Genomic DNA, 54,424 nt, shown 5'->3' on the forward strand with positions numbered 1-54,424 from the left:
TGCTGGGCCCGATGCTCACCACGATCCACAACCTGCACTACTACCTGAACCTGATGCGCGAGATGCGCGAAGCGCTCGAGGCCGGACGGTTCACGGAGTTTCGCGCCAGCTTCAAGGCGGACCGCGCGCGCGGCGTCTGAATTTGCCGCGACTCGGCGCCTAGGCCGACCGAAGCGTCCAGCACCCCGTCAGTGTTTCGCCCGGCGCGAGAACTGCGCCGCCCACTTCATCCGGCCCGTGGCGGTTCGACAGATTGATCGCGTCCGTGCACTGGCTCACCGGCTCGGCACAGAAATGATCCGCACCGCGCGGGCTGTAGAGGACGAAGAAGTCGAGTGGCGATTCGGCCGCCATCACCAGCGCACGCGATGACCCCGGCCACTCGATGCGCGCCTCGTGCTGCCAGCCGGTGAAATTGTTGTCCAGGTCGAGATCGGCCAGCCGAACACCTGCCCGCAATTGCGCCACTTCCGGTGTCGCTTCGAGCGCGAGCGGCATCACCTCGGGATCGCCGCGCCACATGGCGGCAGTCGCAGTCTGCAGACGCGTGCCCTCGCGATGCGGGAAATAGGGGTGATGGCCGATACCGGCGGGCATCGGCGCTGTGTCGCGATTGGTCAGTGTCACGATGCAGCGAAGCCCGCCCGGATCGAGTTCGAACAATTGCGAAGCGTCGAATCGCCAAGGCCATTGCGCGTCGGCGTCCACCGACAACACGAGCCTCGCCCGCGCGGCCGAAGCTTCCGCCACCTGCCATGGACGCATCCATCCTATGCCATGCAGCGCATGCTTGCCGGAAGGCGACGCCGGATGGTCGGGCGCGAGCGCGATGTCTCGGCCGCCGAAACGCGCGCGGCCATCACGAATGCGGTTGCACCACGGCAGCAACGGGAAGCTCGCCATCGCAAACAGGTCACGTCGGCCCAGGCCATCGGCTGTCGCGGGCCGCAGCCAGTCGAAACGCTGATCGGCCTGCTCGTCGTAGAACGCCGCCATGGCGCCCCCGATCTCCGGCGCAAGGAGCAGCCGCAGCGAACCGGCCGCGAGCTGAATAAGGCCCATGGAGTCTGAGGCAGGCTTTGTCTCGTTCATGCATTGCGCCCGGTTCGTTTCGCTCGCGGCATTCTCGTTCACACGGGTGGCAGGCGTCACCGTTGGGGGCCAAAATCGCGGCGACCGCGCAGCTGCCGGCCAGCCTCATCCCCGTACGGATCCAGACATGACCGAATCGACCTCCCCTGCCCCATCGGCCCGATACCCATCGCTCGCCGGTCGTACCGTCTTCATCTCCGGAGGCGCGACCGGTATCGGCGAAGCGCTGGTGCGCGCCTTCCACGCGCAAGGCGCTCACGTCGGCTTCTGCGATCTTGATGTCAAGGCCGGCCAGGCGCTGGCGACCCAACTGGGCACCGAGAACGAAGTGCTGTTCAGCGAATGCGACGTGACCAACGTCGAGGCGCTGCGCGCGACGATCGCCGCGGTGCGCGCGCGTTTCGGCCCGATCCAGGTGCTGCTCAACAACGCAGCCAACGACCGCCGCCACGAGATGGCCGATGTCAACAGCGAGGATTTCGACCGGTTGATGGCGGTCAACTTCAAGCACCAGTTCTTCGCCGCACAGGCAGTGGCCGATGACATGCGCTCGCTCGGCGGCGGCTCGATCATCAACTTCGGCTCGGTGAGCTGGATGATCAAGGGTGCCGGCTACCCGGTCTACCAGGCGTGCAAGTCGGCCATCCAGGGACTCACCCGCTCGCTGGCGCGCGATCTCGGCAAGCAGAACATCCGCGTCAACACAATCGTGCCAGGCTGGGTGATGACCGAGCGCCAATTGCGTCTCTGGGTCAAGCCCGAGTCGGGTGCCGAGATCGACGCCGCGCAGTGCCTTCCCGGCCGGGTGATGGCGGAGGACATCGCCAGCATGGCCCTCTTCCTCGCCGCAGACGACTCGAAGATGTGTACCGCGCAGAACTACGTCGTCGACGCCGGCTGGACCTGAGGCGAAAAATTCGGCGGCGACGAGACGGCGCCGGTCCCGCAGGCGTGGCAGAACTTGGCGAACGCGCTCTTGCGTGCCTTGCACACGCGGCAGTGGTCGAAAAGGCCGATGCCGCAATGCGGGCAGAAGTCGATTTCCGTGTTCTTCAGGTCCACCGGCCGCTCGCATCCCGGGCACACGCTCTTCGCAAGCCGCGCCAGCGCCGTGTCGTAGCTCAGTTCGTTGCGGCGCACCGTGTCCGGCTGCGCCTCGGCGAGCTTCTGGCGGGCAAGATAGCGATTGAGCGCGATGATCGCGTAGCGCCCCACCAGCACGGTCACGACGATGCCGACGACGTAGCGCACATACCCGCCGTAGCTCGGCAGGTAAGGCACCAGTTCGACGAAGAAGGCGAACAGCGCGAAATAGATGAAGCCCCACACGAAGGGCCACCATGTGCTCTGGCGCTTCCTGACGAACAGCCAGCCGGCGATCACCAGCAGGGGCAACGTCAGGGCGAGCCGGTAGCCGAACACCCGCAGTTCGACGCGGCGGTTCTCCGCATCCAGCCTGATGCGCGCATCCTCCTCCAGCACCGCCAGTTGCTGCTGCGCACTCTGGCCGGCCTGACGCGCGTCCAGCGCAACCTGCCGCTGCGCGCCCACCGCACGCTGCGCTTCGTCCTCCTTCAGCTTCAGCGCGTCGAGCGCCTTGGTGCGGGTGACGAGTTCGGTGTCCTGATCGGGCTGGGCCGTGGCGTGACGCGTCGCGATCCAGTTCGTGAAGGTCTCTCGCGCCGCGCGGCTCGCCTGCTGGGCGGCGAGGAGCTTGAGGTCGGCCTGCTCGCGTTCGCGCGCCGCCTGCTGCTCGGTGCGCTCGGCTTCGCGGATCGTGTTTCGAAGCGGCTCGGCGGCAGCGCGGTCGATGAAGTCGTCGACCTCGAGCCTGTGCTCGACGCGCGGCAGGTCGCCGACGATCGTGCTGCCGAGTCCGATCAGGAAGCTCGCGAATATCACCGCCACCACCCAAAGGCCGCGGCGAAACCATTTTTCGGACAGGCGCAGGGACTTGCTCATCGCATTCCTTTTTCGTGTTGCAGGAGCTGCTCGTGAATGGCGCGATTCTGGTCTACAGCTTGAGAACCACCGGCGCAGCGCCGAGCCCTGCGCGCGGCAGCCATGCAAAGACCGAGTCCACCGTCACCGTCTCGATGCGGTCGGAGAATCGCTTCTCGCTCGGATGGTCGTCGAAAGCCACGTTGGCCGAGCCGACGCGCCCGCCGAGCCGCGTGAGCGGTCCGAGCCTGAGCGTCGTCGGCTCATAGCCCTTGAACTGCAGCCAAGCCTGGGCCTGGTCGCGGGTCCGGATGGTCGTCGGCTCCATGGCGCCGGCCAACGTCTCGACGGCCCATTGGTTCGATTGCTGGTACTTGTGGCCCCAGGCGTAGCTCACGATGCTGTAGGGCGCCGTGTGAAGCCGGATGATTCGTTCGGGCGGTTCGTTGAGCGCTGCCAGCAACTGCGTCTGCACGGCGGGTGTCGGCACGACCCAGGCGGCTTCGTAGCGCCAGAGATCGTCGAGGAAGAAATCGCCCAGCCCCTGGCGGTACACCGTCGCGACCGCCGTCCCGCACTGATTGAGCTTGTGGACAACACGCCAACTGCCGGCATCGGTCTTGTAGGCCAGGCCGAGATGCGAGTAGCGCAAGCCGTACTTGCCCAGGTCCTGCCCTGCGCGCGCCAGAAACACGACACGCGCACCGCTTGCGTCGAGTTCGCTGGCCGTGCGTTCGGCAAGCCGCATGCCCTTGATGACCGCAGCGGCATCCGGCTTCGACTTTTCGCATGACCGTCCGGCGTGCGCATTCAAAGGGAACAGAAAAACGCCCGCCAGCGCCACGGCCGCCGCTGTCAGGGCCAGCTGGACTGCCGCCTTCAGCAGCCGGCGCGACCAGGAGACGCGAGCCTCGTATTCGCGCTCGTATGAGCCGAAGTTGGTGGGGGTGCGCTTCATGACAGCTTCTCGTTGTAGAGGAGCGCGCGACCGATGGCGTTGGGCACGAAGGCCAGCACCTCGCCGGCCGCGGACAGGACGACGCCACTGCCGATCACGCTGACCGTCACCGTCGAGCCGACGACCACCGACGCGCCGTTCGCCGCCCGGCCCAACACCTTCACGCTGGCCCTGGCGCCGTCGGATGCTCGTTCGACCAAGAAGACCGTCCCGTCGACCGATGCCTCGACGGCAACCACAGTCAGCACGGCGCCGCCGACCGACAGGGCCGCCGGTACCGCCACCACCGCGCTTGCGGCCGCGCCGGTGACAGAAGCCGCCCCGACGACGGAAGCCACCGGCAGCATCGACAAGGCCGAGACTTCGCTCTGTGCGAAGGCCTGCGCAGGCACGAGCATGTTCGCCACGGCGGCGCAGAGAGCGAGAAGAACTGTACACAGATACTGCTTCATGATGGGCACTCCTTTGGAGAGCTTGAGAACGGGTTGATCGGTCATTCGCCGGCGCCCAGTTCGGCGCGGGCTTCGCGACGCCCTCGCAGGCGCGCTTCGGCAAGATCGGCTTCGTGGCGGTCGCGCAGCGACTTGGCAAGCGTGAAAGCCGAGCTGATCAGGAACAGCCAGCTGACGCCGAGGAAGGCCTTGTAGGTCTCGCTGATGTCCATCCGCAGCAAGCCCCAGCCGGTCAGCCCCATGGCTGTGAAGAAGCCGCCCCAGACGACCAGTTTCCACATCGGCGTGTCACCGGCGCCCAGGGCGGCACCGGGCTGGTTGTCGCGCACGAACTTCGCCAGCACGAAGGCGGCCGAGAGACAGAACACATAGCCCATCACCATGAAGGCGCGATCCAGGGCCTGTCCCGGCAGCCAGGTGAGGCCGGTGGCGCAGAGAAACACGGCAAGCCCGAACGAGATCCACACCTGCATTTGCCAGGCGCGCGTGTCGCGCTGAATGGAGACGGTCGAAGAGGAGGGATGCATGAAAGCCTCGCGGCGAAGTGAAAGTGCGCGGATGATGTTTCGCACTTGCACCGCAAAGCGTGAACTAATGCACCGGTGGCGGCTTCCTGCGCCGCCGGTATCTTTATTCGATACCGGGTGGCTTCTGACGGCGTGCGAGGAGGTCGGCGCGCGTGTAAGGCTGCTCGATGGCCGCGAGGCGCATGGCGATCACTTCGAGCGCGCCTTGCGTCGGCGCCGGATTGCCGGGCCGAAGAAAAAGGATCGGCGTGGCGAGGCTGAGCAGTACCAACGCCCAACTCACACGGGGATGGGGTAGCCGGTGCTGCTGCCAGAGGAAGATCCCGCTGATAGTCACCCCCAGGACGAAGCCGGCCGCGACTTCCGACTTGGAATGCGCGTAGATCGCCAGCCGCGACAGCCCGATCAGCACGGCGAACAGCAAGCCGAAGGACCCGGCGGCAACGCGCGCACGGTGGTCCCAACGCGAAGCCGCCAGCCAGCATGCGACGGGCCAGACGCAGGCCGAAAGCGCCGTGTGTCCGCTGAAGCCGGTGAAGTTGAGCACGGGACTTCCGATACCCCAGCCGAGGAATGCGATCTTGGTCGCTGCGATCAGGCTGGCGCCGAAGCCGAACAGGATGACCCACAGCGCCGCAGATGGCCGGGTGCTGCTGCGAATGCCGAGCCACACCGCGATCCACAGCGCGGCGGGCAGCAGGAAGCCGCTGTCACCGAACCAGGTGACCGAGTACCAGAAGGCCTCGGAGAAGGGCAAATGCATCCGGCGGACGTCAGGCGCCGAGCAGGCCGCTCACGCGCCGCTGCAAGGCTTCGGGCTGGACATCGGCTTGCGGCATCGCATCGCCGACATTGAGTCCGACGCGGCTGAAGAAGCCGCGCCGGAACGGCCGCACCATCGCGACGTTCTGCCCTTCGCGCACCTCGACCCGGCTGAAATAGGAACCCCAGAGATTGGTCAGCGCCATCGGGATCACCGGCGCATCGATCCCTTCGGCGCGCGCGGCTTCGAGGATCTTCATCACGCCGCCCTTGAAGGGCTGAAGGGCCCCGTCGCGCGTGATCGCGCCCTCCGGAAAGATCGCCAGCAGGTCGCCTTCGCACAGAACCTGCACGGCTTGCGCAAAGGCCTCCTCGTAGGCGGCCGGGTTTTCCTTCTGCGCCGCAATGGGGATCGCCTTGGCCAGCCGGAAGAGCCAGCCCAGCACCGGCACCTTGAAGATGCGGTGGTCCATGATGAAGCGGATCGGCCGCGGGCTCGCCGCCATCAGCAGCACCGCATCGATGAAGCTCACGTGATTGCAGACCAGCACCGCCGGCCCTTCCGCCGGAATGTGCTCGTCGCCCTTCACGTCGAAGCGGTAGACGAAGCGGGAGAGCAGCCAGGCCACGAAGCGCAGCAGGTATTCCGGCACCAGCATGAAGATGTAGAACGCCACCACCGCATTCGCGATGCCGGTAAACAGGAAGATCTGCGGGATCGTGAAACCCGACTTGAGCAGGGCACCCGCGATGACCGAACTGCCGATCATGAACAGCGCGTTGAGGATGTTGTTGGCGGCGATGATCCGCGCCCGGTGCGTCGGCTGGCTGCGCAATTGGATCAGCGCGTACATCGGCACGCTGTAGAGGCCCGCGAACAACGACAGCAGGCCGAGGTCGGCCATCACGCGCCAGTGGGCCGGCTGCCGCACGAAGGTGCCCAGCCCCATGTCGCCCAGCGCGGGAAGCGCGCGCGATGCGAAGTACAGGTCGATGGCGAAGACACTCATTCCGATGGCGCCGAGCGGCACCAGCCCGATCTCGACCTGGCGCCGGCTCAGCGTCTCGCACAGCAGCGAACCGACGCCGATGCCGATGGAAAAGACCACGAGCAGGAGGGAGGCGACCTGTTCGTCGCCATGCAGCACTTCCTTCGCGAAGCTCGGGAACTGGCTCAGGAAGACCGCGCCGAAGAACCACATCCAGGAGATGCCCAGCAGCGAGCGGAACACCACGAGGTTGCCGTGCGCCAGCTTCAGATTGCGCCATGTCTCGCTGACCGGGTTCCAGTTGATCGTCAGGCCCGGATCGGTCGCAGGGGCGCGAGGAATCGCCTGCGCCACGCCGCGGCCCACCAGCGCCAGCAGCACACAGGCGACCGCCACCGTCGCATGGCCGACCTGCGGAAGCGCCACCAGGAGGCCGCCTGCAACCTGACCCAGCAGGATCGCGACGAAAGTCCCCATCTCGACCATGCCGTTGCCGCCCGTGAGTTCACGCGTATCCAGCACCTGCGGGAGATAGGCGAACTTGACGGGTCCGAACAAGGTCGAATGCAGCCCCATCAGGAAGACGCAGCCCAGGAGCACCGCGGCATCCGCCCGCACGAAACCCCATGCCGCGACCAGCATGATCGCGATCTCGAGGTTCTTGACGAAGCGGATCATCTTCGTCTTGTCGTACTTGTCGGTGAGCTGCCCCGCCGTGGCGGAAAACAGCAGGAAGGGCAGGATGAACAGCGCGCCGATCGCGAGCCCCGCCATGGCCGGCGGCATCCAGCTGAGTTGCAGCTGGTAGGTCACCATGACAGTGAACGCAAACTTGAACAGGTTGTCGTTGGCCGCGCCGGAGAACTGGGTCCAGAAGAAGGGCGCGAACCGGCGCTGCCCCAGCAGGGCGAACTGGTTGGCGTGCCCATGCGGGTCGGGCACGCTCGATGTGGAGGAAGACGCGTCGGCGGATGTGGTCATTCGTAAAGCCTTGCTGGCAGGTTTCCTCAAGCCGTCACGGTGGCGGCGCCCGGATTGTGCCGCAGCGTCTGCCGTTCCATGGTCTGCAAGGCGTGCAACACCGGGAGCGCCGCCAGCGCAGCCGTCAGGTGCTTGAGGGTGTGGCCCGACACGAGCTGATTCGTCGCTTCGAAGATCGTGTGGTCCGCAAGCTCGAGCATCTTGGCAAGCCCATAGAAGAAGATCACCCAGCCCAGCTTGAGACCGATCGCGCCCTTCGTGGGCTTTGTCATCGCCAGCGCCGCGATCAGTGTCATGCCGCCAAACTGAACCAGGGCCCACGGCAATGCGTTCCCGGTCTTGTGGCAGATAGCCGCCGCCAGCAGGCCGCCCACCAGCGTGAACCAGGCCGCGGGCCAGCCGGCACGCGAACTCACCCGCTCGCAGACCGCGAAGCCCACCAGCCCCGCGAAGGCGACGGCCATGCCGGCGCGGTCGGCCGCCAGCCGCATGCTGTCGGGTGCCAGATGGTAGAAGGCCGAACCCAGCGCCGTGAGGATCAGGCCTGCGAAGAACATCCAGGCGCAATCGAGCAAATTGACCGGCGGCTGCACCGCAGCCTGGGGCGGCACCGCCGCATCCTGGGCTTCCTCGTGCACCCGGTCCAGCCAATGGATCCAGCGCAGGCCCCAGAAGCCGATGGCGGCGAATGGCAGGTTGCTCAGCACGTCCATCGCATTCGGAAGGCCGTGCCAGGCCTGACCGTCGGCAAAGGCGTTCGGGCCGTATCCGGGCGCCGGTACCGACGGCCCGACGATCGCCGCCAGCAGGAGCAGCGCGAACAGCGTCAGCACGCAACGTTCGCGACTTGATAGGGACGACAGCGACATGGCGGAACTCCGGTGGTTGGCGTGGGACGGAATCTAGGTTGTCAACCCACCCGGAGGCATCGAAAATCGATACGGAGTACTTTTCCACCACTTCCGGTATCAACCGGCAATACCGCCCCCTCCATGAGCACCACCGTCGATCTGGTCCAGGCCCTCAAGAACGAACTCAAGAACGCCCACATGACCTACGCGGATCTCGCCAAGTCGCTGGACATGGCCGAGTCGAGCGTCAAGCGCATGCTCGCCAAGGGCGACATGCCGCTCACCCGGGTCGACGCCATCTGCCGCGCTCTCAAGATCGACTTCGCTGAGCTCGCCCGTCGGGTCGCGGATTCACAGCCGCTGCTCAAGGAACTGACGCTCGAGCAGGAAAAGGCGGTGGTCAAGGACAAGAAGCTGCTGCTGCTGGCCATCTGCGTGCTGAGCCAGTGGACGCTCGAGCAGATCGTCGGCGCCTACCGGATCACCGAGGCCGAGTGCATCGGCTACCTGGCCCAGCTCGACCGGATCGGCATCATTGAACTTCGTCCCCTGAACCGCTACCGGCTGAAGCTGGCCAAGACCTTCCGCTGGCGGCCGCACGGGCCGGTGATGGACTTTTTCCGGGAGAACGTGGTGCTCGACTACTACCGCGGCGGCTTCGACGGCCCCGCGGAAGGCCTCCTTTTGGTGCACGGGTCGATCAGCAAGTCGCTTGCCCCGGCCTTCCTGGACCGCCTGCAGCGCGTGGCGCAGGACTTCGCGCAGCAGCACCAGACCGACCAGAAGCTGTCGCCCAAGGAGCGGGAGGGCTACACCCTGTTGCTGGGCATGCGCAACTGGGAGTTCGAGCTCTTCACCCGCCTGCGGCGCGCCTGAGTGTGATGCAACACACGGAAACCGGTTTCCTATATAAAATCGTGGGCTGCAGAAAAGTGGACGCCTTGACGTCCCACCGACGGCGCAAACTCCCATGAACGCTCAGGTGAACCGCACGCACAGTGGTTCGGGCACTGCTTCTTATTGATCAATCGCCGACTGGAGAGACGCCACGCCATGTGGCGCACCGAAGGAGCAAGTCCGCTGCAGGTCGCACTGGATGAATCTCTCAGGTAACAGAGACAGGGGGAGCGGCAGTCTGAACCCCGGGTGACGGCCGCTTCGCACAGTGAGCACCAACGCCCGCCGTTCATGCCATCCCAAAAGGATTCGGACATGCGCGTGGTTGTACTCGGCGCCGGCTTGCTCGGTGTCACCTCGGCCTATTACCTTCAGCAACTGGGCCATGAAGTGATCGTGGTCGACCGGCATGCGACGCCGGCGGCCAAGGCGCGGGGGCGTGCCGCGCCGACCGCCGACGCGTCCGGGCTGAAGCAGCCCGGATCCACGCCTGTCCACGCCGGACGCACACAAGGACAAGGCCGGTGGACCCGCCTGCGTGTGGGGTTGCGCCGCCGCATCGCCAGGCTGGTCGATCGCGCCATCGGTGCACCGCCCCAGCGCGACCCCGTCGAGCACCTTGTTCGCCTCGCCGCCTACAGTCGCAAGAGTGCGCGCATCCTGCGCGAAGAGGCCGGCCTGCCCCAGGGCGGGCGCATCGGAGGCCTGTTGAACCTGTTCACCGACGGCGCGGCCTTCAACAATCGCCTGGCTCGCGCCCCGCACTGGTCCGAACTCGGTTGCGAGGAACAACTCTTCTCGGCCGACGACGCGATCCGCATGGAGCCCGCGCTCCAGGCCATCCGCGAAAAGCTCGCAGGCGCCACCTACTCGGTCGAGGACCCGGCCCGCGATCCTGCGCAGTTCGCGGCAAGCCTGGTCTTCCTGTGCCGCGCCGCGGGGGTGCGTTTCCTGACCAAGCACACGGTGGTGTCGCTCAAGGAGCGTGACGGCCGCATCGACCGCGTCGAATTGCTCGATCCCCACGGCCGCTCCACCACGCTGCGCGCCCAGGCCTATGTGCTGGCGCTGGGCTCGTCGAGCGTCCAGCATGCGGAGTACCTGGGCGTCGACATGCCGCTGCGCTTCGTGCGCGAGTACATCGTCACGATACCGGTCAAGGATCCCGCCCGCGCGCCGCGCGTTGCGCTGCGTGATCGCCAGGGCAAGCTGCGCATCGACCGTGTCGAGACGCCGCAAGGCGACCATCTGCGCGTCACCGCCACGGTTCGTGCCGGCCTCGACGAAGAAAGCGAACCCGATTCGGACCGCTTCAATGCAATCCTGAAGCGCGTCGAGATACTGCTCCCCGGAGCGGGCGACCTGGCGCACGCATCCCTCGCCACGGAGATGCACGCCGTGAGCAAGACGCGCCTGCCGATGATCGGCAAGACGCGCCTCCCCAACCTCTTCCTGAACACGGCACCCGGTACGCCGAGCTGGATCAATGCCCTCGGAGCGGGCAAGTCCATCGCCCGCATCGTCAGCGGCCTGCGCCCCGAACTCCAGTTCGCCTTCAGGGGCTTGTAGCTTTCAAGGCCGTCGGCGCCTACAATCGCCGCACTGCAGGAGAGCGGGTCGCGCAAGCGGCCCCACCGAAGGCGCAAACTCCCATAAACGCTCAGGTCGGCTCGCAAGACGGGCCTGTACTGCACCAACTGTCATAGCCGTCTGGAGAGCCATCACCCCATGTGAGCGTGATGCACCGAAGGAGCAAACCCGTTGCGGGCGCAACGGGTGAATCTCTCAGGTACCGAGGACAGGGGGAGCGGCAACTTGGACGTCGGTCCGGTTGCTATATCTTTTCAGCTTCCGATACCGATCCGTCCAAGCGCTGCAACCTTCGAAGGTGCTTGAAATGCGCGTGATCGTTCTTGGCGCCGGCCTGCTCGGCGTGACCTCGGCCTACTACCTCCAGCAACTCGGCCACGAAGTGACCGTCATCGACCGGCAGGCCACGCCGGCCGCCGAAACCAGCTTCGCCAACGGCGGGCAGATTTCGGTGAGCCACGCCGAACCCTGGGCCAATCCGGGGGCACCCCTCAAGGTGCTGCAATGGCTCGGCAAGGAAGATGCCCCCCTGCTCTTCCGCATTCGCGCCGACATGCGGCAATGGCTGTGGGGCCTGCAGTTCCTGTGCGAATGCACGCCGGCCCGCACCCGCCACAACATCGAGCAGATCGTTCGGCTCGGCACCTACAGCCGCGACACGTTGCAGCAACTGCGCCGCGACACCGGCATCGGCTACGAGCAGCGCACGCAGGGCATCCTGCACTTCTACACCACACAAAAAGAGTTCGACGCTGCCCTCGAGCCCGCCGAACAGATGCGCGCCCTGGGCTGCGATCGCCAGGTGATTTCGGCCGACGAGGCCGTGAAGATCGAGCCTGCGCTGGCCCACATCCGCCCGCAGCTCGCAGGGGCTACCTACACAGCCGAGGACGAATCGGGCGACGCCAATCGCTTCGCACGCGAACTCGTGAAGCTGGCAACGGCGGCCGGCGTCAAGTTCCTCATGAGCCACACCGTGACGGCGCTGCGCGAGGCTGGCGGCAGCATCGACCACGTCGAAGCCACCGACAGCGAAGGCCGCTTCCAGCGCATCCGCGGCGATGCTTTCGTGCTCGCGATGGGCTCACTCAGCCCGCTCTATGCGGCGCCGCTCGGCATCCGACTGCCCATCTATCCGGCCAAGGGCTACTCGGTCACGTTGCCTGTAAAGGACGCGTCGAAGGCGCACCAGGTCTCGTTGACCGACGATGAGTACAAGCTGGTGTTCTCGCGCTACACCTCCGAGTCGGGCGACCGGTTGCGGATTGCCGGGACGGCCGAATTCAACGGCTATGACCGCGACCTGAACCGCGTGCGCTGCGAGGCGATCGTGAGGCGCGTCGAAGAACTGTTCCCGGGCGCGGGCGATGCCGAAAACGCCCAGTTCTGGACCGGCCTTCGCCCCGCGACGCCGAGCAACGTTCCACTCATCGGCGGGACGAAACTGCCGAACCTGTTCCTGAACACCGGCCACGGCACGCTCGGATGGACGCATGCCTGCGGCTCAGGCAAGTCGATCGCCCGCATCGTGAGCGGTCTGGCGCCGGAAGTCGACTTCGCGTTCACCGGCCTGCGCGCGAACACCTCACCCGCGTTGCAGCCCGCCTGAACGGCAGGCGCTCAGTCGTTGCTGGTGAACACCGTCAAGACGCCGGTGTAACCGTAGAGGTGGCTCCGCGCGATCTCGCCGGCCGCGAAGAAGCCGACCAGCGGGACGTCGCCCAGCGCGTGACGCACGATCTGCAATTCCGCCCCCGGCGCACCGAAGTGCGGGCCGCCGCGGCCGGAGCAGCTCACGTACACGGCCCCCGCGATGCGTCGGGCCGGATGCGGCGCCGCTTCGGCTTCGCCGGCGGCCACTGCGCGGGCGGTGGCAAGCGTCTGCTCCTCCGGCTCCAGTTCCTCGCGGATCTCGGCACACACGCGCATGAGGTCGGAACGCGCGGCCTGCGCGTTGCGCCGGCAGAAACTCATGCGCATGCCGGCTTCGGCGACGTCGGCGATCGCCACGCCGCGACGCGTCGGGTCGAGACCGATGATGTGACGCACGCGAACGTCGGCGCCGAGGTCGCGCGTACGCCGCACGCCGTCGCTGCCGGCTGTGGCCAGGCCCACGAGCGTGGCCCGGACCGCGTCGACCGCCTGCTCCGGCGCGTCGAGCGATACCTGCAAGTCGTCCAGCAGCACATCGAGTGCGGGCTCGCCATCGAGTTCGAGCAGCAGGTTGCCGTCGGCCTTCGTGATCTCGCGCTCCCGGGACACCGGCTGGCAGCCTTGCGTGACACGCGACACCAGGCGCACGCCTTCGCCGAAAACCACGCCCGACAAGCCCCCGGAAAACACGCCACCCACGGCCCCATGACCCCGGATGTTGCCGTTGCCGCCGATCGCGAACTGCAGCGAACCGGCGCGCCCTGACGACAGGCCGCCAAACAGGTAGCCGGTGTCGGTGCGATCGGCCATTTCGGCGATCAGTTCGCCGAGTTCAGGCGTCCGCGGATCGGCGTGCACGAGCGCGGTGTGCGCCGCGAAGCCGCTCATTTCCGAACTGGCGAGCGGCGCCACGCCGGAGAACACGCGGTACTGGTCGCTCGGCAGTTCGCACAGCATGACGGTCAGGGCCGGCTCGTCGAAATACTCGGCGTTGTTGGCGGCCACGCCAACGCCCACGGTGCCGGACCAGTCCGTGATCTCCGGCAGTTCAGCACCAAGGTGGTCGAGGATTTCCTGCGCGTCGGCCGCGTAGTGGTCGGTGATGTAGAGCAGGCCCAACGTGGGCGCGTGGGCATAGTCGGACAGCGCCATCTGCGCCCGCAGTTGGGCGAGCACGAGCCCGGCCGCCATGCGCCACTGCGGATGGGTGGCGTGACCGGAGGGAAAGAGCTTCATGCGCGCGGCTTTCTGTCTGGGTTCGACCCGTGAGGAAATCAGCGCCCGCGCGCGCGCTTGCGCGCCGGAGCCGACGACTTGCCGGCCGCGGTGCCGCTGCGGCCGGCGGCAGGCTTCTTCCTGGCGGCAGCGGCGGCCGGCTTGCGGGTCGACTTGGCCGGTGTCGAGCCCATGGCCTTGCCCATTGCGTCCGCCATGGCCGGCACCTTCAACTGCGAGGCGTCCTGCATGGCGGAAGCGGCGATCTGCTGGAACTGCTGCGTGAGCGCGCCCCACCATTGAAGCGGGTCGACGACGCCAGCGCCATCTACCGCCGCACCACCGGGCGCCTTCGCCCGCTTCGACGTTGCAGCGGGTTGTTCATCGGTCTCGACCTCGACTTCTTCGTCCTCTTCTTCCTCTTCTTCCTCGACCTCCGGCTCGGGTTCCGGCGGCGCGGCGCGGAATGAAGGCGCGGGCGCAGATACCGGAGCGGGCGTCGGGGCAGAGGCCTGCCGCGTGAAGACGCTGGCGAGGTCTTCCATGCGGACGTTCATGCCGCGAAGCGTCGAAAGCGTCATCTTCTGGACTTCCAGCGCCTGGATGGTCGCCTTGAGCGCGTGGCCGTTCTGCTCGAGCCAGTACTGCACGGTCTTGAGTTCCTGGATGCGCTTGTCGACTTCCTCGACGCTCAGCGTCGGCGCCACCCAGCTCGACAGGCTCGGCATGCCGGGCACCGCGCTCGCACCGGCCGAAGCACTGCCGGCCGCCAGGTTCCGGAGAAAGTCGAAGCCCGGAACGAACTGGCTGAAGGCGAAGGGCTTGCTCGTGTCGCTCATGGGTGGTCTCCGGAGGTGTGTTTCTTGTCCGGGCAGCTTACTCCAAGCAGCTGGGCTTTTGGGCACGTCAATGCTTGTGTTCGCCGCCGGCGGGCGCGGCAGCACCCGCAAGCACAGGAACGTCCAGTTCCTTCGAGCTCTTCTGGCCCTTGGCATCCTCGAAAAGCAAGGTGAGCGGCACGGTGCTGTCCTTGGCCAGCGCCTTCTTCAGGTCCATCAGCATCAGGTGGTAGCCGCCCGGCTTGAGTTCGACGGTCTGCCGTGCCGGCAGGTCGAGCGCACCCGCCGCGCGCATGCGCATGGTGTCGCCCTCCATCTTCATCTCGTGCACTTCGGCCACGCCGGCCGCCGGTGTCGACGCGCCGACCAGCCGCGAGCCCGACGGCGCGGTGAGCTTCATGAAGGCGCCCGTGCCGCTCTGGCCGGGCACAGACGCGCGGATCCAGGCGTCGCGCACGTCGACCGCCGCCACGCCGGGGGCCAGGACGTCGAGGCGGGCCGCCGGGCTTTCGAGCCCCTCGGTCGAGACGCCGCTGGCCGGGATCTGCGCCCAGTCGGCGCTCCCGGTGTCGCAGGTCTGGAGCACCTTGAACCACAGCGTACCGGGCGTTGCCGGCAGCTTTCCGCGCACGACGAACTCCGCGCGCTCGCTGCCGGGCAGAGCCGTCTGCGCGGATTCGGCCGACCAGCGCACTTCGCCGGCGCTGTCGCCCGCCGCCTTCTGGACGTCGAGCTTCCAGCCCTTGCGCGCCTGCGCATCGGTGAAGGCGAAGCCCTTGGGGAGGCGCACGGTGAGGCCGGTGGTGCTCTTGGCATCCTTGCAGGCATGGCCCACGCGGAATGCGGCGTCGTAGTCGCTGCCCGCGGTGCCCCCGCCAGGCGGCAGGGTCACATGGGCCAGTGCGGCGCCGGTGCCCGACAGCAGCGCGCAGGCGGCCAGGTGCTTGAGAGTGAAGGTGGCGTTCATGAGGGTCCTTTGTCGAAAGTGGAGTCTGGGGTCGAAGCGGACTTCGGCGATGTGGGTGCGCTGCGGATTGCGCGCCTCGGGCCCTGGAGGCGCCGACGCATTGCCGGAGGAATCGACGCCGGCGCACCCGACGGGCGCCCAGCGAGATCAGCGGATGCGGGTCAGAGTTGGCGCGGAGGCCCGCGCGCCGGGAACGGCGCGGCGGGGGCCGCGGCGAGGCGCGCGGCGGGAACGGATCTGACGGAGAACGCCAGCGGCTGGACCGCTGGCAAGGCCAGGACGGGCATCGGCGGCGGCGCCCCGGTCAGCACGCACAACGGGCAATCCAGGTGGGACGCACCCATTTCCTGCACACCGTCGTCCGTCTGGACGATGACCTTGATGGCCCCGGCGGCGGAACAGACCAGTTCCACGGCCCGCGGATGCACCACCGGCGAAGCCACCGCCACGCCGAGCGACAGCACGAACCACATCAGCACGAAGCTGACGAGTCGGTGGGCGCGGCGAAGGGCGGACATCGGGGCGGATTATCAACCCGCTCGCCATGGAGCCCCGGCTTGTGGAAAATGAACGATTCGACACAGAAAGTCACATGTCCATCTTTCACCTCGCCTTCCACGTGCGCGACCTCGACGAAGCCCGGCGCTTCTACGGGGGCGTGCTGGGCTGTGCCGAAGGCCGCAGCACCGACACCTGGGTCGATTTCGACTTCTTCGGCCACCAGATCTCGCTGCACCTCGGCGAGCCCTTCGCCACCTCGCGCACCGGGCGCGTCGGTGACGTGATGGTGCCGATGCCGCATTTCGGCATCGTGCTCGAGCTGCCCGCATGGCAAACGATGGCGCAGCGCCTGGAGGCCGCAAGCATCGAGTTCGTGCTCAAGCCGCAGGTCCGCTTCGAAGGCCTGCCCGGCGAGCAATGGACGATGTTTTTCTGCGATCCCTTCGGCAATCCGATCGAGGCCAAGGGATTCCGGTCGCTGGACACCGTCTACGACGCATGAAGCGACCTGCGGTTCCGGGCGTGTTGAAGATGAACTGGCCGAACTGGAAATTGGCCGGGTTGGCCGCCCTGTCCGCGGTCTTCTTCCAGAACGCCGCGCATGCCGTACAGGATTGCGAAATCAACGGCATCGCCGTGAACCCGGCCAACGGCAACACCACCGCGGGCAAGACCGGGTTGATGCGCTGCAAGGATCGGGACAGCAGCGAGTTGGTGCGCGAACAGCAGATCCAGAGCGGCACCTTCATGGGCCTCGTCCGCATCTACGACAAGGGCAAGGTCGTGAAGGAGTACAGCGTGAATGCGCGCGGCAACATGGAGGGGCGCGCGCGCGAATACTCGCCGACCGGTCAGGTGCTGCGCGACGCGATCTACGACGACGGCCACGAAATGGGCCTCGTGCGCAGCTTCTATCCTTCGGGCCAGCTTCGCCGTGTCACCTACTTTGCCGATGTGGTGGGCGAACGCGCTTCCGTCGAATTCACCGAGCGCGGCCAGCTGTCGGCCTTGCGTTGCGGCGACAAGCCCGTGTTGGCGCCCGCGGCCGACGATGCGCGGCTTTGCGGCTTCGGCAACGCGCCGTCGCAGGTCGAGCTGTTCGACAACAAGGGCATCCTGCGCTCCCGGCTTTCGTACCTCTCCGGCAAGCGGGTGCGCAGCGAAGAGCTCTACGACAACGGCAAGCCCGCCTCGCTCGACGAGATCACAGGCAACCAGCGCACCGAGCGGCGCTTCTCTTCCGAAGGCATCAAGCGGCGTGAAGTCGTCTCGCTGTTGAGTGAACGCGGGGCGACCAAGCAGCGCGAGCAGGAGTTCTCCGAAAAGGGCGCGCTCGTACGCGACCAGCGCTGGAACGCGGCCGGCGACCCCCTGAGCGACGAGAGCTTCTACCTGAACGGCCAACCGCTCAGCAAGGCGGTCTACGGCGTGGATGGGGACCCACGCCAGATCGAGGTCACCGAGTACCACGACAACGGCCAGCGGGCCGCTGTCGGACGCTATGTCTCCACGGACCGCTTCCGGCAGCAGACCGCCATCGGCACGCACCAGCGATTCAGCGACAAGGGCGTGCTGATCGCCGAGTCGATCTACGACGACAAGGGGCGCGTCACCCGCGAACGCACCTGGGATGCCACCGGCAAGCTCGAGCGCGACGACGAAGTCTTCGAGGACGGCTCGCGCAAGGCTTACGCGAAGTAGTTTTCTGGTCAGTCCAGTTTGATGCCGGCGGCCTTGATGATCGGGCCCCAGCGCTTCGATTCGGCACGCGACAGCGCAGCGAACTGCTGCGGCGTACCCGGCATCGCTTCCATCCCGAAGTCCGAGAAGCGCTTCATCACCGCCGGCGTGCTGAACGAGCGGTTGAGTTCGCTGTTGAGCCGCGTAACCACGGCGGGCGGCATGCCGGCCGGGCCCAGGATGCCCTGGAACGCGAACACCTCGGTGTTGGGCACGCCCACTTCGGCCAGCGTCGGCACCTCGGGCAGGAGCTTCGAGCGAGCGCCGGTCCCGATGGCGAGCACGCGCACCTTCTTGCCCTGGATGATCGACAGCCCCGAGGCCAGGTCGAGGAACATGCACGGCACCTGGCCGCCCATCACGTCGGCCATCGCCGGCGCTGCGCCGCGGTAAGGGATGTGCGTGATGAAGGTACCCGTGCGGTTCTTGAACATCTCCATCGCGAGGTGATGCGGCGAACCATTGCCGGGCGACGCATAGTTGACCTTGCCGGGATTGGCCTTCACGTAGGCGAGGAAGGCTTTGAAGTCCTGGGCCGGGAAGTCCGGATGCACCACCAGCGCGAGCGGGAACTTGCCGATGGCGCCGATGTAGGTGAAGTCCTTTTCAGGATTGAAGGGCAGCTTGGTGAACAGATGCTCGTTGAAGGCCAGCACCGCGTTGTCGGCCGACAGGATGGTGTAGCCATCGGGCTTGGCCTTGGCGACCAGTTCGGCGCCGATGTTGGTCGACGCGCCGGGCCGGTTGTCGATGATGATCTGCTGGCCGAGCGGCTGGCGCATCGCTTCGGCCAGCGTGCGCGCGATCACATCCGTGCCGCCCCCTGCCGGATACGGCACCACCCACTTGATGAGCTGCTCCGGGAAGCCCTGGGCACGCGCCCACGGTGCGGCACTGGCGGCCGCGGTGGCAGCGAGGGTGGTGAGCAGGGTTCTGCGATCCATCTGGAAGTCTCCTGGTTTTTGCGAGTTGAAATTGAAATGATTCAGGCTGGCGACGCATCGGCCGGCGTCGCGGACAAGGACGGCATCGGCAGGCCATCCAGCGCATGCGCAAGGGCGGCCCGGCAACGCGTCTCGTCACCGACCTGCTCGAACAGCAGCAGTGCCAGCCGCGCGAGGAAGAGCGATTCTCGCTCGGCGCCCGCCTCGCTGATGGCGCGAGCGCATTCGGCGTAGACGCGGTCGCGTGCGTCGTGGGTGAGCGCGGTCATGCGAGCTCCTTCGTTGTCAGGGCAGCGGCACGCGAGAGCGCGCCCTGCAGTGCGCCTTGCGGCACGCGCCGCCACCGAGCGGCCACGTGGCCGTCGGGACGCAGCAGATAGATCGCGCCGTGCTCGGCACCCAACCCTTCGAAGACGGACTCGTCCGCGCTTCCGGGCGGCAGCTCGCAGACGACGACGGGCAGCGGTCCTGCCTGGACGGCTGCGATGTCGGCAGCGAGCGTGGCGTCCGTGCCGTCGATGTTCAGCAGCAGCAAGGTGAAGTTGGGTCGCAGCCAGTCCGTGAGGTGCAGGTCGGGCGCCAACGGCTGGTCGGGCATCACCTCTCCGGGCCGGGGTCCGGCTGAGAGTTCATCGCCTTCGCTGGACAACGGCGAGCCTTCGTAGCGCACGGCCTGGGTCTGGCGCGGGTTGATCAGGTTCGCAATTTCGCGATGGGCTCCCGACAGCGACAACGCGGCTTCGCGCAGCAGGTCGAACCCTCGCGAGGGCGGCGACATGAATTCGGTGCTGCGCATCGCGCTTTCGGCGTTGACATGGAAGGCCGCGATGCGTTCGTGCGAATAGCTGTCGAGCAATGACGAGGCGGACACACCGCGCGTCACCAGCGCCAGCTTCCACGCCAGATTGTCCGCATCGTCGAATCCCGAGTTGAGCCCGCGCACGCCGAAGATCGGCATGGCGTGCGCGGCATTGCCCGCGAACAGCACGCGACCGTGGCGATAGCTCTCCAGCGTCATCGCGCCGGCGCGATACACGGAGGTCCACACGGTCTTCCAGGGCAGATGGCCTTCGCCGATGGCCTCCAGATGCCGCTGCACGAACTCCTGCACGGCCGCGGGCTGGAGCGCTTCTTCGGTGCTCTGCCCTGCGCGCAACTGGTAGTCGATGCGCCAGATGTCGTCGGGCTGGCGATGCATGAGCACGGTCGAGCCCGGATTCCACGGTGGATCGAACCAGGCCCGCCGCTCGGTCGGGTGCCTGCTGTGCAGCTCGATGTCGATGATCACGTAGCGGCCTTCGTAGGCCGTGCCTTCCAGATTGAGGCCGAGCGACTTGCGCACGAAGCTCTGTCCGCCATCGCAGCCCACCAGCCATTGCGTGCGCAGCGCGTAGGCACCCAGCGGGTTGCGCGCCTCCAGGACGAGGCCGTCGGCGTCCTCGGCGAAGCCGGTGAGCTCGGTGCCCCAGCGGATGTCGATCAACCCTGGCGTCGCCTCGTTTCGGCGGAAGATTTCGTCCAGCAGGTACTGCTCGATGTAGTACTGCTCGAGGTTGATCATCGGCGGCAGCTTCTGCCGATCGTCATGCGGCATTTCGAAGCGGAACACCTCGTCGGTCTTGTAGAAGCTGCGCCCGCCCGTCCACGGCAGCCCCTTGGACAGGAAGGCCGGCAGCGCACCCAGCCGCTCGACGATCTCCAGGCTTCGCCGTGAAATGCACGCCGCGCGGCTGCCGACGCAGACCGTGTCGTCGGCTTCGAGGATCACGCAACGCACGCCATGGTTCGCCAATCCGAGCGCGAGCGACATGCCGACAGGGCCGCCGCCCGCGATCACGACCGGATGGCGGCCGGGCTCCACGCCCTCTTCCAGCGGCGGCGTCCAGGGCTTGAACCGCGTGTAGTGAAAGTCGCCGACCGATGGCGGCAGTTCGGTGGCGAGCGGTGGCAGCGGGCCTGTCGCAGCATCGCCTGCACGCGCGGCGGGAGGGGTCACGGTGGCGGTGTTCATGCGGAGGGATTGTCCCGATGCATCTCCGCAGCCGTTGTCGTAACTTCGTATGAAGTGTTAACCCTAGGATTTCAATGAAGCGCTGGCCCATCAGGGCGGCCGAGCGCGCCGTCGCAATGCCGTTGGTCAGTGACGTGCTGGCCGGCGTCGGCACCACGCACCTTGCAGCCAGCTATCTCACAGCCATGCATCGGGTGCTGCCGGTGACCTTCTGCACCGTCTTCGCGGTGAGCGCGACGGGCCGCATCGAGACGGTGTCGGCGGCCAGCACCTACGGCAACACGGCGGAGCGCACTGCCGAACGCTATGTCGCCCAGCGCTTCGACCTGCTCGACCCGAACATGGCATGGCTGGCCGGTCGCCAGTTGCCGAAGCGTGCGCAGCTCTGGCTGGGCCACCAGCATGCAGAGGAAGTGGCCGACCCCGCGTACCGCGCAGCCTGCTACGGCGACGTCGGCATCCGCGAGCGCGCCTCCGTATTGCTGCTGCTGCCGAGCGGCCAGCGCGCGGCCGTGAGCTTCTATCGCAGCCTCGCGCAGCCTGATTTCGGGCCACCGGAATTCGCATTGCTGGAAGCGCACGCCGCACTGTTGGCGGACGCAACCGCCGCGCATGGCCGCATCTCGCTGGCGGCACGCGAGGCCGTGGAGCCTTCCCTGGCATCGCGCCTGCTCGGCCTGAGCCTGCGCGAACGCGAGGTGATCGGCCATCTGCTGGCCGGCATGACCGCGAAGGAGGCGGCGCGAGAGATCGGCATCGAGCTCACCACGGTACGGACGCATCAGTACCGGGCGTTTCGGAGGTTGGGGATCGGAAGCCTCAAGGACCTCCTGCGCGGCGTCAGCGCGTAGCGCTACTTGACCACCCCGGGCGCCACCACTTCCTGATCGATCGCGCCAAAGATCGAGTGCCCATCCTTCCCTTTCATCTCGATCCGGATGGTGTCGCCATACTTCATGAACTCCGTGCTCGGCTGGCCATCCTGGATGGTCTCGATGCAGCGCTTTTCGGCGATGCAGCTGTAGCCCTTGGGCCATTCCATCCGGCCCTCACGCTCGAAGCCTTTGTTGCTCACCGTGCCACTGCCGACGATGCTGCCGGCGCGCACGTTGCGCGTCCTGGCGATATGCGCGACGAGCTGGCCGAAGTGGAAGGTCATCTCGTCACCTGCATCGCACATGCCGACCTTGCGGCCGTTCCAGGTGCTTTGCAGCGTCAAGTGCACCCGGCCGCCCTGCCAGGCATCGCCCAGTTCATCGATCGTGACCGCGACCGGACTGAATGCCGTCGCGGGCTTGCTCTGGAAGAAGCCGAAGCCCTTGGCCAGCTCCGCCGGGATCAGGTTGCGCAGGCTCACGTCGTTGGCGAGCATCACGAGCCGGATGCCGTCCAGCGCCTGCGCGGGCGTGGCGCCCATCTTCACGTCGCCGGTGACGACGGCGATCTCGGCCTCGAAGTCGATGCCGAAGGCTTCGCTGGCGACCACCACCGGGTCGCAGGGGCCGATGAAGTCGTCGCTGCCGCCCTGGTACATCAGCGGGTCGTTGTAGAAGCTGTCGGGGACCTCGGCGTTGCGCGCCTTGCGCACCAGTTCGACGTGGTTGATATAGGCCGAGCCGTCGGCCCACTGGTAGGCGCGCGGCAGCGGCGCCATGCACTGCACCGGGTCGAACGGAAAGGCGTGGCGGGCCCGGCCCCCGTTGAGCGCGTCGTACAGGTCCTGCAGTTGCGGGCTCATGAAGCCCCAGTCGTCGAGCACCTGCTGCATGCGGCTGGCGATGCCGGTGGCGTAATGCGCGCTGGCAAGGTCATGGGAGACGACGACGAGCTGGCCGTCGCGCGAACCATCTTTGAGGGTGGCGAGTTTCATGGTGGCGGCCGATGCCGGCGCGGCATCGCTACTAAACTGGTTGGACGGGCGGCAGTGTACCGAGGTGAACCTCGCGGGCGGCGCCTGATCCACCATCCCAGATGTCGACGCCTGCCTTCTCCACCCCATCCGACACGCCGCGCCTGCCCTGGCGGGCGCTGGCGGTGCTGACGGTGGTCGTCGCAGTGGCGCATCTGGCCTTGCTGGGGGTCACGCCGGTCTTGGTGGGGCAGAAGCCGTCGCCGCTCGAGAGCAAGTTCGTCACGCGAACCATCGTCATCGCGCCGCCACCCGCCGCGGCGCCACCGGCGCCGGCACCCGTGACGGAGGCCAAGCCACCGCCGAAGCCCGTGCGTCCGCGTCCGCCCACCCCTCCTCGCCCTGCGGCGCCGGCGGCAGAGCCCGAAGCCCCGGCATCCCCTGATTCGCCGGCACCGGACCTCTTCGCGCAGAACGCCATCGATGCCGGCAACGCGGAGGCGCCCGACAGCGGAACGACGGCAGCCGGCTCCGGAGAAGGCTCCGTTGCCGCACCGGCGGCACCTGCGACTGACGATTCCGCGGCCAACATGCCCGGCTCGGTGCCGCTGCGCATTCCCGGCTCCGTGCGCCTGTCCCTCGCCGCGACCGCCCAGGTGGGCGCGACACCGATGTCCGGCGTCTTCGGCGAACTGCTCTGGTTGCACGACGGGGAGCATTACGACGCCCGGCTGACGCTCAAATTCCTGTTCGCGACCATCCGCGGCTGGCAGAGCACCGGCGCGATCGGCAAGACGGGCATCGAACCGTTGCGCTACATGGACAAGCGGCGCAACAAACCCGAAGTGGCCTCGCATTTCGTGCGCGACCAGGGAAAGGTCGTCTTCAGCAGCAACGCGCCGAGCGAGACGCTCCTGGCGGGCGCCCAGGATCAGCTCAGCGTCCTGATGCAACTCAGCGCCATGCTGGCCGGGGATCCGCCCCGCTATCCGCCTGGGTCGGTGATCGCAGTCCAGACCGTCGGACCCCGCAGCGCCGAAATCTGGACCTTCAGCGTCAGCGGAGAAGAGCAGCTGACGGTGCCCGCCGGGGATTTCATGGTGCGAAAACTCACTCGCAATCCGCGCCTGCCTTTCGACGACAAGGTGGAAGTCTGGCTTGCCCCCGAACTGGGCTACCTCCCGGTGCGCCTGAAGCTCACCCAGCCCGGCGGCGATTTCGCGGACATGCAACTTCGCGCGCAGGAGCCCCTGCGCCCGTCGAACTAGGGCCGGGACACAAAAAAATACAGGCGAGTGCCTACAACGCAACGATCAGTATTGAAACTGGCGCGTTGATTGCTATCTAACCACCATGAACGCCATCGACATCCTTACAGGACCCGAAATGCAAATGCTCTACGACTCCGACTCGTTCGTCGTCGTGCACGTGCAGCCGACAGAAGGCGAAGCGCCGGTGGCGCCTCACCTGCCAGTGCTCGCGCGCCACGGCTTCGAGATCGTCGACAAGCGTTCGGGCAAGGAGGTCTACCTCGATGGTTCGTGGGCCGAGCTTTTCCAGCAGCAGATTGCCGCCTGGCAACTCAACACTCCGACCCAGGAAGAGGTCGAGGACACCCTCGAAGGGTACGCCGAGCTGGCGCACACCCCCGTGCTGGTTCACTGAGCGTCGCGCTCCTCCCTGCGAACCAACCAGCCGTACAGCGGCCCGACAATCATCAGCACCGCCACCAGGCGGCAAACCTGGAACACAGTCACGACCGGCACGCCGAGTTGAAGCACCTTCGCGGTGATCGACATCTCGGCAATCCCGCCCGGTGAAGTCCCCAGCATCATCGTGGCCGGATGCAGGCCGGTCACCAGCGCCAGGCCCCAAGCGAAGGCGCCGCACAGCGCGATCAACCCCAATGTCCCGATCGCCACCGTCGCCAGCCAGCGCGGCGCCGTGTGCAGGAACTCCCGACTGAATCGAGCCCCGAGGCTCACCGCGATCACCAATTGAGCGGCATTCGACAGCCATGAGGGAACCCCCGAAAGCTGCAGCCCCGCGATCGTGAAACCCATCGCCACCAGCATCGGCCCCAAGAACCACGGGTTGGTGCGGCCCGTCGCATGCATGGCGAGACCGCCGATGCCCGTGGCGATCGCCAACAATGCGAGCCCGCCCCAATGCACCTCGCGCACGCTCGAAGCGTTGACTTCGAGGCCGTGCATGCCGCTCCACTGCATGGCGAACGGGACCAGGATCGTCACCAGCACCACCCGCAGGCTGTGCGCGGCAGCCACCAGATCCGTCCGGGCGCCCGCGCGCTCGGCCAGCAAGGTCATCTCCGACGCCCCGCCGATGGCGCCAGAGAAGTAAGTAGTGGCTCTCAGAGAACGCGCCGGAACGTGAGGCATGCGTGCCAGATGCAGCCGATGAAGCCATCGTCCGAAAGCCCAGCCCGCCACCAGGGCCCAGGTGATGGCAAGCGCGATTGCCCACCACACGCTTGCCACCAGTGCGACAACCTGCGGCGTGAAGTAAAGACCCAGTGCGACGCCGATGGTCCATTGCCCCGCATTGCGCAGCGGCGTGTGGCTCGCGGTCGGCACGCCGGCGATCGAAGCGATGGAAACGGCCAGCAAAGGACCGATCATCCAAGGCAGCGGCGTGTGGAGGACAAGGCAAATGCCGGCGGCCACGAGCGCGAGCAACAGCGTGGCAACGACACGAACCGGAAAACGGAGGGACACGGACAGGCGGAAAAAGCGGGATGGGCGGCGACGAGACCGCTCGGGCCGGGGCATTAGTATGGCCGCATGCCACTTCGACGATCTTCCACGCTTTCCTGCCTGGCCTCGACGCTCGGCGTCGCAATCATTGCCGGCTGCACCGGTTTGGTGCCTGCCGCCGACGCTCCGATCGACCGTCGCGTCGCCGTCCTGTTGCCGGTCGACGCCTTGCTGGTGGGCGAACAGCACGACGCGGCGGAACACCAGGTGATCGAACGCGAAACGGTCGAAGCGCTTGCCGCACGTGGACGATTGGCTGCAGTGGCCATCGAGATGGCGGAGGAAGGCAACAGCACTGCGCATTTACCGGCCGATGCGACCGAGGCGCAGGTCCAGACGGCGCTGAGCTGGAACGACAAGGGCTGGCCCTGGGCCGCCTACGGGCCGGTGGTGATGGCCGCCGTCCGCGTCGGCGTGCCGGTGGTCGGCGCCAATCTGCAGCGAGCCCACATGAAGGATGCGATGGCCGATGTATCGCTGGACGCGCAATTGAGCGAGGACGCTCGAGCCACCCAGCGCGAGGCCGTGCGCAGCGGCCACTGCAACCTGCTGCCGGAATCGCAGATCATCCCGATGACACGCATCCAGATCGCTCGCGACCGTGCGATGGCCCAAGCCGTCGTCAAGGCGAAACAGCCGGGCAAGACTGTGCTGCTGGTCAGCGGGGCCGGCCACAGCAACAAGCTGTTAGGCGTGCCCCAGCAACTGCCTACCGACGTTTCAGTGAAGGTGGTGCGGATGCGGGCCGGACCGCCGGACGCCGACGACAGCGCCTTCGACGTCGTGTGGGCAACCCCGGCGGTGCCCGAGAAGGACTACTGCGCCGACGTCAAGCCGCCGGGCCGCCCCCAAGGCTGACGCGGCCCCCTCGGGGGGCCGCGAGGACACGCAGTGCCGAGCGTGGGGGTTTCAATCTTCAAGCCGAAAACTTCTTGATCGAATCCGCCAGCGTATTGACCAGCGTGTCGATGTGCGACTTCTCGACGATGTACGGTGGCGCGATCACGAGCACGTCGCCAGCGGGGCGGACCAGCGCGCCCTTGTGATAGCAGTCCAGGAAGATGTCGTAGGCGCGCTTGCCCGGTGAACCCGCGATCGGCGCGAGTTCGACCGCCGCCGCCAGCCCCAGGCTGCGGATGCCGATGACATTCGGCAGGCCCTTGAACGTGCTGTGGAACGCATCGCCCAGCACCTTGCCCATCTCGCCGGCACGCGAGAAGAGCTGCTCCTTCTGGAACAGCTCCAGCGTCGCGATCGCAGCCGCGCACGCCACCGGATGGCCCGAATAGGTGTAGCCGTGGAAGAACTCGACCACGTGCTCCGGCGCCGACGTCTTCATCATCTCGTCGTAGAGCTTGTCGCGGCAGATCACGCCGCCCAGCGGAATCACGCCGTTGGTCACGCACTTGGCGAAGTTGAGCATGTCGGGCACCACGCCGTAGTAGTCCGACGCGAAGTTCGTGCCCATGCGCCCGAAGCCGGTGATGACCTCGTCGAAGATCAGCAGGATGCCGTGCTTGTCGCAGATCTCGCGCAGCTTCTGCAGGTAGCCCTTGGGCGGCACGTACCAGCCGGCGGACCCCGCGATGGGCTCCACGATGATCGCCGCCACGTTGCTCGGATCGTGCAGCGGGAGGATGCGCTGCTCCAGATCGGCCAACGGGTCCTCGGCCCACACCGGCTCCTGGTTGTGGATGTAGGCATGGTTCACCGGGTCGTGGATGAAGCGCATGTGGTCCACGCGTGGCAGGAAGGCCGAGCCGAACACCTTGCGGTTGCCCGGAATGCCGCCCACCGACATGCCGCCGAAACCGACGCCGTGGTAACCCTTCTCGCGGCCGATGAAGAGATTGCGATGGCCTTCGCCTCGCGCGCGGTGGTAGGCCAGCGCAACCTTCATCGAGGTGTCGGCCGCCTCGCTGCCCGAATTGCAGAACAGGACCTTGTTGAGATCGCCCGGCGCCATCGCCGCGATCATTTCCGCCGCCTTGAACGCCTTGTCGTTGCTGACCTGGAAAGCCGTCGCGTAGTCAAGCGTGTCGAGTTGCTTCTTGATGGCCTCGTTGATCGGCTTGCGGTTGTGGCCCGCGCCGACGCACCACAGCGAGGAGATGCCGTCGACCACCTTGCGCCCGTCGTGCGTGGTGAATTCCATTCCGTCCGCCGCCACGAAGACGCGCGGGTCCTTCTTGAACTGGCGATTGGGAGTGAAAGGCAACCACTGGTTGTCCATGCTGAAATCGTTGTAGGCCATGAATCGCTCCTGCTGGTTCGTTCTTGCTGGAAATGGTCATTTTGGCACTGGCGACGCCGAGTGTCGGGCCTGCGACAATGGCCGCCCTTATGAATCCCGCGTACATCCTTACCCTGTCCTGTCCCGATCGCACCGGCATCGTCCATGCCGTTTCCGGCTTCCTGCTTGAGCGCGGCGGCAACATCGAAGAAGCCGCGCAGTACAACGATCACGGCACCGGCCTGTTCTTCATGCGCGTACGCTTCGCCTGCGATCAGAGCGAGACCTCGTTGCGCGAGCAGATCGCGGACCTGGCCTCGAAATTCGGCATGAGCTGGAAACTGCACGCTGCCGCCGAACCGATGAAGACCGTCATTCTCGTCAGCAAGGAAGGCCACTGCCTCAACGACCTGCTGTTCCGCTGGAAGAGCGGCCTGCTCGCCATCGACGTGCGCGCCATCATCTCGAATCACCGCGACTTCTACCAGCTCGCGGCCAGCTACAACGTGCCCTTCCACCACATCCCCGTGACGGCGGCGACCAAGGCGCAGGGCGAGGCGAAGCAGCTCGAGATCATCGAGGCCGAGGGCGCCGAACTGGTGGTGCTGGCGCGCTACATGCAGATCCTGAGCAACGACCTCTGCACCAGGCTGGCAGGCCGGGCGATCAACATCCACCACTCCTTCCTGCCCAGCTTCAAGGGCGCCAAGCCCTACTACCAGGCGCACGACCGCGGCGTGAAGCTGATCGGCGCCACTGCCCACTACGTGACGGCCGACCTCGACGAGGGCCCGATCATCGAGCAGGACGTGGAGCGTGCCGACCACACCGACACCGTCGACGACCTGACCGCGCGTGGCCGCGATACCGAAAGCCAGGTGCTGGCGCGCGCCGTCAAGTGGCACAGCGAGCACCGCGTGCTGCTGAATGGGCACCGGACGGTCGTCTTCCGCTAGGGAACGCCCGCTCGCGTGTTCTCCCATTCGGGTCCGCGCCGTCGTCGACCAGGACGTACACAATGGCGGAATGAACACTGAGACGGTCGAACCCCCGGTCGCAGCGCCCTCCCGCAAGTCGCTGCAAGACAGGGTCGTGAGTGCCTTGCGGGCGAAGCTTCCATCGCATGCGGTGCTGTTCGACCACGAAGACACCACGCCCTATGAATGCGATGGCCTCACGGCCTACCGACAAAGGCCTTTGGTGGTCGCGCTGCCCGAAGACGAGGCGCAGGCCCAGGCCGTGCTCAAGGCCTGCCACGCGCTCGGCGTGCCGGTCGTGGCGCGCGGCGCGGGCACCGGCCTTTCCGGTGGCGCGATGCCGAACGCGGTCGGCGTGACACTGTCGCTCGCCAAGTTCAATCGCATCCTCAAGGTCGATCCGGTCAGCCGCACCGCGGTCGTGCAATGCGGCGTGCGCAACCTCGCCATCAGTGAGGCCGCCGCGCCGTTCAATCTCTATTACGCGCCTGATCCTTCGAGCCAGATCGCCTGCACCATCGGCGGCAACGTGGCCGAGAACTCGGGCGGTGTGCACTGCCTCAAGTACGGCCTGACGCTTCACAACGTGCTGCGCGTGCGCGGCTTCACCGCCGAGGGCGATCCGATCGAATTCGGCAGCGAGGCGCTCGACTGCGCCGGCCTCGACCTGCTCGCGCTCGTGATCGGCAGCGAGGGCATGCTGGCGGTGACGACCGAGGTCACCGTCAAGCTCGTGCCAAAGCCGCAACTCGCGCGCTGCATCATGGCCAGCTTCGACGACGTGCGAAAGGCGGGCGACGCCGTCGCGGCGGTGATCGCCGCCGGCATCATCCCCGCGGGCCTGGAGATGATGGACAAGCCGATGACCGCCGCGGTGGAGGACTTCGTCCGCGCAGGCTACGACCTCGAGGCCGCGGCGATCCTGCTGTGCGAATCCGACGGCACGCCCGAGGAGGTCGAGGAAGAGATCGGCCGCATGACTGACGTGCTGCGCGGCTGCGGCGCGACGGCCATCGCGGTGAGCGAGAACGAGGACGAGCGCCTCAAGTTCTGGAGCGGCCGCAAGAACGCCTTTCCGGCATCGGGCCGCATCAGCCCCGACTACATGTGCCTGGACTCGACCATCCCGCGCAAGCGCCTGGCCGACATCCTGCTCGCCATCCAGGAGATGGAGAAGAAGTACAACCTGCGCTGCTGCAACGTGTTCCACGCCGGCGACGGCAACCTGCATCCGCTGGTGCTGTTCGACGCCAACGACCCGGACGAACTGCACCGCTGCGAACTGTTCGGCGCGGACATCCTCGAGACCAGTGTCGCGATGGGCGGCACGGTGTCCGGGGAGCACGGCGTAGGCGTCGAAAAGCTCAACAGCATGTGCGTACAGTTCACCGCGGCCGAGAACGAGCAGATGTTCGGCGTGAAGCGCGCCTTCGACCCGGCGGGCCTGTTGAACCCCGGCAAGGTTATCCCCACGCTGCAACGCTGTGCGGAATACGGCAAGCAGGTATTCCGCGCCGGTCAAGTGCAGCCCTTCCCCGACCTTCCCCGCTTCTGAGATGACGACGCTATTGCCAAGGCCGTCGCGGAACCGGCTTCGCCGGGCCGCAGGCGGCGCCCCCTCGCAGGGGGTGGGCGGCCACACGAAGTGGGCAAGCCTGGGGGTGGGCCAATGGATAGCAAGCCTGGGGGTGGGCCAATGACCGGCTTGCGCGGCATGGCCTGGCTCTTGGTGTTCCAGTCGGTGGGCGAGTTGCTCTCGCGCGGCCTGTCGCTTCCACTGCCAGGGCCGGTGCTCGGAATGATGCTGATGCTGGTCGGCCTTCGCTTCGAGGTGGTGCGAACGCCCGTAGCCGAATGCGCCAGCTTTCTGCTGACCCATCTCTCGCTGCTCTTCGTGCCGGTCGGCGTGGGCGTGATGACGCACCTCACGCTGCTCGGGCAGTACGGCGGGCGCATGCTGGTGATCATCGCGCTCTCGACATGGATCGGTCTTGCCGTCACCGCGATGGTGCTCTACTGGCCCGACCGCAAGAAGAAGGCCTGACCGCATGCCGCGTTTCGTCGAACTCTGGATCTATCTCTCAGCCACCCCGCTGTTCGGCCTGACCGCCACGCTGGTCGTGTACCTGCTTGCGAATGCGGCATATACGCGGGCCGGTGGCGCGCCGTGGGCCAACCCGGTGCTGTGGTCCGTGGTCGTGCTGGCGAGCGGACTGCTGCTCACGCGCGTGGACTACCAGACCTACTTCGCTGGCGCCCAGTTCATCCACTTTCTTCTCGGTCCGGCTGTCGTGGCGCTGGCATGGCCGCTGTGGCAACGGCGTGCGGAGTTGCGTGCGCGCTTCGGCAGGTTATTGCTCGCGTCGCTGCTCGGTGGTGCGGCCGCGGGCGGATCCGCCGTGGCGCTGGGCTGGGCGCTGGGGTTGCCGCACGACGTCGTGCTGTCGCTCGCACCCAAGTCGGTCACTGCGCCTGTCGCGATGGGCATCGCAGAAAAGATCGGCGGCATTCCGGCACTGTCGGCCGTGTTCGCCGTGCTCACCGGCATGATCGGGGCGCTGTCGGGCAAGTATGTCTTCGATGCGCTGCGCATCGGCACCGACGCCACCGGCTATGCCGCGCGCGGCTTTGGACTCGGCACGGCGGCGCACGGCATCGGCGCGGCTCGGGCGTTGCACGTCAATGCCGATGCAGGCGCCTACGCGGGTCTCGCGCTCGGACTGCAGGTCGTACTTGCAGCCCTGTTGATGCCTCTGGTCTTCAAACTTTTCTGAGCCCAACGCCTGGGATTACAGCGGCAGCGAGCCGCCGCGTGCCGCGGCACGTGCTTCCGCACGCACTGAATTGCGGTTGACGGTGCTGGCGATGGTCGGTGCCGGACCGGCGTTGGCGCCTTCCGCATACGGGTCGGCGCTGTGGGCGGCGGCGATGGCCTGGCTGCGGATGGTCGGGCGGCCGGTCGAGCTGGCGATGACGGTTGGCACACCGGACTCGGCACCATCGGCATAGGGGTTCTCGGTGTGTGCAGCAATCACGGCATCGGCCCTGACGGTGGCACGGCTGTTGGCGGAAACCAGGGGATGCACCCCTTCGTATGTCTCAGCTTGGGCGCCTACGGCGGCGAGAAGCGTGAGGGCGGCGGCTGCGATGATCTTCGAGGTCTTCATTTCGATGTCCTTTGACTTGCTTAGGATGAATTCGAACTGGTCTTGGGTGGGCGTCGCCCCCGAGGGCGGCTACCTCGCTCGGTGGCCTGTTCACCCAGAACTGCGTACTTGGTATGCCGTTCCGTGGGGTGAATTGTGCGCCGAGATCTAGGTAAAAACCCTAGCCAATCTGAACAGCTCCGTTCGCGAAACTGAAACAGTCAAAAGCTGTAACCTCATGATCCGCCGGTAGCGCCGGGGCGGCTTCGAGGCACCCCGGCGCATCTCAGGTCTTAGCTGCGCGAGGGATTGTTCGGCTTGCGGTCGTACCGGTTCGGCACGCCGTCGTGATCGTTGTCCCAGCCGCCGGCCCGGTATTCCCAATGGCCGCCGCGATCGTGCCATTGCGGGGCGCGATACGCGTAGCCCTCTCGGGCGTGCGTCCAGTTTCCACCACGCCAGACATAGCGGCCATGACTCCATTCGTAGTGACCCGGCGCCCACACATAACCCGGACGCGGCGGCGGGACATGCTCATAGCGCGGCGGCGGGGGCGCCACACGTACCGAGACCACGGCCTGCGCCTGCGCTGCGGTCGGCACCATCACGGCGCCCAGCGACAGGAGAGATGCAGCGCCCATCGCGAAGGTGATTGCGAGTTTTTTCATGGGTACTCCTTTGAGTTGTTGGAAGCTTCATCCTCCCCGACCCATGTGAACTCCTTGTAAGCCGCGAGCGAAGTGTTGTGTAGCGCTGTGTCGACCCTTCGTGCCCCGCCCTACCAGGTGTCGACGTACGCGGTGGCCGGTCGCTGTACCGCCGCTGCCGAAGCGAGTCCTCGCACCAGCCATCCGCGCGTGTCGGCGGGATCGATCACCGCATCGATCTCCAGCGTCTGGGCCATGTGGATCGCCTCGCCGTTCGCGTACTGTTGCGTGACCAGCTTCTTGAACAGGGCATCGCGCTCGGCGCCTTCGGCCGCCGCTTCGAGTTCCTTGCGGAAGCCGAGGCGCACCGCGCCTTCGAGCCCCATGGCACCGAACTCGCCCGTGGGCCATGCCACCGTGAAGACCGGTGCATCGAAGCCACCGGCTGTCATCGCCTGCGCGCCGAGCCCGTAGCCCTTGCGCAGTACCACGGCAAAGTAGGGAACGCGCAGGTGCGAAGCCACCATGAACATGCGGCACACATGCCGCACCTGTGCCTGCGCCTCGATCTCGGGGCCGACCATGAAGCCTGGCGTGTCGCACAGCGCGACCAGCGGCAATCCGTGCGCGTTGCAAAGCTGCATGAAGCGGGCGGCCTTGTCGGCGGCATCCACATCGATTGCGCCGCCGAGGTGATGCGGATTGTTCGCGAGCAACCCGACCGGCTTGCCTTCGATTCGCGCCAGCGCAGTCACGATGCCGACGCCGAAGCCGGCGCGCAACTCCAGCATCGATCCGCTGTCGACGACGCCTTGCATCGCGGCGCGCACGTCGTAGACGCGCAAACGGTTCTCGGGCACGGCATGGCGCAACGCTCGCTGGTCGGCGCATTCCCAGTCGCGCGTAGCCCCCTGGAAGTACGACAGATATTGCCTGGCGGCTGCGACGGCATGCGCCTCGTCCTTCACGAGGATGTCGATCACGCCGTTGCGCGACTGCACGCTGCTGGGCCCGATCTGCTCCGGCGCGAAGGTGCCGAGGCCGCCACCTTCGATCATGGCGGGACCGCTCATCCCGATGTTGCTCGCCTCGGTCGCGATGATCACGTCGGCACACCCGAGCAGCGCCGCGTTCCCGGCGAAGCAGCGACCGTGGACGATGCCCACCACCGGCACCTTGCCCGACAGCGCGGCGAACTGGCTGAAGGTGTGGTTGTTCAGGCCCGCGACGATCGGCATGTCGGTGTCGCCGGGCCGCCCGCCGCCGCCTTCGGCGAACAGCACCACCGGCAACTGCAGTTGATGCGCGATGCCCAGCATGCGATCGGTCTTGTGATGATTGCGCATGCCCTGCGTGCCGGCGAGCACGGTGTAGTCGTAGGCCATGACCACGCAGCGCGACTTCTCGGGTCCGAACTGCTTCGCGTTGATGCTGCCGATGCCGGTCACCATGCCATCGGCCGGCGTGTTGGCGATCAGGTCCTCCAGCGTGCGGCGCCGCGTCTGGGCCGCAATGGCGAGCGCGCCGTATTCGGTGAAGTTGCCGGGGTCGTCGGCCAGTTCGCACAGGTCGGCGATGTTGGCGCGCGCGGTGCGGCCACCCTGGGCGTGACGCTTGGCGACTGCAGCGGCGCGGTTGGCGTCGAGCGTGGGCGCGTGGCGGTCGATCACCTTCTGCAGGTCCGGCCGGATCTCGCCGAGATCGCGTTCGGCATGGGCTTCGGCTTCGACCGCGTGCGCATCCACGGCCTCGAGCTCGACCAGCGACTGACCTTCGACAAGATACTCGCCGGGCTGCGCCAGCAATGCAACGACACGCCCTGCGAACGGCGCGTGCAGGAGGTGCTCCATCTTCATCGCCTCGAGCACGCCGAGTTGCGCGCCGGCCGGGACGATGTCGCCGACATCCACTTCGAGTTGCACAAGCTTCGCGGGCATCGGCGCCTTCACGACGAGGGCGTCGTCATCGTCCTGCGGCGTTGCCTCCGCTTCGCTTCGCGTCGTGGCGGGTCGAGCACCCTTCGACGACGCGGCGCCGATATGCGCGCCTGCCGCCAGGAGATCGGCAAGGTGCGTCTCGACAAAGCGCGTGTGCACCGCTTGCGTCTCGAACTCGGGCCGAAGGCCGATCGCTCGCAGCAAGGCGAGATTGGTCGAGATGCCGTCGATATGACATTCCTCGAGCGCGCGCAGCGAACGCCGCACCACGTCCGCGAAGCGCGGCGATGATGAATGGACGATCAGCTTGGCCAGCAATGTGTCGTAGTGCGGCGAAGGGGCCAGTCCCGCGTAACCGTGCGAGTCGACACGCACGCCGGGCCCGGCCGGCAGGTCGAAGCGCGCGAGCGTGCCACCAGACGGACGCGCATTGCCTTGCGCGTCGAGCGTCTCGGCGTTGATGCGCCACTGCACCGCGAAGCCGCGCTGAGGAGCGGTGCGTTGCGTATCGATGCCCAGGTCCGCCAGCGTCTGGCCATTCGCGACACCGATCTGAAGCTGCACCAGGTCGAGTCCCGTGACCGCCTCCGTCACCGTGTGCTCCACCTGCAATCGCGGGTTGGCCTCGATGAAAACGAAGGGCAGCGTGGTCGAATGCTCGTCGACCAGGAATTCGAAGGTGCCCAGGCTCTGGTAGTTGACCGCCTTCGCCATGCGCAAGGCAGCCTGCGTGACCCGCTCGCGCAGCATCTCGGACAACGAAGGGCTCGGTGCGATCTCGACCAGCTTCTGGAAACGCCGCTGCAGCGTGCACTCGCGCTCACCCAGGCTCGCCACAGCATGACCGTCGCCCAGCACCTGGACTTCGATGTGGCGCGCGTTGCGCATCAGGCGCTCCACATACACGCCCTCGACCCCGAAGGCCGCCTTGGCCTCGGACGTGCAGCGCGCGTGGGCCTCGGGCAGATCAGAAGCGTTCGACACCGCGCGCATGCCGCGACCGCCGCCGCCGCCGATGGCCTTGACCATGACGCCCGCACCTTCGGCCTGCTGTGCGGCGAAGAACGCCTGCGCCTCGGCCAGCGTCACAGCGCCCGCGCTGCCGGGCATCACCGGCACGTCGCATTGCACGGCCAGCGCGCGCGCACGCGCCTTGTCGCCGAACAGCGCGAGTTGCTCGGGTGTCGGGCCGATGAATCGCAGGCCGGCATCGGCGCAAGCCTGCGCGAAATCCGCACGTTCGCTCAGAAAGCCGTAGCCGGGATGCACCGCATCGCAGCCGTGTTCGCGCGCGACAGTGATGAGCGCGGCCGCATGGAGATACGCCGAGGGACCGGTGGCTTGCAGCGCGACGGCCGTATTGGCCAGTTGCACGTGCAGTGCAGAGGCATCATCTCTTGCGTGGACGGCAACGCTCGCAATCCCGAGGTCACGGAGTGCGCGCGCCAGGCGCACGGCAATCTCGCCGCGATTGGCAATCAGGACTTTCTTCATCATGCGCTCAGACTTCGGGAAGCTGGGTTGTCTCCATGGCGTCACTCTTACAGGGTTATCGATAGGGCTTGGCCGCTTGTCTTCGCCGCATGGTGCACCAACAATCCTACCCATGGGTATGACTTCGGCGACACCGCACAAACCCTCTTGGCGCGGCAACGAGCCTTCCAGGAGAAGCGATCTGCCGCAGGGCACGGGCCGTCAGCGCACTGCCACCGCGGGCACCGACGTGCAGCGCGAGCGCATCCTCCAGGCTGCGGCCCAGCTCTTCGCGGCCCAGGGCTACGCCAACACGACGATGGCGCAGATCGTTCGCGCGCTCGGCGCCACCAAGCCCTTCGTCTACTACTACTTCCGCGACAAGCAGGAGATCTTCGAGACCCTGTCGTGGCGGCCGGCCGTCGACTGCTTCACGGCGATGGATTTCGCCGCCGGCGACACGCGCCCTGCGGTAGAGAAGGTCAAGGAAGGCATCGAACGGCTGATTCGCGCGACGGTGACGCACCATCCCTGCGCCTTCTTCGCCTACAAGGAGCCGCAGGTCTACCGCCCGGAGTACATCGCCGCGCAGAAGAAGCTGGCGCATCACTTCTACGACCAGCTCTTTCCGCTGCTCGAGGAAGCGCGCCGCGATGGCGATCTCGACTTCGCCGAGACCAAGATCACCGCATTTGCCGCGCTGAGCCTGCCCGGCTTTCTCTACAGCTGGTACCGCCCCGATGGCCGCCTCTCGCCCGACGAGGTGGTGGCCGAACTCTCGAAGTTGGCCTGGCGCGTGCTGGGCGTGCGCGGGCTCGGCGTCTGACACCCGGTACTTCTGCGTCCCTTTTCTCTGCATGAGGGGTCAGGCCCTGATCAGGGAATACCCCGGTCTGCCGCCCCCCTCTGCCGTCGAGATACTGCGGGGCCCGCATCCGCGGTCCGCAATCGGCACGAGCAAGGGGCATGACCATGGCAGGCAAGAACGCGCTGTATCCGATTCCGCATCCGGCGAAGAAGCCCTTCGTCGGCAACATCCTGTCGATCGGTTCCGACTCGCCGGTGCTCGACATGTGGAAGATCGCGCAGGACCTCGGCGCGATCTATTGGCTCGACATGCCGGGCATGCCGGTGATCGTGGTGTCGTCCGCCGCGTTGGTCGACGAGCTCTGCGACGAGAAGCGCTTCGACAAGAGCACCAAGGGAACGCTGCGACGGCTGCGCGCGCTCTCGCACGGCCTCTTCACTTCGGACACCCACGAATCGACCTGGTCGAAGCCGCACAACATCCTGCTGGCGAACTTCAGCCAGCGTGCGATGCAGGCCTACCACCCGATGATGCTGGACATCGCCGAGCAGCTCGCGACCAAGTGGGAGCGGCTGAACTTCGACGAGGAGATCGACGTGGTGCGCGACATGACCGCGCTGACGCTCGACACCATCGGGCTGTGCGGCTTCGGCTATCGCTTCAATTCCTTCTACCGTGAGGGCTTTCATCCCTTCGTGGATGCGATGGTGCGCACGCTGGAGACGGTGCAGAACCGTCGCGGGATTCCGCTCGAGGAATTCATGCTGAAGAAGGAGCTGGCGCAGCAGCGCAAGGATGTGCGCTACATGCACAAGATGGTCGAGGACATCGTGCACGAGCGGCGAGCAAGCGGCGCCGACATCGCGACCAAGCCCGACCTGCTGAGCTACATGATCGCCGGCGTCGACAAGAAGACGGGCGAGCGGCTGGACGACCGGCAGATTCGCGACGAGTGCATCGAATTCCTGATCGCGGGGCACGAGACGACGAGCGGCCTGCTGTCGTTCGCCATCTACTTCCTGCTGAACAATCCGGAGGCGATGGCCAAGGCGCAGGCCGAGGTCGACAACGTGTTCGGGCCCGATCCTTCGGTGAAGCCGACCTATGCGCAGGTCAATCGGCTGACTTACGTTCTGCAGGTCCTGAAGGAATCATTGCGCATGTTCCCGACCGCGCCGGCGATCGCGATGGCCGCGAAAGAGGACACGACCATCGGCGGGCAGTACACGATCAAACGGCGCAACATGGTCATCCTGCACGCGCTGGCGTTGCATCGCGACAAGGCGGTGTGGGGCGAGGATGCCGACCGCTTCAATCCGGACCACTTCAGCCGCGAGGCGGAGCGTGAACGGCCGGTCAATGCGTTCAAGCCGTTCGGCAATGGTCAGCGTGCGTGCATCGGGCGCCAGTTCGCGCTGCAGGAGGCGGTGTTGACGCTGGGCATGATCCTGCAGCGGTTCACGCTGGTCGATCACACGGGCTACAAGCTCAAGATCAAGGAAGCGCTGACGATCAAGCCAGAGGGCTTCAAGATCAAGGCGGTGCTGCGCGATCCGGCGACACGGCCGCGTGGCGAGGGAGTGGCGCAGACGGTGCAGGCCACTGCGGAGCGGCCGGCGGCGGCTAGGTCGCAGGTGACTCGGCACGGCACTTCGCTGCTCGTCCTCCAGGGATCCAATCTCGGCACGGCCGAAGATCTCGCGCGCCAGCTTGCCGAAGCCGGCGAGATGCGCGGCTTCTCGACGCAGCTTGCCTCGCTTGACGACTATGCCGAGCGCCTCCCCGCCAATGGCGCGGTCGCGATCGTCTGTGCGTCTTACAACGGTGCGGCGCCGGACAACGCGGCCGAGTTCCATCGCTGGCTCGACAAGGCCGACGATTCTCTGAACGGTGTGCGGTTCACGGTCTTCGGCTGTGGCAATACGGACTGGGCATCGACGTATCAATCGGTGCCGCGCCGCATCGACGAGCGCCTGGCCGCTCTGGGTGCCACACGGTTGCATGCACGTGGCGAGGGCGATGCGCGTGAGGACATGGATGGCGCCTTCCAGGACTGGAGCGATGCGCTCTGGCCGACGCTGGTGGCGGCTTTCGATCTCAAGTCGGGCGCGGACACGCCTGCGCAGAGCGAGCCGCTTTACACGCTGGAGGAGCTGCCGCCGCCGCAGAAGAATGCGCTGGTCGACGCGCTCGGTGCCGTGCCGATGCGGGTGATCGAGAACCGGGAGTTGCAAAACGCCGGCAGCGGTTCCGCGGAAGAGCGCTCGACGCGTCACGTCGAGCTGCAGTTGCCGGAAGGGGTGAGTTACCGCGCGGGGGACCACTTGAGCGTGGTGCCGCGCAATGGCCCGGCGCAGGTGGAGCGTGCGATGGCACGCTTCGGTTTCGACCGCAACGCGCATGTGCGATTGCAGGCGGCGACGGGGCGCAAGGCGGCGCTGCCGGTGGATGAGGTGATCGCGGTGGACCGTTTGCTGGGCGACTACGTCGAGCTGCAGGACGTGGCGACACGCAAGCAGATCGGGCAACTGGCGGTGCACGCGGAGTGCCCGTTCACCAGGCCGAAGCTGATGGCGTTGTCGGGCGCGGACGAAGGTTCGGCGGCGCTCTACAAGAGCGAGGTGTTGCTGAAGCGGAAGTCGGTGCTGGATCTGCTGGAGGAGTTTCCTGCCTGCCAGGTGCCGTTTGCGCAGTTTCTCGAGATGCTGTCGCCGCTCACGCCGCGGTACTACTCGATTTCGTCGTCACCGGTGGTCGACGGTGGGCGCTGCAGTGTGACGGTGGGTGTGGTGTGCGGGCCGGCGCGTTCGGGCTTGGGCAAGTTCGAGGGTGTCTGTTCCAATTTCCTCTCGCGCACGCAGGCCGGCGAGGTGGTGCATGGCGTGGTGAGAGAGACCACGGCCGAAGGCTTTCGGCTGCCGGACGATCCTGCACGGCCGGTGATCATGGTGGGGCCGGGGACGGGTCTCGCACCGTTCCGAGGCTTTCTTCAGGAGCGCGCCGCAATGATCAAAGGCGGCGCAAAGCCGGGGGAAGCCATGCTCTTCTTCGGGTGCCGGCACCCCGAGCAGGATTTCATCTACGCCGACGAACTCAAGGACTGGGCGGAGCGCGGCGTGACGCAACTCCACACGGCGTTCTCACGCGCCGGGGAGCGCAAGGTCTATGTGCAGGATCTGATCCGTGAGCAGACTGAGCATGTCTGGCGCCTGCTCGACGACGGTGCGATCGTCTACGTTTGCGGGGATGGATCGCGTATGGAGCCGGACGTGCGGCGGGCTCTCTCCGATATTGCGCGTAAACATGGGATCGATGGCAACACCTGGATGGACAGGATGATTGCGGAGAAGCGCTATGTGTTGGATGTTTGGGCGGGGGGTTGAGTTTTTGTTCGCTGTCTCTGGGGGGGAGCGCCCGGTAGGCGGTGCGGGCCGGTCGACCCCGCTACGCCGGTCCTTCGGACTCCCCTGCAGTGCTCGCTTCAGGCGGGGTCCGCGCAAACTCGCTGCGCTCAAACACGCGCGGCCCTGATCCGCCTGAAGCTGCGCGCTTCGGCGGCGCAGAGGGGTCGCCCAACCCGCACCGCCTACCGGGCTCCGTGAGTGGGCGACGGTTGTGGGCGTCTCGAACGACGCCCGCCCCCCCGAACCAATGACTTCAGTGAGCCCGGGCAGGATCCGGATAGATCAAAGGCCCGAAGGTCCCACGATCAAAGGCCTTCCACTGCCCTTCAGGCTGAGCCAGGCGGTCGGCCAAGGCATACAGCACCGCCGGATGTGCCCCAAGCCCCAGATGGCTCGCCACCACCTCGATGTTCTCCGCCTGAGGCCCGGCCTCTTCCACGCTGCAGCGCCACGCCACCACGCCGTCGCTGCGGCTGAAGATCGAAGTCGTCGGCACGGACGGCGTCGGCTGAACGTGCTTCATGCGCCGCGGATCATCGGAACTCTGGCCGCTCACGCCTTCGTAGACACGCCACGCGTTGGTAGCGCGCGTACTCCCGGTGAAGGGGCTGCCCAGCGTGATCACGCTGCGCACGAGATCAGGATGCGTCGAAGCCAGGAGGCGAGCGTAGACGCCGCCGAGGCTCCATCCGATCAGGCTGACCTTGCGACCGCTTTTCTCATGCAGCGATTCGAGCTTGCGCAGCATGCCGGTCTCCACTCCCTGGCGCGGACCCAGATTGCGGCCCAGGCCCCAGCCGTGTGCGTTGTAGCCGCGGCTTTGCAGATAGCGGCGCAGCAGCTTCGTCGAAAGATCGCTCGCCACCAGCCCCGGCAACACCAGTACGGAATGGCCATCGCCGCGCGGCGCCAATTGGAGCAGCGGCCACAAGGCTACGGCGGCGCCGGCCTCCCAGATGGCGCGGGTTTCGGCCAAGAGGAGCAGGCGCGAAGGCGGGGCGATCGGTTCGTGTGCGGCGGTCATCATCTGTATGTCCTTGTCGTTCTCTGGAATGTGCGGTCTCGCTGGCGAACTGCCAGTCGGACGGCAAGCCCATTTATCCGAGGTATTTGCCGCGCAAGTAATCGAGGTAAGCCCTCGATTCGCGCGATACATACGGTGCAATCAGCGTGAGCGTGTAGAAAGCCGCAAGGCCCGGATCGGCCTGCTGCAGGGCGTCGCGTCCAGGCACCAGCCGTTCGAAGGAAAGCCAGCAGGTGGTCGTGAAGACCATCTGCAACGCCAGCGTCTGCGCTTCCTCCGCCGTGGCCTCGATGACACCGGTCGCAACCAGCGTCTCGCACAGCGACTGGGCTGCCAGCAGGTTCTGCGCGGTCAATGCCCGCGCGCGTTCGCCTAGCGCGGGGTATTCGCTGGAGAGATAGGCCATGTCACGGTAGACGAAGCGGTACGCATCGATGGCCTCGAAGCGCAAATGCAATGCCAGCCACAGGTCGTCGATCGCCCGGACCGTGTTCGACGAGGCGTTGAGGGACTCGAGCCTGTCTTCGAAGCGCCTGAAAAGGCGATCGACGATGAGCTGCTTGGCTTTGAAGTGATAGTGCAGGTTGCCGGGGCTGATCTCGAGCTCCGCGGCGATGCGGTGTGTCGACACGGCCGCGAGTCCCTGTGCATTGAACAGCGCCAGGCTGGCCTGGAGGATGCGTTCTCGCGTGTTGGGGCTGGCCACGGGTGATGAGTCAGGGCTCGGTATCCGATGGGCCTCAGCGCTTGCGTCGGGCGGATTCGGCCCGCTCGAGGTGTTCGAGCACCTGCCGCATCTGTTCGCGCAGTTCCTGGATTTCCTGTGCGCTCGGCATGCCCAGGCGCTCGAGTGCGGTCGCGACACGCTGGTCGAACACGTCCTCGAACTTGCGGATGCCGAAGGTGTCGAGGGCCGGAGGCTTGCCCATGCCGAGCAAGCTTTCGATCACGTTGGTCTGGCGCTTGACGACGTCGTCGCGCACCGTGCCCAAGGCCTTCAGGCCTGCTCGCAGCAGGCCCTTGGCACCGGCCTGCTCGGCCGAGACAGGCGGTTCTTCAACGATGGCCTCGGGCGCCGCGATCTTCCTGGCCGCAGCCCGCTTGCGCGGGACGGCCTTCTTGACCGGCGCCTTCCTGGTGGCCGGGGCCGCCGGCTTCTTCTTCACGCTGACAGTTTCATCGCGGCGAGTCGCCATGCGTTGCTCCGGGTGGACGTTTCAGAAGATGCGCGGCTGCCCGCGATGGCGATCAGTCTGCCTTGGTCGCGACCGTGCGAACGGCGCGGCGGGTGGCCGTCTTGGCCTTCGGCTTGGCAGTCTTGACCACGGGGGCGGCCTCGGTCGTGCCGGCCACGCGGCTTTCGATCTGCTTCGCGCCAGCGGCGATCTTGTCAGCGATCTTCACCGACACGTCGGCGATCGGCTGGTTCACGCGGTTGAGCGTCTCCAGGACCGACGCGCCCAGGGGGGCTTCGACGCGTGCGACGACATTGGCGATCGACTCGATGCCGCTCGTGGCGCCGGTGGCGACACGGTCCATCAGGTTGACGACGCGGCTGGTGTCGATGTCGAGACGGTTGGCCAGGAAGCCCGTGACCTTCTCTTGCGCGCCGAGCAGGCGGGCCTTGATGTCATCGCTGACCATCGGCAGCTCGCGCTCGCCGAGGAATGCGCTGTAGCGCGAAGCGGCGCCGCCCAGCAGGCGGTGCGCGCCGGTGCGGTAGGCGCTGACGAGGGTCTTGCCGGCGTCGTTGTACTGGCCGAGGACGTGGATGGCAGCGGTGGAGATGGTTTGCGTGGACATGGTGTTTTCCTTGAAGTTGATGGATCGCGACATGGTTCCGACGCGATGGGGTCATCTTCTTCCGAAAGCCCTAGGCGTGAAAAACTAGAACGGTTCGATAGTTAGTCCAACTGCCCCAATTTCCCGCCACGGCGATGCTACGACGAGAGGCGCTCCGTACAAGCGCCCGCGCCATCGGGGTTACCCGCTATCGGGGCCTCCGGACATTGGGGATCATTTCCCAAGAGGGGACACCCATGAAACATCTCAGCGGCCTTGACGCGACCTTCCTGCACACCGAGACGCCCGAGACGCCGATGCATGTCGGCGGGCTTCACGTGCTGGAGCTTCCCGCCGGCTACAAGGGCGATTTCTACGAGGATGTGAAGGCGCACGTGCAAAGCCGCATGCACCTCTCCGAAGTCTTCACGCGCAAGCTCGCGCTGATGCCCTTCGAGCTGTCCAACCCGGTCTGGGTGGACGACGACGATGTCGATCTCGACTACCACGTGCGCCGCGTCACCCTGCCGCGTCCCGGCACCATGCGGCAGCTGGAGCAGTACGTGGCCCGTCTCCATTCGACGCTGCTGGACCGCAGCCGGCCGCTGTGGGAGTTCTTCGTGATCGACGGGCTGCAGGGCGGCGGCGTCGCGCTGTACTCGAAGCTGCACCATGCCGGCATCGACGGGCAAGCCGGTGCGGCTTTCGCGGAGGCGATCATGGACCTCACCCCCGAGCCCCGCGTGATCAAGGCGCCGCGACAGGTCGCGCGACGCAACCGCTACCAGCTCGGCGTGGCCGAGCTTGCGGGCGCGGCGCTCACCAATACGCTGCAGCAGTACGTCAAGCTGGTAAAGACCTTTCCCGACATGGCGCGCGCGGTGAAGAGCCTCGTGGTCCCGCAACCGAAGAACGGAGCCGGCAGCCTCTGGAAACTGCCGAAGAACCTCAACCTGCTCGGCCCGAAGACGCCGCTCAATGTCGCGATCACCAACCAGCGCGCCTATGCCGTGCGCTCGATTCCGCTGACCGAAGTCAAGCAGATCGGCAAGCGATTGGGTGCGAGTCTCAACGACGTGGTGCTGGGCCTGTGTGCGGGCGCCTTGCGGCACTACCTGTCGGACCACGGCAAGCTGCCCAGGAAGCCATTGACGGCCGCGATCCCCGTCACGCTGAGGGAACCGGGCGACACGACCTCGAACAACCAGGTCTCGATGACCGTCATGACCCTGGCGACCGACGTGGCCGATCCGATCGAGCGCATCAAGGCCATCGCCGAATCGTCGGCGGCGGCCAAGTCGTTGATGGGCAACATCAAGGCCGCCATACCGACCGACTTCCCATCCTTCGGCGCCCCGTGGCTGATGTCGGGCCTGGCATCGATGTACGGGCGCTCGGGCTTCGCCGACCGGCTTCCGCCCGTCGCCAACGTGGTGATCTCGAATGTGCCCGGCGCGCCGGTCGCACTCTATTTCGCCGGCGCGAAGCTTCGGACCTATTACCCCGTGTCGATACCGAGCCACGGCATGGCCCTCAACATGACGGTGCAGAGCTACAACGGCATGCTGGATTTCGGGTTGATCGCGTGCCGCCGCGCGGTGCCCGACGTCGGCGACATCGCCGACTACCTGGTCGAAGAACACCGCGCGCTGCTGGCGAAAGTCAAGGCGCTCGATGCACCGGCGCCAGCCGGCACGGCGCCTGCGCCGGCCGCCGCGGAGGCCGTACCCGCGCGACCGCGCAAGGCGCCGGCTCGCAAGGGCGTCAAACGTCGCACCGCCACAGCTTGAGTCACAGGCATGCTGTACCGTAAGGTGTCGACCGTTCGACACTTCACGGAGGCCCCTGCCCATGACTGCCACGCTTCAACTGATTGGCGCGCCGACCGACATCGGCGCCAGCACCCGGGGTGCCGGCATGGGCCCCGATGCGCTGCGAGTGGCCAACCTGGCGGGCACGCTGGCGCGACTGGGCTTCGAGATCGTCGACCGGGGCAATCTGGCCGGACCCGCTACCCCCTGGGAGACGCCCGCCGAAGGACTCCATCACCTCGACGAGGTGGTTGCATGGAACCGGCTGGTCTACGACGCGGTCGACCAGGCGCTCGGCGCGAACCACCTGCCCATGGTCCTGGGCGGCGACCATTGCATCGCCGTCGGCTCCATCAGCGCCATCGCGTGGCATGTGCGCCGGAGCGGGAAGAAGCTGCGCGTGCTGTGGCTCGATGCGCACTCCGACGTCAACACCGAGACCACCAGCCCCAGCGGCAACCTGCACGGCATGCCGGTGTCCTGCCTGCTGGGCCACGGGCCGGCGGCGCTGACCGGCTGGAGCGGCGAGCGCGCCGCCTTCGAGCATGACGCGATCCGTTTCATCGGCATCCGCAGCGTCGATGCGGACGAGAAGTCCGCCATTCGCTCGCTCGGGCTCAATGTGTTCGACATGCGCCATATCGACGAGCACGGCATGCGCACGACGATAACCGAGGCGCTACAGGACATCGACGAAGACACCCACCTCCACGTGAGCTTCGACCTCGACTGCCTCGACCCGGACTACGCGCCCGGCGTCGGCACCGGCGTGCGCGGCGGGCCGACGTGGCGCGAGATGCAGCTCTGCATGGAAATGATCGCCGACACCGGCCGGCTGGGGTCGCTGGACGTGGTCGAACTCAACCCGGCGCTGGACGTGCGCAATCGCACGGCGGAGGTGGCGGTCGAGCTGATCGAAAGCCTGTTCGGGAAGTCGACGCTGGTGCGCTGAGAGGGCCGCCGATCCGGTCCGCGACTCAGGCCGCCCGTTCGGTCTCGTCGGAGTGGCTCTCGGACACGTCCGCCCCGGGGTCCGAGATGGGGCGCAGCTTGTCGCTCCGGCAGTAGAAGGTCCAGCCTTCGAACGTCACGTCGTAGTACGTGCCCGGCAGGTAGGTCCAATCGGGTGCCTCGTACGGCGCCGACACCACCTCGACGATCCTGCCGACGGCCTTCTGGGTGAGCGGGCTCGCCAGGCAACTCGGCACCACGTAGCAGAGTGTTCCGATCTTGATCATCCCGACAGAATCGCACAAACCGCGCCTCAGGTCCAAAGGCATGCTTCCTACAAGGAAAGTCGTGCTTCAGGCAATTCCGCGCCGTGCACCATCGCCATATAGTGGTCTTTTCACCGAAAACGACGATGGCAGACGCAGCGAAGGACGGAACAGCCAAGCGGCCAGGACGGGCGAAGGGGCTTCGCATCCTGGTCGTCGAAGACGATCCGGACACGCTTTCGACCACCGTGGAAATGCTTCAACTTCTGGGCCATTGGGCCGCCGGTGTGCGAAGCGCCGAAATCGCCAAGGACCGCTTCCTCGAGGGCGCGTTCGACGTGCTGCTGACCGACATCGGCCTGCCGGCGCTGTCCGGGATGGATCTGGTGGAAAGCCTGCGCGCCCGTCACAAGCTCGAAGTCATCTTCGCGACCGGGCGGCCGCCGCCGGACGCGCCCGTTCCGGATTCGTTCTGGCTTCAGAAGCCCTTCAGCGTCGAACAGCTCGAGTCGGCGCTTGCCCGGGTGACGAGCCGGGCCGAAGCCTGACCCGGCCTTCTTCAGCCGCGCGTCGGAGAGACGGGTACGTCCCGCAGCGGGGTCTCGACAGGGGGCTGCTGCGGCAGGACAGGTCGCGCCTCCGCCGGCGTCTCCTCGGCCGCCTCGGGCAGGAAACGGTCGATCAACGCGAAGAAGCGGTCGTAGAAGCGTTCATCGGTCAACGTCTCGCTCGCCACCTTGACCAGCGCGTCGTCGCTCGACGAGAACGGCAGCGACAGCGAGCCGAGCGCCCCGACGCCCACGGATGCCGAGTTGTTGACCTTCTTGACGCCATAGCGATCCTGCAGCGCGCTGGCGAAGGCGATGGTGCTGCGCGGTCCGTTCCGGCCGTTGCCCTCCCGCGCGCAGACCACGCGGAATTCGACTTCCACATGCACCTCTGCAGCCGGCTGGAAGCTCTTGCGGCCGGTGACCAACTCCTGATTGCCGGCGGTGATCATGTAGCCCTGGCTCAGCAGCGCCCGGCGGGCCGCTTCGCAGGTTTGCGCCTCGGTGGCCGCATAGGTGCGCGTGTGGGTGGTGGTGGAGTCGAACACTTCCGGCTCGTAAGAGACACGGCGCGGCGCCGTGCTGCATCCTGCGACGAGCATCGAAAAGAGCAGCGCGGCGGCGGCTGCTGCTGCGAGGGAAATCGGAAAGCGCATGACGGACAGGGGAAGACGAGACTCGAATGCTAGCGGCAACTTGCCACCGGAAGGCTCCCCTTGGACATGCCGAGTGATCGCGCGTTCCCTTGGCCGCGAACTCAGCCGTCCAGCCGGATCACGCGATGCGCCCTGCCGCGCGTGGCGGCGATGCGGCGGGCATTGGGTTCATCGGTCTGCTCGACCCATGCCAGCGCGTCGGCACGGCCGCGACCGAACTGCTCGTGGCGCCGCACGAGGCGCTCCCACCGGAGCCCATCGTCCACGTCGACGTACCAGACCTCGTCCAGCAGCGCCGCCGCCCCGGCCCACGGGCCCTCGTCGAGCAGCAGGTAGTTGCCTTCGGTGATGACCAGTTGCGTCTGCGGCAGCACGGCGATCGCGCCCGCGATCGGTTCTTCGATCTCGCGCCGGAATTCGGGGGCATAGACGATGTCGTCGCCCTGCTCCCGCAGGCGCCGGAGCAGCGCGACGAAGCCTGCGCTGTCGAAGGTATCGGGCGCGCCCTTGCGGCCGGCACGGCCCAGTCGCTGCAGTTCCACATTGGCCAGATGGAACCCGTCCATCGGCACGACCTGCGCGCGCCCCGGAAACGCCTGCAGCAAGGCCAGCGCCAAGGTCGACTTGCCCGAACCGGGCGCGCCCACCAGCCCGAGCAGCTTGCGCCGCCCGTCGGCCAGCAGGGCATCGATGCGCGCCAGTTCCTCGGCGGGCACCTCGATCATCGGAAGATCATGGGTAGAGGCCGCGCTCCTGGCGAGCCATCAGGATGCGCTCGCAGGCCACCGCGTAGGTGGCAGTGCGCAGGCTGATCTTGTGCTGGTCGGCCTTGTCCCAGATGCCGTTGAGCGCGTTCATCATGATCCGGTCGAGACGCTCGTTGATCTCGTCCTCGTCCCAGAAGAAGGACGAGAAGTCCTGCACCCATTCGAAGTAGCTCACCGTCACGCCGCCGGCATTGCAGATCACGTCGGGCACCACCAGCACGCCGCGCTCGGCGAGGATGTCGTCGGCCGTGGGCACGGTGGGTCCGTTGGCGCCTTCGAGCACCAGCTTGGCCTTGGTCTTCTGGGCGCGCTCGGCGGTCACCTGGCCTTCCAGCGCCGCGGGGATGAGGATGTCGCAGGCCACGTCCCAGAAGGACTCGTTGTCGATCACGTCGCCGCCCTTGAAGGCGACTACCCCGTCGGTGCGGGAAACCGGCACCAGCGTTGCGAGGTCGAGGCCCTTGTCGTTGAAGATCGTGCCGGTGTGGTCCTGCACCGCGACGATCTTGGCGCCAGCTTCGGCGAAGAGCTCGGCCGCGACCGAACCGACGTTGCCGAAGCCCTGCACCGCGACCCGCGCACCGCGCAGGTCAAGGCCGAGGCGCCGTGCGGCTTCGCGTCCGGTGACGAACACGCCCCGGCCCGTGGCCTTCACCCGGCCGAGCGAGCCGCCGAGGTGCAGCGGCTTGCCGGTGACCACGCCGGTGGCGGTGCCGCCGACGTTCATCGAATAGGTGTCCATCATCCACGCCATGATCTGGGCGTTGGTGTTCACGTCGGGCGCTGGGATGTCGCTGTGCGGGCCGATGATGAGGCCGATCTCGCTGGTGTAGCGACGGGTGACCTTCTCCAGTTCTTTCAGCGAGAGCTTCTTGGGGTCCACGCGGATGCCGCCCTTGGCGCCGCCGTAGGGCAGGTTCACGGCGGCCGTCTTCACCGTCATCCAGGCCGACAGGGCCATAACTTCCTCCAGCGTCACGTCCGGGTGGAAGCGCACGCCGCCCTTGCCGGGGCCGCGCGACAGGTTGTGCTGCACCCGGAAGCCCTCGAAGTGGGCGATGGAGCCGTCGTCCATCTCGATCGGCACGTCGACGATCAGCGCGCGCTTGGGGCGCTTGAGCGTTTCGACCCAGCGGGCCAGGCCGCCGAGGTAGGGGATGACGCGATCGACTTGCGAGAGGTAGGTGCCCCAGGGGCTGTTGGCGGTCGGTTGGACGTAGGACAGTACGGAACTCATGGCGATCCCTTGTTGTTGAACGGATAGGCGCGACGATAGTCCTCCTGCGACCGCCGCGCCACGGCTATGCATGTTGCTTTGACGGTTATGCGCTTGCGGCAAGCAAGGCCGCATTGCCGCCCGCGGCGGTGGTGTTGATGGTGAGCACCTGCTCCGCGCAGAAGCGCAGCAGGTAGTGGGGGCCGCCCGCCTTGGGGCCGGTTCCGCTCAGGCCTTCGCCGCCGAAAGGCTGCACGCCGACCGCCGCGCCGATGATGTTGCGGTTGACATAGATGTTGCCGACATGGGCCCGCGCAGCCATGGCGTGGGCGCGGCTGTCGATGCGCGTCTGGATGCCGAGGGTGAGCCCGAAGCCGAGGGCGTTGATCCGGTCGATCACCGCCTGCGGTTCGCCCGACCAGCGCACGACGTGGAGCACGGGGCCGAAGATTTCGGTCTTCACGCTATCGATGGATGGCACTTCGAAGGCATGGGGCGGCACGAGGTTCGGCACATCCCGGGCCGGCTGCGAAGGGGCGACGAGCACCTTGGTTTCCGCGTTCAGGCGCTCCAGATGGCGCTGGATGCCGTCGAAGGCCTCGCGGTCGATCACCGGGCCGACGTCCGTCGACAGAAGCGCAGGATCGCCCGCGACGAGTTCCTTCGCGGCGCCGCGGATCATCTCGATCACGTCGTCCGCGATGCTTTCATGGATCAGCAACAGGCGCAGGGCCGAACAGCGCTGGCCGGCCGAGCGGAAGGCGCTCTGTACGACCGCGTCGACCACTTGTTCGGGCAGCGCGCTGGAGTCGACCACCATCGCATTGATGCCGCCGGTCTCGGCGATCAGCGGGACTATCGGACCGTCCTTGGCGGCCAGCGCCCGGTGGATGATCTTCGCGACCTGTGTCGAGCCGGTGAACACCACGCCCGCTACGCCGGGTGCCGCGACGAGTGCCGCGCCGACGGTTTCGCCCGGGCCGTGGAGCAGTTGCACGACGTCGGCGGGCACGCCAGCCGCATGCAACAGCTTGACCGCCTCGGAAGCGACCGCCGGCGTCTGCTCGGCCGGCTTGGCCAGTACGCTGTTGCCGGTCGCGAGCGCGGCTGCGACCTGGCCAAGGAAGATCGCCAGCGGGAAGTTCCAGGGGCTGATGCAGACCCAGGGGCCGCGCCCCGTCAGCCGGAGTTCGTTGCTCTCGCCGGTCGGCCCGGGCAGTGCGATCGGCTGCATCACGCGCTCCGCCTCGTCGGCGTAGTAGCGCAGGAAGTCGACAGCCTCCCGGACCTCGGCCACCGCGTCGCCCCACGTCTTGGCCGCTTCCTTGACCAGCAGCGCGCAGAAGCGCGGCAGGGCGGCTTCGAGTGCGTCGGCGGCGTGGCGCAGCACGGCAGCGCGCTGCGCGACAGGCTTCCGGGTCCACGACCGATTGGAGGCCGCGGCCGCCGCGACGGCCTCCGCCGCGCGATGCGCCTCGAACTCCGGGACGACAGGAACGCCGGTCGCAGCCAGTGCATCGAGCAATGGGGCGCGCATCGATTCGACGGTCAGGTCGACGCCCTGGCTGTTGCGCCGCGCCGGTGGTGGGCCGTAGAGCTCGTGCGGCAACGGCAGCGTTGCGTTTCGGTCCAGCCACAACGGGGACACCAGAAGCTCGTCCATGCCCACCGACTCGTCGCCGAGCTGGTTGACGAAAGACGAATTGGCACCGTTCTCCAGCAGCCGGCGCACGAGGTAGGCCAGCAGATCCTTGTGCTTGCCGACCGGCGCATAAACACGCACTGGCACGGCGCTGCCCTTCATCACTTCGCGATAGATGCCCTCCCCCATTCCATGCAGCCGCTGCAACTCGAAAGGGACATCGCCGGCCATCTGCAGGATCGCAGCGATGGTCCCGGCGTTGTGCGTGGCGAACTGCGGATAGACGGCGTCCGGCGCAGCGAGCAGCGCGCTTGCGCAGGCAAGGTAGCTCACGTCGGTGTGGTGCTTGTGCGTGAAAACGGGGTAATGGGGCAGGCCCAGCTCCTGGGCACGCTTGATTTCCGCGTCCCAGTAAGCGCCCTTTACCAGCCGGCACATCAGGCGCAGCTTGTACTTGCGCGCGATCGCCGTGACGTGCTCGACCAGTTCCAGCGCACGCGTCTGGTAGGCCTGCATCGCGAGTCCGAAACCGCGCCATTGCGGGCGCTCGGCAGCGACCTTCGCCGCGAGGGCCTCGAAGACTTCGAGCGACAGTTCGAGCCGGTCGACTTCCTCGGCGTCGATGGTGAGATTGAGCTTGGCGTCTGCCGCCAGCTGGCACAACAGCCACACGCGTGGAACGAGTTCGCCCATCACGCGCTCGCGCTGCGCGTCCTCGTAGCGGGGATGCAACGCGCTGAGCTTGATCGAGATACCGTCGTTGTGCTCCGGCGTGCCTTCGCGGTCCGCGCCCGAGGCGATGGATTGGATGGCGTTGACGTAGCTGTCGAGATAGTGGAGCGCGTCCGCGTCGGTGCGTGCGCCTTCGCCGAGCATGTCGTAGCTGAATCGCAGGGCAGCGTGCTTCCTGTGGGCAGAACGGGCCTCTCCCATGGCCTCGTCGATGGTCTGGCCCAGCACGAACTGGCGGCCCAGCAACTGCACGGCGCGTAGCGTCGCGGCCACGACGGTGCGGGCGCCGAGCCTCGCCATCAAGCCCGGCTCGGCGTCCCCCTGCCCCGTCTCGTCCGAGGGATGCGGGAGGAACTTCTTCGACAAGGCGATGGCCGAGGAAGACAGGCGCGACAGCGTCGAGTCGGCACTGCCATCGAAGTCGGCGCGGCCCAACTGGTCGGCGGTCAGGGCGATCGCAGTCTCGGCATCGGGCACGCGCAAAAGCGCCTCGGCCAGGCGCATCAGCGCCAGGCCTTCAGCGCTCGAAATCGGGTATTCGCGCAACAGGCTTTCCATGGCCCAGAACGGCGGCGGCTTGTCGCGCACGGCGCGTACCCATGGCGAGGCCTTGGGCACGACCAAAGCCCAGTCGAGTGTGCCTTTCAGGGAGGCGAGACGATGCGAAACGATGTCGCTTTCAGGTCGATAGGGCGTGGGAAGGCGCATGGCGGAGTCCGAGAGTGAATACGTCGATGCTCCGACTTCCTCTGACGAGTTATTCACCATAAATTTGCTGTCGACCGGATAATTCACTAGTCATGAACCAACCCCCTGCCGATCTGGACCGCATCGACATGAAAATCCTGAAGGTTCTTCAGGAAGACGGCCGTATATCGAATCTCAAGCTGGCGGAGACGGTGGCGCTCTCGCCCACCGCCGTGCTGGCACGCGTGCAGCGACTCACACGCGACGGCTTCATCCTGGGCTATGAAGCCCGTCTCGACCCGCACAAGCTCGGACGCGGCTTCACCGTGTTCGTCGAGGTGCTGCTCGATCGCACCACGCCCAACGTCTTCGACGCCTTCAAGGCCGCCGTGCAGGTGCGCGACGAGATCATGGAGTGCCACATGGTCGCGGGCGGCTTCGACTACCTGCTCAAGACCCGAATGGCCGACATGGCGGCCTATCGCGAGTTCGCGGGCACCGTGCTGTGGCAGCTACCGGGCGTGCGCGAAACGCGGACCTACGCGGTGATGGAAGAAGTGAAGAGCAGCGCCAGACTACCGCTCGGCATCTGAACGGTATCAGCGTGCTCCAAAGATGGCGGTGCCGATGCGAACCATAGTGCTGCCAGCCGAAATCGCCGCTTCGAGGTCTGCAGACATGCCCAACGACAGCGTGTCGAGTTCGATTCCCGACGCCCGGACCTGATCGAACACCTCCGCTGCGCGCAGGAACAGTTCGCGCTGCGCCGCGAAATCAGGTGCCGGCTCAGGGATCGCCATCAGCCCGCGGAGGCGCAAACGTGGCAAAGCTGCAACGGCGCGCGCGAGGGAAATCGCTTCTTCCGCTGTGACGCCGGATTTGTTAGCCCCGCCATCCACATTGACCTGCAGGCAGACCTGCAAGGGCGGCAAATGCAGCGGCCGCTGCTCTGAAAGCCGCTCGGCGATCTTCAGGCGATCGATGCTATGCACCCAGTCGAAATGCTCCGCCACGACCCGTGTCTTGTTGCTCTGCAGCGGGCCGATGCAGTGCCATTCGAGCTGGCTGCGCAGATCGGCCAGGGCTTCGATCTTGGCGACACCTTCCTGCACGTAGTTTTCGCCAAAGGCGGTCTGGCCGGCCGCATGCGCCTCGCGCACGGCCTCGGCCGGGAAAGTCTTCGATACCGCAAGCAAGTGCACGCTCGCCGGGTCGCGACCGGCAGCCGTGCACGCCGTCACGATCCGGGTCGCAACTTGCTGGAGGTTGTCGCCAATCATCGTCATAATCCCCAAAGCGTATCAAAACGTCACCGAGGAGCTTCGTGGACATCACCCAACTGCTGGCCTTCAGCGTCAAGAACAAGGCGTCCGACTTGCATCTGTCGTCCGGCCTGCCGCCCATGATTCGGGTGCACGGCGACGTGAGGCGCATCAACGTCGACGCGCTCGATCACAAGGCCGTCCACGCCATGGTGTACGACATCATGAGCGACACGCACCGCAAGCACTACGAAGAGTTCCTCGAAGTCGACTTCTCCTTCGAGATCGACGGCCTCGCCCGCTTCCGCGTGAACGCCTTCAACCAGTCTCGCGGCGCCGCGGCGGTGTTCCGGACCATTCCCTCGAAGATCCTGACCCTGGAGCAACTCAACGCGCCCAAGATTCTCGGCGACCTCGCGCTCAAGCCGCGTGGCCTGGTGCTTGTGACCGGCCCGACCGGCTCCGGCAAGTCGACCACGCTCGCCGCGATGATCAACTACCTGAACGAAACCGAGTACGGCCACATCCTCACCGTCGAAGACCCGATCGAGTTCGTGCATGAATCCAAGAAGTGCCTGATCAATCAGCGCGAAGTCGGGCCCATGACGCTCTCCTTCGCGAACGCGCTGCGCTCCGCCCTGCGCGAAGACCCGGACGCGATCCTGGTCGGCGAAATGCGCGACCTGGAGACCATCCGCCTCGCGATGACCGCGGCGGAAACGGGCCACCTGGTGTTCGGCACGCTGCACACCTCGTCGGCGGCGAAGACCATCGACCGGATCATCGACGTGTTCCCGGGCGAAGAAAAGGAAATGATCCGGGCGATGCTGTCGGAGTCCCTGCAGGCCGTGATTTCGCAGACACTGTGCAAGACCAAGGATGGTCAGGGGCGCGTGGCGGCGCACGAGATCATGCTGGGCAC

At 66.6% G+C, this 54,424-nt stretch carries 53 protein-coding genes and 3 riboswitches (2 of these 56 running past the window's edge); of the genes, 22 read left to right on the forward strand and 31 right to left on the reverse strand.

The window, feature by feature from the left end:
• Window positions 1–140, forward strand: the 3' portion of a protein-coding gene (tgt, locus tag AC1D3B_RS16030; protein ID WP_478191648.1) for a tRNA guanosine(34) transglycosylase Tgt. The gene continues 1,033 nt to the left of window position 1, outside the view; the window shows 140 of its 1,173 coding nt (coding positions 1,034–1,173); its start codon lies off the left edge, out of view; it ends in the stop codon at window positions 138–140.
• 19 nt (window positions 141–159) lie between these two features.
• Here the strand turns inward: tgt and AC1D3B_RS16035 are convergent, their stop codons facing one another.
• A complete protein-coding gene (locus AC1D3B_RS16035) occupies window positions 160–1,092 on the reverse strand; it encodes an aldose 1-epimerase (protein ID WP_478191649.1) in 933 nt (310 codons plus the stop codon).
• A 127-nt stretch (window positions 1,093–1,219) separates the two neighbouring features.
• On the opposite strand from AC1D3B_RS16035, the gene AC1D3B_RS16040 reads away from it, so the two are divergent.
• Window positions 1,220–1,999, forward strand: coding sequence for an SDR family NAD(P)-dependent oxidoreductase (locus tag AC1D3B_RS16040; RefSeq protein ID WP_478191650.1), 780 nt, complete (start codon window positions 1,220–1,222; stop codon window positions 1,997–1,999).
• On the opposite strand, the gene AC1D3B_RS16045 is transcribed toward AC1D3B_RS16040, so the two are convergent.
• The 7 genes from AC1D3B_RS16045 to AC1D3B_RS16075 form a co-directional block, all read right to left on the reverse strand.
• A complete protein-coding gene (locus tag AC1D3B_RS16045) occupies window positions 1,972–3,054 on the reverse strand; it encodes a serine endopeptidase (protein WP_478191651.1) in 1,083 nt (360 codons plus the stop codon). The two genes, AC1D3B_RS16040 and AC1D3B_RS16045, sit on opposite strands and share 28 nt — an antisense overlap.
• 52 nt (window positions 3,055–3,106) lie before the next feature.
• Window positions 3,107–3,991 (reverse strand): DUF2145 domain-containing protein, encoded by an 885-nt coding sequence (locus AC1D3B_RS16050; protein ID WP_478191652.1) that lies wholly within the window; start codon window positions 3,989–3,991, stop codon window positions 3,107–3,109.
• Window positions 3,988–4,443, reverse strand: a complete 456-nt coding sequence (locus AC1D3B_RS16055) for a hypothetical protein (RefSeq protein ID WP_478191653.1) — start codon at window positions 4,441–4,443, stop codon at window positions 3,988–3,990. Before AC1D3B_RS16055 ends, AC1D3B_RS16050 begins: the two co-directional genes overlap by 4 nt.
• 41 nt (window positions 4,444–4,484) lie before the next feature.
• On the reverse strand, window positions 4,485–4,970 hold the full coding sequence (locus AC1D3B_RS16060; RefSeq protein ID WP_478191654.1) for a YiaA/YiaB family inner membrane protein: 486 nt from the start codon (window positions 4,968–4,970) through the stop codon (window positions 4,485–4,487).
• Between the two features lie 103 nt (window positions 4,971–5,073).
• Window positions 5,074–5,733 (reverse strand): phosphatase PAP2 family protein, encoded by a 660-nt coding sequence (locus tag AC1D3B_RS16065; RefSeq protein ID WP_478191655.1) that lies wholly within the window; start codon window positions 5,731–5,733, stop codon window positions 5,074–5,076.
• Between the two features lie 10 nt (window positions 5,734–5,743).
• Window positions 5,744–7,702 carry an MFS transporter gene (locus tag AC1D3B_RS16070; protein WP_478191656.1) on the reverse strand — a complete coding sequence of 653 codons (1,959 nt, stop codon included), beginning with the start codon at window positions 7,700–7,702 and terminating at the stop codon, window positions 5,744–5,746.
• A gap of 26 nt (window positions 7,703–7,728) precedes the next feature.
• Window positions 7,729–8,571, reverse strand: a complete 843-nt coding sequence (locus AC1D3B_RS16075; RefSeq protein ID WP_478191657.1) for a hypothetical protein — start codon at window positions 8,569–8,571, stop codon at window positions 7,729–7,731.
• A gap of 123 nt (window positions 8,572–8,694) precedes the next feature.
• Here AC1D3B_RS16075 and AC1D3B_RS16080 point away from each other — a divergent pair, with 123 nt between their 5' ends.
• The 3 genes from AC1D3B_RS16080 to AC1D3B_RS16090 all read left to right on the forward strand — a co-directional run bounded on the left by AC1D3B_RS16080 (window position 8,695) and on the right by AC1D3B_RS16090 (window position 12,649).
• Window positions 8,695–9,429, forward strand: coding sequence for a helix-turn-helix domain-containing protein (locus AC1D3B_RS16080; protein WP_478191658.1), 735 nt, complete (start codon window positions 8,695–8,697; stop codon window positions 9,427–9,429).
• Window positions 9,430–9,578: 149 nt separating this feature from the next.
• Window positions 9,579–9,685: riboswitch (glycine riboswitch) on the forward strand.
• An 80-nt stretch (window positions 9,686–9,765) separates the two neighbouring features.
• Window positions 9,766–11,019 (forward strand): FAD-dependent oxidoreductase, encoded by a 1,254-nt coding sequence (locus AC1D3B_RS16085; RefSeq protein WP_478191659.1) that lies wholly within the window; start codon window positions 9,766–9,768, stop codon window positions 11,017–11,019.
• Window positions 11,020–11,045: 26 nt separating this feature from the next.
• Window positions 11,046–11,141: riboswitch (glycine riboswitch) on the forward strand.
• A 9-nt stretch (window positions 11,142–11,150) separates the two neighbouring features.
• A riboswitch (glycine riboswitch) is annotated at window positions 11,151–11,262 on the forward strand.
• Between the two features lie 85 nt (window positions 11,263–11,347).
• Complete coding sequence (locus AC1D3B_RS16090) at window positions 11,348–12,649, forward strand: D-amino acid dehydrogenase (RefSeq protein WP_478191660.1); 1,302 nt, start codon at window positions 11,348–11,350, stop codon at window positions 12,647–12,649.
• A gap of 11 nt (window positions 12,650–12,660) precedes the next feature.
• Here AC1D3B_RS16090 and AC1D3B_RS16095 read toward each other — a convergent pair whose 3' ends face one another.
• The 4 genes from AC1D3B_RS16095 to AC1D3B_RS16110 form a co-directional block, all read right to left on the reverse strand.
• The gene (locus tag AC1D3B_RS16095; RefSeq protein WP_478191661.1) at window positions 12,661–13,929 is read right to left on the reverse strand and encodes an FIST signal transduction protein; all 1,269 of its coding nucleotides are present in this window, start codon (window positions 13,927–13,929) and stop codon (window positions 12,661–12,663) included.
• Window positions 13,930–13,967: 38 nt separating this feature from the next.
• Entirely contained in the window at window positions 13,968–14,747 is a 780-nt protein-coding gene (locus AC1D3B_RS16100; protein ID WP_478191662.1) for a PhaM family polyhydroxyalkanoate granule multifunctional regulatory protein, read from the reverse strand.
• 67 nt (window positions 14,748–14,814) lie between these two features.
• Window positions 14,815–15,714 (reverse strand): copper chaperone PCu(A)C domain-containing protein, encoded by a 900-nt coding sequence (locus AC1D3B_RS16105; RefSeq protein WP_478191663.1) that lies wholly within the window; start codon window positions 15,712–15,714, stop codon window positions 14,815–14,817.
• Between the two features lie 161 nt (window positions 15,715–15,875).
• The gene (locus AC1D3B_RS16110; RefSeq protein WP_478191664.1) at window positions 15,876–16,232 is read right to left on the reverse strand and encodes a DUF2946 family protein; all 357 of its coding nucleotides are present in this window, start codon (window positions 16,230–16,232) and stop codon (window positions 15,876–15,878) included.
• Between the two features lie 74 nt (window positions 16,233–16,306).
• Between AC1D3B_RS16110 and AC1D3B_RS16115 the strand changes: the two genes are divergently transcribed.
• Both AC1D3B_RS16115 and AC1D3B_RS16120 read left to right on the forward strand, forming a co-directional pair.
• Window positions 16,307–16,717, forward strand: a complete 411-nt coding sequence (locus AC1D3B_RS16115) for a VOC family protein (protein ID WP_478191665.1) — start codon at window positions 16,307–16,309, stop codon at window positions 16,715–16,717.
• Window positions 16,714–17,916: a toxin-antitoxin system YwqK family antitoxin gene (locus tag AC1D3B_RS16120; protein WP_478191666.1), complete on the forward strand. Its 1,203-nt coding sequence runs from the start codon at window positions 16,714–16,716 to the stop codon at window positions 17,914–17,916. The genes AC1D3B_RS16115 and AC1D3B_RS16120 overlap by 4 nt, the downstream gene beginning before the upstream one ends.
• Before the next feature lie 8 nt (window positions 17,917–17,924).
• Here the strand turns inward: AC1D3B_RS16120 and AC1D3B_RS16125 are convergent, their stop codons facing one another.
• From AC1D3B_RS16125 to AC1D3B_RS16135, 3 genes are read right to left on the reverse strand one after another with little or no spacing between them, the layout of a single operon-like run.
• On the reverse strand, window positions 17,925–18,899 hold the full coding sequence (locus tag AC1D3B_RS16125; RefSeq protein WP_478191667.1) for a Bug family tripartite tricarboxylate transporter substrate binding protein: 975 nt from the start codon (window positions 18,897–18,899) through the stop codon (window positions 17,925–17,927).
• Between the two features lie 41 nt (window positions 18,900–18,940).
• The gene (locus AC1D3B_RS16130; RefSeq protein ID WP_478191668.1) at window positions 18,941–19,168 is read right to left on the reverse strand and encodes a hypothetical protein; all 228 of its coding nucleotides are present in this window, start codon (window positions 19,166–19,168) and stop codon (window positions 18,941–18,943) included.
• Window positions 19,165–20,910, reverse strand: coding sequence for an FAD-dependent monooxygenase (locus AC1D3B_RS16135; RefSeq protein ID WP_478191669.1), 1,746 nt, complete (start codon window positions 20,908–20,910; stop codon window positions 19,165–19,167). Before AC1D3B_RS16135 ends, AC1D3B_RS16130 begins: the two co-directional genes overlap by 4 nt.
• 74 nt (window positions 20,911–20,984) lie before the next feature.
• Here AC1D3B_RS16135 and AC1D3B_RS16140 point away from each other — a divergent pair, with 74 nt between their 5' ends.
• A complete protein-coding gene (locus AC1D3B_RS16140) occupies window positions 20,985–21,761 on the forward strand; it encodes a LuxR C-terminal-related transcriptional regulator (RefSeq protein ID WP_478191670.1) in 777 nt (258 codons plus the stop codon).
• A gap of 2 nt (window positions 21,762–21,763) precedes the next feature.
• Here the strand turns inward: AC1D3B_RS16140 and AC1D3B_RS16145 are convergent, their stop codons facing one another.
• Complete coding sequence (locus tag AC1D3B_RS16145) at window positions 21,764–22,780, reverse strand: fumarylacetoacetate hydrolase family protein (protein ID WP_478191804.1); 1,017 nt, start codon at window positions 22,778–22,780, stop codon at window positions 21,764–21,766.
• Window positions 22,781–22,881: 101 nt separating this feature from the next.
• On the opposite strand from AC1D3B_RS16145, the gene AC1D3B_RS16150 reads away from it, so the two are divergent.
• Complete coding sequence (locus AC1D3B_RS16150) at window positions 22,882–24,027, forward strand: DUF3108 domain-containing protein (RefSeq protein ID WP_478191671.1); 1,146 nt, start codon at window positions 22,882–22,884, stop codon at window positions 24,025–24,027.
• A 118-nt stretch (window positions 24,028–24,145) separates the two neighbouring features.
• Window positions 24,146–24,424 (forward strand): BTH_I0359 family protein, encoded by a 279-nt coding sequence (locus AC1D3B_RS16155; RefSeq protein ID WP_028250861.1) that lies wholly within the window; start codon window positions 24,146–24,148, stop codon window positions 24,422–24,424.
• Here the strand turns inward: AC1D3B_RS16155 and AC1D3B_RS16160 are convergent.
• Complete coding sequence (locus tag AC1D3B_RS16160) at window positions 24,418–25,494, reverse strand: AbrB family transcriptional regulator (protein ID WP_478191672.1); 1,077 nt, start codon at window positions 25,492–25,494, stop codon at window positions 24,418–24,420. The two genes, AC1D3B_RS16155 and AC1D3B_RS16160, sit on opposite strands and share 7 nt — an antisense overlap.
• Window positions 25,495–25,560: 66 nt before the next feature.
• On the opposite strand from AC1D3B_RS16160, the gene AC1D3B_RS16165 reads away from it, so the two are divergent.
• Window positions 25,561–26,391, forward strand: a complete 831-nt coding sequence (locus tag AC1D3B_RS16165; protein WP_478191673.1) for a ChaN family lipoprotein — start codon at window positions 25,561–25,563, stop codon at window positions 26,389–26,391.
• A gap of 58 nt (window positions 26,392–26,449) precedes the next feature.
• Here the strand turns inward: AC1D3B_RS16165 and aptA are convergent, their stop codons facing one another.
• Window positions 26,450–27,787, reverse strand: coding sequence for an omega-aminotransferase AptA (gene aptA, locus AC1D3B_RS16170; RefSeq protein ID WP_478191674.1), 1,338 nt, complete (start codon window positions 27,785–27,787; stop codon window positions 26,450–26,452).
• Between the two features lie 89 nt (window positions 27,788–27,876).
• Here aptA and purU point away from each other — a divergent pair, with 89 nt between their 5' ends.
• From purU to AC1D3B_RS16190, 4 genes are all read left to right on the forward strand, one after another.
• Entirely contained in the window at window positions 27,877–28,722 is an 846-nt protein-coding gene (purU, locus tag AC1D3B_RS16175; protein WP_478191675.1) for a formyltetrahydrofolate deformylase, read from the forward strand.
• Window positions 28,723–28,792: 70 nt separating this feature from the next.
• Window positions 28,793–30,298, forward strand: a complete 1,506-nt coding sequence (locus tag AC1D3B_RS16180; RefSeq protein ID WP_478191676.1) for an FAD-linked oxidase C-terminal domain-containing protein — start codon at window positions 28,793–28,795, stop codon at window positions 30,296–30,298.
• 141 nt (window positions 30,299–30,439) lie between these two features.
• Window positions 30,440–30,787, forward strand: coding sequence for a CidA/LrgA family protein (locus AC1D3B_RS16185; RefSeq protein WP_478191677.1), 348 nt, complete (start codon window positions 30,440–30,442; stop codon window positions 30,785–30,787).
• A gap of 4 nt (window positions 30,788–30,791) precedes the next feature.
• Window positions 30,792–31,517: an LrgB family protein gene (locus tag AC1D3B_RS16190; RefSeq protein ID WP_478191678.1), complete on the forward strand. Its 726-nt coding sequence runs from the start codon at window positions 30,792–30,794 to the stop codon at window positions 31,515–31,517.
• Between the two features lie 15 nt (window positions 31,518–31,532).
• On the opposite strand, the gene AC1D3B_RS16195 is transcribed toward AC1D3B_RS16190, so the two are convergent.
• The 3 genes from AC1D3B_RS16195 to AC1D3B_RS16205 all read right to left on the reverse strand — a co-directional run bounded on the left by AC1D3B_RS16195 (window position 31,533) and on the right by AC1D3B_RS16205 (window position 35,970).
• A complete protein-coding gene (locus AC1D3B_RS16195) occupies window positions 31,533–31,910 on the reverse strand; it encodes a helicase SNF2 (protein ID WP_478191679.1) in 378 nt (125 codons plus the stop codon).
• A 272-nt stretch (window positions 31,911–32,182) separates the two neighbouring features.
• On the reverse strand, window positions 32,183–32,557 hold the full coding sequence (locus AC1D3B_RS16200) for a YXWGXW repeat-containing protein (RefSeq protein ID WP_478191680.1): 375 nt from the start codon (window positions 32,555–32,557) through the stop codon (window positions 32,183–32,185).
• Window positions 32,558–32,667: 110 nt separating this feature from the next.
• Window positions 32,668–35,970, reverse strand: a complete 3,303-nt coding sequence (locus AC1D3B_RS16205) for a carboxyl transferase domain-containing protein (RefSeq protein WP_478191681.1) — start codon at window positions 35,968–35,970, stop codon at window positions 32,668–32,670.
• Between the two features lie 109 nt (window positions 35,971–36,079).
• On the opposite strand from AC1D3B_RS16205, the gene AC1D3B_RS16210 reads away from it, so the two are divergent.
• Together AC1D3B_RS16210 and AC1D3B_RS16215 are read left to right on the forward strand one after the other, a co-directional pair.
• On the forward strand, window positions 36,080–36,772 hold the full coding sequence (locus tag AC1D3B_RS16210) for a TetR/AcrR family transcriptional regulator (protein WP_478191682.1): 693 nt from the start codon (window positions 36,080–36,082) through the stop codon (window positions 36,770–36,772).
• Between the two features lie 140 nt (window positions 36,773–36,912).
• Window positions 36,913–40,137, forward strand: a complete 3,225-nt coding sequence (locus tag AC1D3B_RS16215; protein ID WP_478191683.1) for a bifunctional cytochrome P450/NADPH--P450 reductase — start codon at window positions 36,913–36,915, stop codon at window positions 40,135–40,137.
• 274 nt (window positions 40,138–40,411) lie between these two features.
• Here the strand turns inward: AC1D3B_RS16215 and AC1D3B_RS16220 are convergent, their stop codons facing one another.
• The 4 genes from AC1D3B_RS16220 to AC1D3B_RS16235 form a co-directional block, all read right to left on the reverse strand.
• The gene (locus AC1D3B_RS16220) at window positions 40,412–41,185 is read right to left on the reverse strand and encodes an alpha/beta fold hydrolase (RefSeq protein ID WP_478191684.1); all 774 of its coding nucleotides are present in this window, start codon (window positions 41,183–41,185) and stop codon (window positions 40,412–40,414) included.
• 70 nt (window positions 41,186–41,255) lie between these two features.
• Window positions 41,256–41,888 carry a TetR/AcrR family transcriptional regulator gene (locus AC1D3B_RS16225; protein WP_478191685.1) on the reverse strand — a complete coding sequence of 211 codons (633 nt, stop codon included), beginning with the start codon at window positions 41,886–41,888 and terminating at the stop codon, window positions 41,256–41,258.
• Window positions 41,889–41,922: 34 nt separating this feature from the next.
• Window positions 41,923–42,378: a phasin family protein gene (locus tag AC1D3B_RS16230; protein ID WP_478191686.1), complete on the reverse strand. Its 456-nt coding sequence runs from the start codon at window positions 42,376–42,378 to the stop codon at window positions 41,923–41,925.
• Between the two features lie 52 nt (window positions 42,379–42,430).
• Window positions 42,431–42,985: a hypothetical protein gene (locus AC1D3B_RS16235; RefSeq protein ID WP_478191687.1), complete on the reverse strand. Its 555-nt coding sequence runs from the start codon at window positions 42,983–42,985 to the stop codon at window positions 42,431–42,433.
• Window positions 42,986–43,221: 236 nt separating this feature from the next.
• Here AC1D3B_RS16235 and AC1D3B_RS16240 point away from each other — a divergent pair, with 236 nt between their 5' ends.
• Complete coding sequence (locus tag AC1D3B_RS16240) at window positions 43,222–44,754, forward strand: WS/DGAT/MGAT family O-acyltransferase (RefSeq protein ID WP_478191688.1); 1,533 nt, start codon at window positions 43,222–43,224, stop codon at window positions 44,752–44,754.
• Window positions 44,755–44,815: 61 nt separating this feature from the next.
• A complete protein-coding gene (gene rocF, locus AC1D3B_RS16245) occupies window positions 44,816–45,727 on the forward strand; it encodes an arginase (RefSeq protein WP_478191689.1) in 912 nt (303 codons plus the stop codon).
• Window positions 45,728–45,752: 25 nt separating this feature from the next.
• Here rocF and AC1D3B_RS16250 read toward each other — a convergent pair whose 3' ends face one another.
• Window positions 45,753–46,013 carry a hypothetical protein gene (locus tag AC1D3B_RS16250; protein ID WP_478191690.1) on the reverse strand — a complete coding sequence of 87 codons (261 nt, stop codon included), beginning with the start codon at window positions 46,011–46,013 and terminating at the stop codon, window positions 45,753–45,755.
• A 125-nt stretch (window positions 46,014–46,138) separates the two neighbouring features.
• Between AC1D3B_RS16250 and AC1D3B_RS16255 the strand changes: the two genes are divergently transcribed.
• Window positions 46,139–46,540 (forward strand): response regulator, encoded by a 402-nt coding sequence (locus AC1D3B_RS16255; RefSeq protein ID WP_478191691.1) that lies wholly within the window; start codon window positions 46,139–46,141, stop codon window positions 46,538–46,540.
• An 11-nt stretch (window positions 46,541–46,551) separates the two neighbouring features.
• On the opposite strand, the gene AC1D3B_RS16260 is transcribed toward AC1D3B_RS16255, so the two are convergent.
• From AC1D3B_RS16260 to AC1D3B_RS16275, 4 genes are all read right to left on the reverse strand, one after another.
• Complete coding sequence (locus AC1D3B_RS16260; protein ID WP_478191692.1) at window positions 46,552–47,088, reverse strand: DUF2242 domain-containing protein; 537 nt, start codon at window positions 47,086–47,088, stop codon at window positions 46,552–46,554.
• A 209-nt stretch (window positions 47,089–47,297) separates the two neighbouring features.
• Window positions 47,298–47,921 carry a nucleoside/nucleotide kinase family protein gene (locus AC1D3B_RS16265; RefSeq protein WP_478191693.1) on the reverse strand — a complete coding sequence of 208 codons (624 nt, stop codon included), beginning with the start codon at window positions 47,919–47,921 and terminating at the stop codon, window positions 47,298–47,300.
• A 7-nt stretch (window positions 47,922–47,928) separates the two neighbouring features.
• The gene (locus AC1D3B_RS16270) at window positions 47,929–49,200 is read right to left on the reverse strand and encodes a Glu/Leu/Phe/Val family dehydrogenase (protein ID WP_478191694.1); all 1,272 of its coding nucleotides are present in this window, start codon (window positions 49,198–49,200) and stop codon (window positions 47,929–47,931) included.
• An 85-nt stretch (window positions 49,201–49,285) separates the two neighbouring features.
• Window positions 49,286–52,261, reverse strand: a complete 2,976-nt coding sequence (locus AC1D3B_RS16275) for an L-glutamate gamma-semialdehyde dehydrogenase (RefSeq protein ID WP_478191695.1) — start codon at window positions 52,259–52,261, stop codon at window positions 49,286–49,288.
• A gap of 92 nt (window positions 52,262–52,353) precedes the next feature.
• Between AC1D3B_RS16275 and AC1D3B_RS16280 the strand changes: the two genes are divergently transcribed.
• Complete coding sequence (locus AC1D3B_RS16280) at window positions 52,354–52,833, forward strand: Lrp/AsnC ligand binding domain-containing protein (protein WP_478191696.1); 480 nt, start codon at window positions 52,354–52,356, stop codon at window positions 52,831–52,833.
• A gap of 6 nt (window positions 52,834–52,839) precedes the next feature.
• Here the strand turns inward: AC1D3B_RS16280 and AC1D3B_RS16285 are convergent, their stop codons facing one another.
• A complete protein-coding gene (locus tag AC1D3B_RS16285) occupies window positions 52,840–53,526 on the reverse strand; it encodes a YggS family pyridoxal phosphate-dependent enzyme (protein ID WP_478191697.1) in 687 nt (228 codons plus the stop codon).
• A 38-nt stretch (window positions 53,527–53,564) separates the two neighbouring features.
• Between AC1D3B_RS16285 and AC1D3B_RS16290 the strand changes: the two genes are divergently transcribed.
• A protein-coding gene (locus AC1D3B_RS16290; RefSeq protein WP_478191698.1) for a type IV pilus twitching motility protein PilT crosses the window boundary here: on the forward strand, window positions 53,565–54,424 show its 5' portion. 184 nt of this gene lie beyond the right edge of the window; 860 of the gene's 1,044 nt are visible here — the first part of the coding sequence; its start codon is at window positions 53,565–53,567; its stop codon lies beyond the right edge, outside the window.

This window comes from Variovorax sp. P5_A3 (genome assembly GCF_056400665.1).

What these genes read in the sequence shown, in the direction of transcription:
- AC1D3B_RS16035 (WP_478191649.1), bottom strand. Translation starts at nt 1,092, where the DNA reads ATGAACGAGACAAAGCCTGCCTCAGACTCCATGGGCCTTATTCAGCTC.
- AC1D3B_RS16040 (WP_478191650.1), top strand. Translation starts at nt 1,220, where the DNA reads ATGACCGAATCGACCTCCCCTGCCCCATCGGCCCGATACCCATCGCTC.
- AC1D3B_RS16045 (WP_478191651.1), bottom strand. Translation starts at nt 3,054, where the DNA reads ATGAGCAAGTCCCTGCGCCTGTCCGAAAAATGGTTTCGCCGCGGCCTT.
- AC1D3B_RS16050 (WP_478191652.1), bottom strand. Translation starts at nt 3,991, where the DNA reads ATGAAGCGCACCCCCACCAACTTCGGCTCATACGAGCGCGAATACGAG.
- AC1D3B_RS16055 (WP_478191653.1), bottom strand. Translation starts at nt 4,443, where the DNA reads ATGAAGCAGTATCTGTGTACAGTTCTTCTCGCTCTCTGCGCCGCCGTG.
- AC1D3B_RS16060 (WP_478191654.1), bottom strand. Translation starts at nt 4,970, where the DNA reads ATGCATCCCTCCTCTTCGACCGTCTCCATTCAGCGCGACACGCGCGCC.
- AC1D3B_RS16065 (WP_478191655.1), bottom strand. Translation starts at nt 5,733, where the DNA reads ATGCATTTGCCCTTCTCCGAGGCCTTCTGGTACTCGGTCACCTGGTTC.
- AC1D3B_RS16070 (WP_478191656.1), bottom strand. Translation starts at nt 7,702, where the DNA reads ATGACCACATCCGCCGACGCGTCTTCCTCCACATCGAGCGTGCCCGAC.
- AC1D3B_RS16075 (WP_478191657.1), bottom strand. Translation starts at nt 8,571, where the DNA reads ATGTCGCTGTCGTCCCTATCAAGTCGCGAACGTTGCGTGCTGACGCTG.
- AC1D3B_RS16080 (WP_478191658.1), top strand. Translation starts at nt 8,695, where the DNA reads ATGAGCACCACCGTCGATCTGGTCCAGGCCCTCAAGAACGAACTCAAG.
- AC1D3B_RS16085 (WP_478191659.1), top strand. Translation starts at nt 9,766, where the DNA reads ATGCGCGTGGTTGTACTCGGCGCCGGCTTGCTCGGTGTCACCTCGGCC.
- AC1D3B_RS16090 (WP_478191660.1), top strand. Translation starts at nt 11,348, where the DNA reads ATGCGCGTGATCGTTCTTGGCGCCGGCCTGCTCGGCGTGACCTCGGCC.
- AC1D3B_RS16095 (WP_478191661.1), bottom strand. Translation starts at nt 13,929, where the DNA reads ATGAAGCTCTTTCCCTCCGGTCACGCCACCCATCCGCAGTGGCGCATG.
- AC1D3B_RS16100 (WP_478191662.1), bottom strand. Translation starts at nt 14,747, where the DNA reads ATGAGCGACACGAGCAAGCCCTTCGCCTTCAGCCAGTTCGTTCCGGGC.
- AC1D3B_RS16105 (WP_478191663.1), bottom strand. Translation starts at nt 15,714, where the DNA reads ATGAACGCCACCTTCACTCTCAAGCACCTGGCCGCCTGCGCGCTGCTG.
- AC1D3B_RS16110 (WP_478191664.1), bottom strand. Translation starts at nt 16,232, where the DNA reads ATGTCCGCCCTTCGCCGCGCCCACCGACTCGTCAGCTTCGTGCTGATG.
- AC1D3B_RS16115 (WP_478191665.1), top strand. Translation starts at nt 16,307, where the DNA reads ATGTCCATCTTTCACCTCGCCTTCCACGTGCGCGACCTCGACGAAGCC.
- AC1D3B_RS16120 (WP_478191666.1), top strand. Translation starts at nt 16,714, where the DNA reads ATGAAGCGACCTGCGGTTCCGGGCGTGTTGAAGATGAACTGGCCGAAC.
- AC1D3B_RS16125 (WP_478191667.1), bottom strand. Translation starts at nt 18,899, where the DNA reads ATGGATCGCAGAACCCTGCTCACCACCCTCGCTGCCACCGCGGCCGCC.
- AC1D3B_RS16130 (WP_478191668.1), bottom strand. Translation starts at nt 19,168, where the DNA reads ATGACCGCGCTCACCCACGACGCACGCGACCGCGTCTACGCCGAATGC.
- AC1D3B_RS16135 (WP_478191669.1), bottom strand. Translation starts at nt 20,910, where the DNA reads ATGAACACCGCCACCGTGACCCCTCCCGCCGCGCGTGCAGGCGATGCT.
- AC1D3B_RS16140 (WP_478191670.1), top strand. Translation starts at nt 20,985, where the DNA reads ATGAAGCGCTGGCCCATCAGGGCGGCCGAGCGCGCCGTCGCAATGCCG.
- AC1D3B_RS16145 (WP_478191804.1), bottom strand. Translation starts at nt 22,780, where the DNA reads ATGAAACTCGCCACCCTCAAAGATGGTTCGCGCGACGGCCAGCTCGTC.
- AC1D3B_RS16150 (WP_478191671.1), top strand. Translation starts at nt 22,882, where the DNA reads ATGTCGACGCCTGCCTTCTCCACCCCATCCGACACGCCGCGCCTGCCC.
- AC1D3B_RS16155 (WP_028250861.1), top strand. Translation starts at nt 24,146, where the DNA reads ATGCAAATGCTCTACGACTCCGACTCGTTCGTCGTCGTGCACGTGCAG.
- AC1D3B_RS16165 (WP_478191673.1), top strand. Translation starts at nt 25,561, where the DNA reads ATGCCACTTCGACGATCTTCCACGCTTTCCTGCCTGGCCTCGACGCTC.
- aptA (WP_478191674.1), bottom strand. Translation starts at nt 27,787, where the DNA reads ATGGCCTACAACGATTTCAGCATGGACAACCAGTGGTTGCCTTTCACT.
- purU (WP_478191675.1), top strand. Translation starts at nt 27,877, where the DNA reads ATGAATCCCGCGTACATCCTTACCCTGTCCTGTCCCGATCGCACCGGC.
- AC1D3B_RS16180 (WP_478191676.1), top strand. Translation starts at nt 28,793, where the DNA reads ATGAACACTGAGACGGTCGAACCCCCGGTCGCAGCGCCCTCCCGCAAG.
- AC1D3B_RS16185 (WP_478191677.1), top strand. Translation starts at nt 30,440, where the DNA reads ATGACCGGCTTGCGCGGCATGGCCTGGCTCTTGGTGTTCCAGTCGGTG.
- AC1D3B_RS16190 (WP_478191678.1), top strand. Translation starts at nt 30,792, where the DNA reads ATGCCGCGTTTCGTCGAACTCTGGATCTATCTCTCAGCCACCCCGCTG.
- AC1D3B_RS16195 (WP_478191679.1), bottom strand. Translation starts at nt 31,910, where the DNA reads ATGAAGACCTCGAAGATCATCGCAGCCGCCGCCCTCACGCTTCTCGCC.
- AC1D3B_RS16200 (WP_478191680.1), bottom strand. Translation starts at nt 32,557, where the DNA reads ATGAAAAAACTCGCAATCACCTTCGCGATGGGCGCTGCATCTCTCCTG.
- AC1D3B_RS16205 (WP_478191681.1), bottom strand. Translation starts at nt 35,970, where the DNA reads ATGATGAAGAAAGTCCTGATTGCCAATCGCGGCGAGATTGCCGTGCGC.
- AC1D3B_RS16210 (WP_478191682.1), top strand. Translation starts at nt 36,080, where the DNA reads ATGGGTATGACTTCGGCGACACCGCACAAACCCTCTTGGCGCGGCAAC.
- AC1D3B_RS16215 (WP_478191683.1), top strand. Translation starts at nt 36,913, where the DNA reads ATGACCATGGCAGGCAAGAACGCGCTGTATCCGATTCCGCATCCGGCG.
- AC1D3B_RS16220 (WP_478191684.1), bottom strand. Translation starts at nt 41,185, where the DNA reads ATGATGACCGCCGCACACGAACCGATCGCCCCGCCTTCGCGCCTGCTC.
- AC1D3B_RS16230 (WP_478191686.1), bottom strand. Translation starts at nt 42,378, where the DNA reads ATGGCGACTCGCCGCGATGAAACTGTCAGCGTGAAGAAGAAGCCGGCG.
- AC1D3B_RS16235 (WP_478191687.1), bottom strand. Translation starts at nt 42,985, where the DNA reads ATGTCCACGCAAACCATCTCCACCGCTGCCATCCACGTCCTCGGCCAG.
- AC1D3B_RS16240 (WP_478191688.1), top strand. Translation starts at nt 43,222, where the DNA reads ATGAAACATCTCAGCGGCCTTGACGCGACCTTCCTGCACACCGAGACG.
- rocF (WP_478191689.1), top strand. Translation starts at nt 44,816, where the DNA reads ATGACTGCCACGCTTCAACTGATTGGCGCGCCGACCGACATCGGCGCC.
- AC1D3B_RS16250 (WP_478191690.1), bottom strand. Translation starts at nt 46,013, where the DNA reads ATGATCAAGATCGGAACACTCTGCTACGTGGTGCCGAGTTGCCTGGCG.
- AC1D3B_RS16255 (WP_478191691.1), top strand. Translation starts at nt 46,139, where the DNA reads ATGGCAGACGCAGCGAAGGACGGAACAGCCAAGCGGCCAGGACGGGCG.
- AC1D3B_RS16265 (WP_478191693.1), bottom strand. Translation starts at nt 47,921, where the DNA reads ATGATCGAGGTGCCCGCCGAGGAACTGGCGCGCATCGATGCCCTGCTG.
- AC1D3B_RS16270 (WP_478191694.1), bottom strand. Translation starts at nt 49,200, where the DNA reads ATGAGTTCCGTACTGTCCTACGTCCAACCGACCGCCAACAGCCCCTGG.
- AC1D3B_RS16275 (WP_478191695.1), bottom strand. Translation starts at nt 52,261, where the DNA reads ATGCGCCTTCCCACGCCCTATCGACCTGAAAGCGACATCGTTTCGCAT.
- AC1D3B_RS16280 (WP_478191696.1), top strand. Translation starts at nt 52,354, where the DNA reads ATGAACCAACCCCCTGCCGATCTGGACCGCATCGACATGAAAATCCTG.
- AC1D3B_RS16285 (WP_478191697.1), bottom strand. Translation starts at nt 53,526, where the DNA reads ATGACGATGATTGGCGACAACCTCCAGCAAGTTGCGACCCGGATCGTG.